The sequence below is a fragment of the Ralstonia sp. GX3-BWBA genome (genome assembly GCF_003290055.1).
Lineage (GTDB): Bacteria > Pseudomonadota > Gammaproteobacteria > Burkholderiales > Burkholderiaceae > Ralstonia > Ralstonia holmesii.
On the sequence record NZ_QMKS01000012.1, the window covers coordinates 57,209 to 113,378 of the forward strand.

General features: G+C 64.6%; 51 protein-coding genes and 3 pseudogenes (1 of these 54 only partly in view). 26 read left to right on the top strand and 28 right to left on the bottom strand.

What is annotated here, in order from left to right:
* Positions 1–72: 72 nt before the first annotated feature.
* Positions 73–996: a LysR family transcriptional regulator gene (locus tag DOD19_RS14550; protein ID WP_024976938.1), complete on the bottom strand. Its 924-nt coding sequence runs from the start codon at positions 994–996 to the stop codon at positions 73–75.
* A 180-nt stretch (positions 997–1,176) separates the two neighbouring features.
* On the opposite strand from DOD19_RS14550, the gene rocD reads away from it, so the two are divergent.
* On the top strand, positions 1,177–2,403 hold the full coding sequence (rocD, locus tag DOD19_RS14555) for an ornithine--oxo-acid transaminase (protein ID WP_112186231.1): 1,227 nt from the start codon (positions 1,177–1,179) through the stop codon (positions 2,401–2,403).
* 24 nt (positions 2,404–2,427) lie between these two features.
* Complete coding sequence (locus tag DOD19_RS14560; protein ID WP_024976940.1) at positions 2,428–3,357, top strand: arginase; 930 nt, start codon at positions 2,428–2,430, stop codon at positions 3,355–3,357.
* A gap of 281 nt (positions 3,358–3,638) precedes the next feature.
* Here the strand turns inward: DOD19_RS14560 and DOD19_RS14565 are convergent, their stop codons facing one another.
* Both DOD19_RS14565 and DOD19_RS14570 read right to left on the bottom strand, forming a co-directional pair.
* A complete protein-coding gene (locus tag DOD19_RS14565) occupies positions 3,639–4,037 on the bottom strand; it encodes a dihydroneopterin aldolase (protein ID WP_112186232.1) in 399 nt (132 codons plus the stop codon).
* 19 nt (positions 4,038–4,056) lie between these two features.
* Positions 4,057–4,875: an SDR family oxidoreductase gene (locus DOD19_RS14570; RefSeq protein ID WP_112186233.1), complete on the bottom strand. Its 819-nt coding sequence runs from the start codon at positions 4,873–4,875 to the stop codon at positions 4,057–4,059.
* 16 nt (positions 4,876–4,891) lie between these two features.
* On the opposite strand from DOD19_RS14570, the gene DOD19_RS14575 reads away from it, so the two are divergent.
* Entirely contained in the window at positions 4,892–6,085 is a 1,194-nt protein-coding gene (locus DOD19_RS14575; RefSeq protein ID WP_112186583.1) for a class I SAM-dependent methyltransferase, read from the top strand.
* A 4-nt stretch (positions 6,086–6,089) separates the two neighbouring features.
* Here the strand turns inward: DOD19_RS14575 and DOD19_RS14580 are convergent, their stop codons facing one another.
* Entirely contained in the window at positions 6,090–7,370 is a 1,281-nt protein-coding gene (locus DOD19_RS14580; protein WP_024976944.1) for a muropeptide transporter, read from the bottom strand.
* 102 nt (positions 7,371–7,472) lie between these two features.
* Here DOD19_RS14580 and DOD19_RS14585 point away from each other — a divergent pair, with 102 nt between their 5' ends.
* Together DOD19_RS14585 and DOD19_RS14590 are read left to right on the top strand one after the other, a co-directional pair.
* A complete protein-coding gene (locus DOD19_RS14585) occupies positions 7,473–8,420 on the top strand; it encodes a M48 family metallopeptidase (protein ID WP_112186234.1) in 948 nt (315 codons plus the stop codon).
* A gap of 53 nt (positions 8,421–8,473) precedes the next feature.
* A complete protein-coding gene (locus DOD19_RS14590) occupies positions 8,474–8,671 on the top strand; it encodes a hypothetical protein (protein WP_112186235.1) in 198 nt (65 codons plus the stop codon).
* A 15-nt stretch (positions 8,672–8,686) separates the two neighbouring features.
* On the opposite strand, the pseudogene DOD19_RS28245 reads toward DOD19_RS14590, so the two are convergent.
* Positions 8,687–8,830 (bottom strand): annotated as a pseudogene (locus tag DOD19_RS28245) (EamA family transporter); the annotation flags it as partial.
* Positions 8,831–8,985: 155 nt separating this feature from the next.
* On the opposite strand from DOD19_RS28245, the gene DOD19_RS14600 reads away from it, so the two are divergent.
* Both DOD19_RS14600 and DOD19_RS14605 read left to right on the top strand, forming a co-directional pair.
* Positions 8,986–9,741, top strand: a complete 756-nt coding sequence (locus DOD19_RS14600; protein WP_024976947.1) for a YdcF family protein — start codon at positions 8,986–8,988, stop codon at positions 9,739–9,741.
* Positions 9,742–10,052: 311 nt separating this feature from the next.
* Positions 10,053–10,961: a prohibitin family protein gene (locus tag DOD19_RS14605; RefSeq protein ID WP_112186237.1), complete on the top strand. Its 909-nt coding sequence runs from the start codon at positions 10,053–10,055 to the stop codon at positions 10,959–10,961.
* 65 nt (positions 10,962–11,026) lie between these two features.
* On the opposite strand, the gene argC is transcribed toward DOD19_RS14605, so the two are convergent.
* Both argC and DOD19_RS14615 read right to left on the bottom strand, forming a co-directional pair.
* On the bottom strand, positions 11,027–12,040 hold the full coding sequence (gene argC / locus DOD19_RS14610) for an N-acetyl-gamma-glutamyl-phosphate reductase (protein WP_112186238.1): 1,014 nt from the start codon (positions 12,038–12,040) through the stop codon (positions 11,027–11,029).
* A gap of 115 nt (positions 12,041–12,155) precedes the next feature.
* Positions 12,156–12,941 carry an exodeoxyribonuclease III gene (locus DOD19_RS14615; RefSeq protein WP_024976950.1) on the bottom strand — a complete coding sequence of 262 codons (786 nt, stop codon included), beginning with the start codon at positions 12,939–12,941 and terminating at the stop codon, positions 12,156–12,158.
* Positions 12,942–12,973: 32 nt separating this feature from the next.
* Here DOD19_RS14615 and pyrE point away from each other — a divergent pair, with 32 nt between their 5' ends.
* The gene (pyrE, locus tag DOD19_RS14620) at positions 12,974–13,651 is read left to right on the top strand and encodes an orotate phosphoribosyltransferase (protein WP_112186239.1); all 678 of its coding nucleotides are present in this window, start codon (positions 12,974–12,976) and stop codon (positions 13,649–13,651) included.
* A gap of 89 nt (positions 13,652–13,740) precedes the next feature.
* Here the strand turns inward: pyrE and DOD19_RS14625 are convergent, their stop codons facing one another.
* The 4 genes from DOD19_RS14625 to DOD19_RS14640 form a co-directional block, all read right to left on the bottom strand.
* Positions 13,741–14,568 (bottom strand): polyphosphate kinase 2 family protein, encoded by an 828-nt coding sequence (locus DOD19_RS14625; RefSeq protein WP_024976952.1) that lies wholly within the window; start codon positions 14,566–14,568, stop codon positions 13,741–13,743.
* A gap of 64 nt (positions 14,569–14,632) precedes the next feature.
* Positions 14,633–15,514 carry a diaminopimelate epimerase gene (gene dapF, locus DOD19_RS14630; RefSeq protein ID WP_112186585.1) on the bottom strand — a complete coding sequence of 294 codons (882 nt, stop codon included), beginning with the start codon at positions 15,512–15,514 and terminating at the stop codon, positions 14,633–14,635.
* Positions 15,515–15,602: 88 nt separating this feature from the next.
* Positions 15,603–16,496, bottom strand: a complete 894-nt coding sequence (locus DOD19_RS14635; protein ID WP_024976954.1) for a lipid A biosynthesis lauroyl acyltransferase — start codon at positions 16,494–16,496, stop codon at positions 15,603–15,605.
* A 13-nt stretch (positions 16,497–16,509) separates the two neighbouring features.
* A complete protein-coding gene (locus DOD19_RS14640; RefSeq protein ID WP_112186240.1) occupies positions 16,510–17,358 on the bottom strand; it encodes a lysophospholipid acyltransferase family protein in 849 nt (282 codons plus the stop codon).
* A 239-nt stretch (positions 17,359–17,597) separates the two neighbouring features.
* Between DOD19_RS14640 and metK the strand changes: the two genes are divergently transcribed.
* On the top strand, positions 17,598–18,788 hold the full coding sequence (gene metK, locus DOD19_RS14645; protein ID WP_112186242.1) for a methionine adenosyltransferase: 1,191 nt from the start codon (positions 17,598–17,600) through the stop codon (positions 18,786–18,788).
* A gap of 62 nt (positions 18,789–18,850) precedes the next feature.
* Here metK and DOD19_RS14650 read toward each other — a convergent pair whose 3' ends face one another.
* Complete coding sequence (locus tag DOD19_RS14650; protein ID WP_024976957.1) at positions 18,851–19,363, bottom strand: hypothetical protein; 513 nt, start codon at positions 19,361–19,363, stop codon at positions 18,851–18,853.
* Between the two features lie 243 nt (positions 19,364–19,606).
* Between DOD19_RS14650 and DOD19_RS14655 the strand changes: the two genes are divergently transcribed.
* The gene (locus tag DOD19_RS14655) at positions 19,607–20,488 is read left to right on the top strand and encodes an AraC family transcriptional regulator (protein ID WP_204360066.1); all 882 of its coding nucleotides are present in this window, start codon (positions 19,607–19,609) and stop codon (positions 20,486–20,488) included.
* A gap of 4 nt (positions 20,489–20,492) precedes the next feature.
* On the opposite strand, the gene DOD19_RS14660 is transcribed toward DOD19_RS14655, so the two are convergent.
* Positions 20,493–22,484 (bottom strand): phosphatase PAP2 family protein, encoded by a 1,992-nt coding sequence (locus DOD19_RS14660; protein WP_112186244.1) that lies wholly within the window; start codon positions 22,482–22,484, stop codon positions 20,493–20,495.
* 233 nt (positions 22,485–22,717) lie between these two features.
* Here DOD19_RS14660 and DOD19_RS14665 point away from each other — a divergent pair, with 233 nt between their 5' ends.
* Positions 22,718–23,866, top strand: coding sequence for an HPP family protein (locus DOD19_RS14665; RefSeq protein ID WP_112186246.1), 1,149 nt, complete (start codon positions 22,718–22,720; stop codon positions 23,864–23,866).
* 12 nt (positions 23,867–23,878) lie between these two features.
* Here the strand turns inward: DOD19_RS14665 and DOD19_RS14670 are convergent, their stop codons facing one another.
* On the bottom strand, positions 23,879–24,493 hold the full coding sequence (locus tag DOD19_RS14670) for a glutathione S-transferase (RefSeq protein ID WP_112186248.1): 615 nt from the start codon (positions 24,491–24,493) through the stop codon (positions 23,879–23,881).
* A gap of 241 nt (positions 24,494–24,734) precedes the next feature.
* Here DOD19_RS14670 and DOD19_RS14675 point away from each other — a divergent pair, with 241 nt between their 5' ends.
* The 3 genes from DOD19_RS14675 to DOD19_RS14685 all read left to right on the top strand — a co-directional run bounded on the left by DOD19_RS14675 (position 24,735) and on the right by DOD19_RS14685 (position 28,523).
* Positions 24,735–26,933 (top strand): response regulator, encoded by a 2,199-nt coding sequence (locus DOD19_RS14675; RefSeq protein WP_112186250.1) that lies wholly within the window; start codon positions 24,735–24,737, stop codon positions 26,931–26,933.
* Between the two features lie 71 nt (positions 26,934–27,004).
* On the top strand, positions 27,005–27,913 hold the full coding sequence (locus DOD19_RS14680; RefSeq protein ID WP_112186251.1) for an RNA polymerase sigma-70 factor: 909 nt from the start codon (positions 27,005–27,007) through the stop codon (positions 27,911–27,913).
* A 139-nt stretch (positions 27,914–28,052) separates the two neighbouring features.
* Complete coding sequence (locus DOD19_RS14685) at positions 28,053–28,523, top strand: carboxymuconolactone decarboxylase family protein (protein WP_024976964.1); 471 nt, start codon at positions 28,053–28,055, stop codon at positions 28,521–28,523.
* Positions 28,524–28,606: 83 nt separating this feature from the next.
* Here DOD19_RS14685 and DOD19_RS14690 read toward each other — a convergent pair whose 3' ends face one another.
* Positions 28,607–29,149, bottom strand: coding sequence for a GNAT family N-acetyltransferase (locus DOD19_RS14690; protein WP_112186589.1), 543 nt, complete (start codon positions 29,147–29,149; stop codon positions 28,607–28,609).
* A gap of 202 nt (positions 29,150–29,351) precedes the next feature.
* On the opposite strand from DOD19_RS14690, the gene DOD19_RS14695 reads away from it, so the two are divergent.
* Together DOD19_RS14695 and DOD19_RS14700 are read left to right on the top strand one after the other, a co-directional pair.
* Positions 29,352–30,866 carry a beta-propeller fold lactonase family protein gene (locus DOD19_RS14695; RefSeq protein WP_112186253.1) on the top strand — a complete coding sequence of 505 codons (1,515 nt, stop codon included), beginning with the start codon at positions 29,352–29,354 and terminating at the stop codon, positions 30,864–30,866.
* 195 nt (positions 30,867–31,061) lie between these two features.
* Complete coding sequence (locus tag DOD19_RS14700) at positions 31,062–31,784, top strand: hypothetical protein (RefSeq protein ID WP_112186255.1); 723 nt, start codon at positions 31,062–31,064, stop codon at positions 31,782–31,784.
* 78 nt (positions 31,785–31,862) lie between these two features.
* Here the strand turns inward: DOD19_RS14700 and DOD19_RS14705 are convergent, their stop codons facing one another.
* Positions 31,863–33,497 (bottom strand): acyl-CoA synthetase, encoded by a 1,635-nt coding sequence (locus DOD19_RS14705; protein WP_024976971.1) that lies wholly within the window; start codon positions 33,495–33,497, stop codon positions 31,863–31,865.
* A gap of 194 nt (positions 33,498–33,691) precedes the next feature.
* On the opposite strand from DOD19_RS14705, the gene DOD19_RS14710 reads away from it, so the two are divergent.
* Positions 33,692–34,390, top strand: coding sequence for a Crp/Fnr family transcriptional regulator (locus DOD19_RS14710; protein WP_024976972.1), 699 nt, complete (start codon positions 33,692–33,694; stop codon positions 34,388–34,390).
* Positions 34,391–34,490: 100 nt separating this feature from the next.
* Positions 34,491–35,168: a hypothetical protein gene (locus DOD19_RS14715; protein WP_024976973.1), complete on the top strand. Its 678-nt coding sequence runs from the start codon at positions 34,491–34,493 to the stop codon at positions 35,166–35,168.
* A gap of 22 nt (positions 35,169–35,190) precedes the next feature.
* On the opposite strand, the gene DOD19_RS14720 is transcribed toward DOD19_RS14715, so the two are convergent.
* The 7 genes and pseudogenes from DOD19_RS14720 to dnaA all read right to left on the bottom strand — a co-directional run bounded on the left by DOD19_RS14720 (position 35,191) and on the right by dnaA (position 44,756).
* Complete coding sequence (locus DOD19_RS14720; RefSeq protein WP_112186257.1) at positions 35,191–36,138, bottom strand: bestrophin family protein; 948 nt, start codon at positions 36,136–36,138, stop codon at positions 35,191–35,193.
* Between the two features lie 82 nt (positions 36,139–36,220).
* Complete coding sequence (locus DOD19_RS14725; protein WP_112186259.1) at positions 36,221–36,958, bottom strand: amino acid ABC transporter ATP-binding protein; 738 nt, start codon at positions 36,956–36,958, stop codon at positions 36,221–36,223.
* The gene (locus tag DOD19_RS14730; RefSeq protein WP_037031833.1) at positions 36,945–37,598 is read right to left on the bottom strand and encodes an amino acid ABC transporter permease; all 654 of its coding nucleotides are present in this window, start codon (positions 37,596–37,598) and stop codon (positions 36,945–36,947) included. The genes DOD19_RS14725 and DOD19_RS14730 overlap by 14 nt, the downstream gene beginning before the upstream one ends.
* Positions 37,595–38,137: pseudogene (locus DOD19_RS14735) on the bottom strand (amino acid ABC transporter permease); the annotation flags it as partial. The gene DOD19_RS14730 and the pseudogene DOD19_RS14735, both read right to left, overlap by 4 nt.
* Positions 38,138–39,132: 995 nt before the next feature.
* On the bottom strand, positions 39,133–41,661 hold the full coding sequence (gene gyrB, locus DOD19_RS14750) for a DNA topoisomerase (ATP-hydrolyzing) subunit B (RefSeq protein ID WP_112186263.1): 2,529 nt from the start codon (positions 41,659–41,661) through the stop codon (positions 39,133–39,135).
* Between the two features lie 115 nt (positions 41,662–41,776).
* On the bottom strand, positions 41,777–42,892 hold the full coding sequence (gene dnaN / locus DOD19_RS14755; protein ID WP_112186266.1) for a DNA polymerase III subunit beta: 1,116 nt from the start codon (positions 42,890–42,892) through the stop codon (positions 41,777–41,779).
* A 277-nt stretch (positions 42,893–43,169) separates the two neighbouring features.
* Entirely contained in the window at positions 43,170–44,756 is a 1,587-nt protein-coding gene (dnaA, locus tag DOD19_RS14760; protein ID WP_024976992.1) for a chromosomal replication initiator protein DnaA, read from the bottom strand.
* A 629-nt stretch (positions 44,757–45,385) separates the two neighbouring features.
* On the opposite strand from dnaA, the gene rpmH reads away from it, so the two are divergent.
* The 4 genes from rpmH to yidC all read left to right on the top strand — a co-directional run bounded on the left by rpmH (position 45,386) and on the right by yidC (position 47,987).
* Positions 45,386–45,520: a 50S ribosomal protein L34 gene (gene rpmH, locus DOD19_RS14765; RefSeq protein ID WP_003262958.1), complete on the top strand. Its 135-nt coding sequence runs from the start codon at positions 45,386–45,388 to the stop codon at positions 45,518–45,520.
* Positions 45,521–45,582: 62 nt separating this feature from the next.
* Positions 45,583–46,005, top strand: coding sequence for a ribonuclease P protein component (rnpA, locus tag DOD19_RS14770; protein ID WP_024976993.1), 423 nt, complete (start codon positions 45,583–45,585; stop codon positions 46,003–46,005).
* Complete coding sequence (yidD, locus tag DOD19_RS14775) at positions 46,002–46,316, top strand: membrane protein insertion efficiency factor YidD (protein WP_112186268.1); 315 nt, start codon at positions 46,002–46,004, stop codon at positions 46,314–46,316. The genes rnpA and yidD overlap by 4 nt, the downstream gene beginning before the upstream one ends.
* 6 nt (positions 46,317–46,322) lie before the next feature.
* A complete protein-coding gene (yidC, locus tag DOD19_RS14780; RefSeq protein WP_112186270.1) occupies positions 46,323–47,987 on the top strand; it encodes a membrane protein insertase YidC in 1,665 nt (554 codons plus the stop codon).
* A 75-nt stretch (positions 47,988–48,062) separates the two neighbouring features.
* On the opposite strand, the gene DOD19_RS14785 is transcribed toward yidC, so the two are convergent.
* A complete protein-coding gene (locus tag DOD19_RS14785; protein ID WP_112186272.1) occupies positions 48,063–48,461 on the bottom strand; it encodes a VOC family protein in 399 nt (132 codons plus the stop codon).
* 59 nt (positions 48,462–48,520) lie between these two features.
* Between DOD19_RS14785 and mnmE the strand changes: the two genes are divergently transcribed.
* The 3 genes and pseudogenes from mnmE (at position 48,521) to DOD19_RS14800 (ending at position 51,237) form a co-directional block, all read left to right on the top strand.
* Complete coding sequence (mnmE, locus tag DOD19_RS14790) at positions 48,521–49,954, top strand: tRNA uridine-5-carboxymethylaminomethyl(34) synthesis GTPase MnmE (RefSeq protein WP_024976997.1); 1,434 nt, start codon at positions 48,521–48,523, stop codon at positions 49,952–49,954.
* Positions 49,955–50,120: 166 nt separating this feature from the next.
* Positions 50,121–50,741 (top strand): annotated as a pseudogene (locus DOD19_RS14795) (integrase arm-type DNA-binding domain-containing protein); the annotation flags it as partial.
* Between the two features lie 172 nt (positions 50,742–50,913).
* Positions 50,914–51,237, top strand: a complete 324-nt coding sequence (locus DOD19_RS14800) for a low molecular weight protein tyrosine phosphatase family protein (protein WP_024976999.1) — start codon at positions 50,914–50,916, stop codon at positions 51,235–51,237.
* Positions 51,238–51,253: 16 nt separating this feature from the next.
* Here DOD19_RS14800 and DOD19_RS14805 read toward each other — a convergent pair whose 3' ends face one another.
* Both DOD19_RS14805 and rpsU read right to left on the bottom strand, forming a co-directional pair.
* Positions 51,254–51,505 carry a hypothetical protein gene (locus tag DOD19_RS14805; RefSeq protein WP_024977000.1) on the bottom strand — a complete coding sequence of 84 codons (252 nt, stop codon included), beginning with the start codon at positions 51,503–51,505 and terminating at the stop codon, positions 51,254–51,256.
* Between the two features lie 340 nt (positions 51,506–51,845).
* The gene (gene rpsU / locus DOD19_RS14810) at positions 51,846–52,058 is read right to left on the bottom strand and encodes a 30S ribosomal protein S21 (protein WP_003262970.1); all 213 of its coding nucleotides are present in this window, start codon (positions 52,056–52,058) and stop codon (positions 51,846–51,848) included.
* Between the two features lie 248 nt (positions 52,059–52,306).
* Here rpsU and DOD19_RS14815 point away from each other — a divergent pair, with 248 nt between their 5' ends.
* Positions 52,307–53,398: a DNA topoisomerase IB gene (locus tag DOD19_RS14815; protein WP_112186274.1), complete on the top strand. Its 1,092-nt coding sequence runs from the start codon at positions 52,307–52,309 to the stop codon at positions 53,396–53,398.
* A 33-nt stretch (positions 53,399–53,431) separates the two neighbouring features.
* Here the strand turns inward: DOD19_RS14815 and DOD19_RS14820 are convergent, their stop codons facing one another.
* Together DOD19_RS14820 and DOD19_RS14825 are read right to left on the bottom strand one after the other, a co-directional pair.
* The gene (locus DOD19_RS14820; RefSeq protein ID WP_024977002.1) at positions 53,432–54,976 is read right to left on the bottom strand and encodes an efflux transporter outer membrane subunit; all 1,545 of its coding nucleotides are present in this window, start codon (positions 54,974–54,976) and stop codon (positions 53,432–53,434) included.
* Between the two features lie 2 nt (positions 54,977–54,978).
* A protein-coding gene (locus tag DOD19_RS14825; protein ID WP_024977003.1) for an efflux RND transporter permease subunit crosses the window boundary here: on the bottom strand, positions 54,979–56,170 show its 3' portion. Its footprint extends 1,961 nt past the window's final position; the window shows 1,192 of its 3,153 coding nt (coding positions 1,962–3,153); the start codon falls outside the window, past its right edge; the stop codon is at positions 54,979–54,981.

Below are 56,170 nucleotides of genomic sequence, written 5' to 3' on the forward strand. Positions count from 1 at the left end.
TTGTCGAATTAATTAATTTCAAGGCGGCATTTCGCGCCTCGCGGATCGGCTCGAAGGATGGCGACTGCGCGCCTACACGCGCGCCGCCGCATCAAGCTGCGCAAGCCGCACAAGCAAGCGGTCTTGCGCTTCGCTCGGAAAGCTCGATGTGCGGCGCACGGCGAACACCGTGTTCAGGCAGCGCCGCGCCACGATGGGGCGCACGACCCGCAGGCGCTCGCGCTCCACGGCATCCTGAATGGCATGCAAGGGCAGCACCGACCAGCCCATGCCGGCCTCCACCAACGTGCTGACCTCTTCCAGGTCGGACACGTGATGGGCGCTGACGGTCGTCTCCGGCATGCGCCGGAACAGCGCCTTGAACCACAGTCCGTAGACCGCATCGGATTCGTCATAGGTGACGAAGGGCAGCGCCGCGCAATCAGCCAGCGTGCGTGGCGCACTCTGCTCACGCAATGCGCGGGCGCTGCAGGCGAGCACGAATTCTTCGGTGTAGACAGCGTGGTGTTCAAACAGGCGTGACGTGCGCGGCGTGTAGACGAAGCCGAGATCGGCGCGGCCGGACTCGACATGGCCGAAGACTTCTTCGTCGCTGCCGAAGGCGAGTTCGAGGCGCACGTCGTTGAGAAGCGGCGCGTCGGATTCGGGCGATGGCTTCAGCAGCGCCGGCATCAGCACATAGCGCCCGAAGCTGGAGCCGCTCGCCAGCTTGAGCGACACGCGCTCCATCTCGCCGCTGTGCAATGCGGCGCGCAGTTCGTCCAGGCCGGCAAACGCATCGCGGCACCACGCCCGCACCGACGTGCCGGCACGCGTGAGCACGAGCTTGCGCCCCGAGCGCTCGAACAAGGGCACGCCGAGCCACTGCTCCAACTGCCGCATCTGGTACGACAGCGCCGGCTGCGACACCGCCAGGCGGTCTGCCGCGCGCACGAAGCTGCCTTCGTTGGCGACGGTCAGGAAGCTATGCAGATAGCGCAGCGGCGAGTGCGACATGGCCGTCGCCGCTCACAACGCGCCCCTGGCGCGGTGCGCCTGGTCAGGAGAGCGTTGTGAGCGGCGCCTCAATTGATCAAATTTTTGGATCGAAAAACGAAAAACATTCGATTTGATTTCAAGTCTGTCAGATCGCACAATCCGCCGCAAGTGAACGACCGATCCAGGCAGGAGGCCATCATGACAACCGCAATGCAACATCCGAGCTATGCATTGGAAGAGCGTTACGGCGCACGCAACTACGCGCCCTTGCCGGTCATGCTGGAACGCGGCGAAGGCGTGTGGCTCTTCGATACGGACGGTCGGCGCTACCTGGACATGATGTCGGCGTATTCGGCCGTCAGCTTCGGGCATTCGCATCCGAAACTCGTTGCAGCGCTGACGGAGCAGGCCGGCCGGCTGACGCTCACGTCGCGCGCATTCCACAATACCGAGCTGGGCCCCTTCCTGGCCGACGTCTGCCGCATCACGCGCATGGACCGCGCGCTGCCGATGAACACCGGCGCCGAAGCCGTCGAAACCGCCATCAAGGCTGCGCGCAAGTGGGCGCGCGACGTGAAGGGCCTGGCGCCCGAGGCGGCCGAGATCATCGTCTTCGAAAACAACTTCCACGGCCGCACGACGACGATCGTCGGGTTCTCCTCGCACGATCAATATCGCTACGGATTCGGCCCGTTCGCGGCCGGCTTCCGGCGCATTCCGTTTGGCGACGCCGATGCGCTGCGTGCGGCCATCGGACCCAACACGGGCGCAATCCTGATGGAGCCGGTGCAAGGCGAAGGCGGCATCGTCGAACCTCCTGTGGGCTACCTCAAACTCGCGCGCGAACTCGCCACCCAGCACAACGTGCTGCTGGTCTGCGACGAGGTGCAGACGGGCCTGGGCCGCACCGGCGATGTGCTGGCGAGCTGGCATGAAGGCGTTGACGCCGATCTGGTGGTGCTGGGCAAGGCGCTCGGCGGCGGCATGGTGCCGGTGTCAGCCATCGCGGGGCGCGAGGCGGTCATCGGCGTGTTCCAGCCGGGAGACCACGGCTCCACGTTTGGCGGCAACCCGCTCGCAGCGCACATCGGACGCGCGGCACTCGCCTTGCTGATCGAAGAACAACTGCCACAGCGTGCCGCGCGCGTGGGCGCAGCGTTCATCAACGAACTGAAGACGCTCGTCGGCCACGGCGTGCGGCAGGTGCGCGGGCGCGGCTTGATGATCGGCCTGCAACTCGATGCCGACATTGACGCGCACGACTTCGCCTTCGCGGTGGCCGAGCGCGGCGTGCTGACCAAGGACACCTACGGCAACGTGGTCCGCCTGACACCGCCGCTGGTCATCGGAGAGGCCGAGCTGGCGCTGGCGTTGGACGCCATCCGCCAGACGCTGGCTGGCTGGCCGCGCCGCAAGGCGGCTTGAGGAAGAACTCGCTAGGGGAGTGACATGACCATCATTGATCTGATCGGCGCGGCCATCGGCTGCGGCGCGCAAGACGACGGCTGCAAGGACGGCCCGCGTGCGCTGCTGGAGGCCGGCGCGCTGGCGCGACTGCAGACGCCGGACACGCAAGCCGCGCTCGTGCACGACATCGAATTGGCGATGTCGGCGGGGCACAGCCGCTCAGCACGCCTGGCGGCACTGCCGGGCGTGGCTGGTTTCTCGCGCGCGCTCGCCGATGCGACGGCACACAGCATGCACCAGGGGCATGTGCCGGTCGTCGTCGGTGGGGATCACTCGTGCGCGATCGGCACGTGGTCGGGTGTAGCAAACGCCTTGCGGCAGAAGGGCCCGCTGGGCCTGATCTGGATCGATGCCCACCTTGACAGCCACACACCCCAGACGAGCGATTCCGGCGCCATCCACGGGATGCCGCTGGCGACGCTGCTCGGCCACGGCGCCGCGGCCCTCACGCAGGTTCGCGATACCGCGCCAAAGCTGTCGCCAGAACACGTCGTGGTGATCGGCGCGCGCAGTTATGAGCCCGCCGAACGCGCGTTGCTCGACCTGCTAGGTGTGCGCGTCATCGACGCAGCCGAAGTGGCACGCAACGGCCTGCGCGCCGTCATGGCCGACGCAATCCGCCAAGTCAAAACGGGCACAGCGGCCTTCGGCGTAACGCTGGATCTGGATGCCTTCGACCCCGCAGTCGCGCCCGGCGTCGGCACGCCCGAAACAGACGGGCTCACCGCGCAGGGCATGGCGCAAGCACTCGCCGCATGCGCCCGCGATGCACGTTTTGCCGCATTCGAACTGGTGGAATACAACCCGCGCCACGACAAGGGCGGGATTACAGCGCATCTGGCCCTGGACCTGCTGGCCAGCGTAGCGGGCGCGTTGCACGCCCAACGCCGGGAGTATGCGACTGCGGCCTAGGCAGATCAAAAACGCAGCCGCCAACACCGGCACACCAACGGTTTTCCCTTCCTGCCCTAGATGGCGCCTTGAATTTCTGTTGCGGGGAGGAAAAAGAAGGGAGGCCTGTCTGAGCGCAGCGAGTTTGCCTCCCTTCCCTCCCCGCGACCGAAATTCAAGGAATGTGTTGCCATCTCGGGCGCGCCTTTCTTTGCTTACTTTCTTTGGCAAGACAAAGAAAGTGAGTCAGCCCCGGCAGGGGATGAAACAGGGGATAAACCACCGCATCAAAAACAGAGCCGTCAGCCCGACTCTTTAATCCGAAACACCTCCACCCCCACCGACTCACAATCCGGATACACATCCGGCTTCTCCGTCGACACCCGCGCGGCCAGCACATGCGGGTGCTTGAGCATGGCCGTCAGCACGTCATCGCACAGCGTCTCCTGCAGATGGATATGGCCCTGCGCCATGCGCCGCGCCACGGTGTCGCGCATGAAGTCGTAATCCACCACTTCGTGCAGCTTGTCTTCCGTGGGCGACGAATGCTCCAGCGGCACGTACAGCTCGATGTTGATCAGGACGCGCTGCTCGCCCTTCTTCTCGAATTCGTGCACGCCGATGTTGATCTGCACTTCGTAGTTGCGCAGGAACATGCTGCGGCAGTGCGACAGGCGCGGGTGGGATAGCAGGGAAAGCATGGGGCGTCCGGGGGAAGAGTTATTCAGTGAGGAACATCACGTCGCGGGCCAGCGGCATCAGGTGCTGGCCTCCGTCGACGAACAGCGTGGTGCCGGTGACGGCGCGCGCGGTAGCCAGGTAGCACACGGCATCGGCGATGTCTTCCGGCGTGGACGACTGGCCCAGCGGCGTCATCTGGTGCGCGCGCGCAAAACTGCCTTGCGACTGGTCGCCCGACACCATCGTGATGCCCGGCGCCACACCCACCACGCGCAGCGCAGGCGCCAGGGCCTGCGCAAGCTGCATCGTGGCGGTCGACAGCGCCGCCTTCGACAACGTGTAAGAGAGGAAATCCGGGTTCAGGTTATCGAGCTTCTGGTCGAGCAGATTGATGACCACGCCGCGGCCTTCGGCGCCATCCGCAGTCAGCGCACGGTGCAGCTCGCGCGAGAGCAGCAGCGGCGCCGCTACGTTGGTGCGCATGTGCGTATCGAGCGACGCGTAGCTGAAGCTGGTGGCAACGTCGTACTGGAACAGCGATGCGTTGTTGACCAGGCAGGTGGGCGTACCCAGTGCAGCGATGCAATCGGCGATCAGGCAGCTGGCGGCGGCTTCGTCCGAGAGGTCGGCCTGCAGCACGGCGGCGCGGCGGCCCATGGCGATGATCTCGGCGGCCACGGCCTCGGCCTCGGTGCGCGAGCGGTGGCAATGCACGGCCACATCCCAGCCGTGGCGGGCCAGGGCCAGGGCAATGACTCGGCCCACGCGGCGGCCTGCGCCTGTGACGAGGGCGATGCGCCGCGGTGTAGCGGATTCTGCGGTCGATTCCGCAGTTGACTGGATGGGCGTCTGCGCCATTGTTTACAATTCGCCGATGAGCAAAACCGTGAGTTTACCGCTTCCCAACGAGGCGGCGCAGGCGCAGTCCGCGCAACTGTTCGCCGTGATCGCCGACGCCATTGCGGCCGCCGGCGGCTGGCTCCCGTTCGACCGCTACATGGAACTGGCGCTCTACGCGCCCGGCCTGGGCTACTACAGCGGCGGCGCGGCCAAGTTCGGCCGCCGCGTGGAAGACGGCGGCGACTTCATCACCGCGCCCGAACTGACGCCCTTCTTCGGACGCACCGTGGCGCACCAGATCGCGCAAGTGCTTCAGGCATTACCCGAAGGCCAGCGCCACGTGCTGGAGTTTGGCGCCGGCACCGGCAAGCTGGCCGCCCACATCCTGACCGAACTCGATGCAGTGGGCGCGCGCCCCGACAGCTACGGCATCGTCGAACTCTCCGGCGAGCTGCGCCAGCGCCAGCAGGAGCGCCTGACCGCGCTCGGCCCCGAGCTGGGCGCCCTCGTGCAGTGGCATGACACGTTGCCCGCGCCGTTTACTGGCGTGATGATCGGCAATGAAGTGCTTGATGCGATGCCCGTGTCGCTGTGGGCGCGGCGCAGCGGCGTGTGGCACCAGCGCGGCGTGACGCTCGACGCCGAAAATGGCTTGCAATGGGAAGACCGGCTCGTTGATCCGTCAGAGGTACCGGCCAAGCTGGCCGCCCTGCCGGGCGCCGATGATCTCGTCACCGAATCGCACGAAGCCGCCGAGGGCTTTATCCGCAGCGCCGGTGCAGCACTTGAGCGCGGCCTGCTGCTGCTGATCGACTACGGTTTCCCGGCTGCCGAGTACTACCACGCGCACCGCGCCAACGGCACGCTCATGTGCCACTACCGCCAGCACGCGCATGACGATCCGTTCTGGCTGCCGGGCCTGCAGGACATCACCGCGCACGTCGATTTTTCGGGGATTGCCCAAGCGGGCCAGGAGGCCGGGCTGGACCTGCTCGGCTATACGAGCCAGGCGCGCTTTCTGTTGAGCGCCGGGGTGGGCGAGCTGCTGATGACGCTAGATCCGTCCGACCCGATGCAGTTTCTGCCGGCAGCCAATGCCGTGCAGAAGCTGCTGTCGGAAGCGGAGATGGGCGAGCTGTTCAAGGCCATCGCGCTGGGCAAAGGCATCGATGCGGCGCTGCCGCTGGCCGGCTTTGCTGATGCCGAACGCTCGAACCGCTTGGGTTAGTCAATCAGGCTGACGCGGCTTTGGCCGCCAAGGCCCGTTCGTTCTGCTCGGCCTCATAGCGGCCGATCGTGCCGCGCATCCACCACAGCAGCACCAGGCCCGGGAAGGCAAACGCCACGGTCATCAGATAAAACGCGGGCCAGCCATAGGCTTCCACGAGGTAGCCCGAGGTTGGCCCGACGTACACGCGGCCGATGGAAGCCAGCGCTGATAGCAACGCATACTGCGTCGCCGAGAACGACCGGTTGCACAGCGCCATCAGCAACGCCACAAAGGCCGCCGTGCCCATGCCGCCGCAGATGTTCTCGATGCCGATGGCCACCGCCATGGTCCACAGATGCTGCGGCGTGACGGCCAGCACCCAGTAGCCCAGGTTGGACACCGCCTGCAGCACCCCAAAGAGCAGCAGAGCGCGCACCAGCCCCAGCCGCACCATCAGCGTGCCGCCATACAGCGCCCCCACGATGGTGGCCGCCAAACCAAGTGTCTTGTTGACGATGCCGACCTCGCCGGCGGAAAACCCGACGCCGCGGATCAGGAACGTGGTCGACAGGCTGCCTGCAAACGCGTCGCCCAGCTTGTAAAGCACAATCAGCGCCAACAGCGCCCAGGCGCCCCGGCGTGAGAAAAAGTCACGCAGTGGGCCGACCACGGCTTCCTGCAGACTGCGCGGCGGGCGTGCCGACACCTCCGGCTCCGGCGACCACAGCGTCGCGATGATGCCCAGCGCCATCAGCCCGGCCATCAGCAGGTACATGTTGCTCCAGCCCATCACGCGATCGGCCAGATACAACGCCAGGCCGCCCGACACCAGCATCGCCAGCCGGTAGCCGAGCACCTTCACGGCCGCACCGACACCGCGCTCACTCGTATGCAGCACATCGGTGCTGTAGGCATCGAAAACGATGTCCTGCGACGCTGATAAAAACGCCACCAGCACTGCCAGCCCAGCCAGCGCCCAGAGCGCGGCATGCGGAGGCGTGAAGGCCATGGCGGCAATCGACGCCACCAGCCCTGCCTGCGTCAGCACGAGCCAGCCGCGCCGGCGCCCCATGAGCGGCGGCGTAAACCGGTCCATCAACGGCGCCCACAGGAACTTGAAGATGTACGCCTGCCCCACCAGCGAGAACAACCCGATGGTGCGGATGTCGAGTCCTTCCACCGTCATCCAGGCCTGCAGCGTGCCCGATGTCAGCGCCAGCGGCAGGCCGGAGGCAAAGCCCAGCAACAGCATCGCGCCGATGCGGCGGTTGCGAAAGATATCGAGGTAATCGTGGAAGGTCATGCGGCGGGCCAGAGGCGAAGGCGATGCGAATGCGGGTTGCCACGTAGCGTGGCGCGGTGCGTTGGCCGATATTATGTCGCACGGATTCGGCCCCTCACCCATATGCCCCGCGTAACACGCTCCCTGCTGACCGCAATCGGCCTCGCGCTATCTGCGTGGGCGACTGCCATGGACGGCCCGCTGCCGGTGCCCGCCGACGGCGTGAAGCTGGAAGCGGCGACCACCACGTCGCCCAACATCCGGCTCGTCATTCCCGCCGAGGAAATCGACAAGCGGGCGCTGGCCGAATACCAGGGCATCATCGACAACGCGGCCCACGAAGGCGCGCTTGCGCCCGACAACGTGCCGGATCTGATCCGCATTCGCGGCATCGTCAGGCGCCTCACGCCGCAGGCGCCGCGCTGGAACCCCGACGCCGCGCACTGGCAGTGGGAGGTCAACCTGATCGGCTCGTCGCAGGTGAATGCGTTCTGCATGCCCGGCGGAAAGATCGCCGTGTTCTCGGGGCTGCTCGAACAGTTCAAGCTGACGGATGACGAACTCGCCATGGCACTCGGCCACGAGATCGCCCACGCCCTGCGCGAACACGCCCGCGCCCGCGCCGGCCAGCGCGAAATCACCAACCTGGGCGCCAACGTCATCTCGCAATTGTTCGGCTTCGGCAACCGGGGCGACACGGACCTGGGCGAAGGCGCCAAGATGCACCTGCTGGCGTTCTCGCGTGCAGAGGAAACCGAGGCTGACTTGGTCGGCATGGACATCGCCTCCCGCGCCGGCTACGACCCGCGCGCCGCGCTCACGCTGTGGCAAAAGATGGGTTCGATCGGCGGCGCGGAGCAAAAGCAGTTTCTGTCGACACATCCGTCGGGACGCACGCGCATGGCCGTGCTGTCGCGCCATTTGCCTGAAACGCTCACGCTGTTTGCCGACGCCCGGCATATGACGATGGCGAAGCTGCCGGAATATCGATCGAACATGCAATATCTGGGCGCCGCGCCTGTTGATAATGGCGATGAGGCGCCGATGCGGCCGATGGTGCGGCGGCAATAATCGACAGTGGATTACCGCGATTCAGCCCAGACAAGCCATCCGGTTGCATCGCGATGCGCTCGAAACTCAATTGCGACAGCCAATTGCAAGGCGGCTCGACCGGAACGGCGGCCTATGACTTGGACGAACGTTGCTGGTGGGATGTAGATGGCCAACGTACGGTCAAGTGCGATATCAGCTACGCGTACAAGGGCACGGCGCCGACCACGTACCTGAAGAGCGTCTCGTACGTCACGAAGTCGGTCCAGTAAGCGCCGCGCATAACCTCACCGCTCAACCAGCCCCGCAGCCTTCCCCTGCCTCGCGGGGCTTGTTGTTTGTACGGCCACCCTCGCCCGTCGCGACAACGCCATCCCCGCCACTGTGGCGCCCAGGATCAGCACCGCGCCGCCTGTCTGCATGGGGCTGAACACCGTTGCTGACGGCCTGCTCGATTGCGGCGCATGGCTACGGGTTGCTCCCCACCGCAACAAACCCGTAAGCAGACGGGTCGCGCAACCGGCCATTCCTCTTTACGATGGCGCCTCACTCACATACGCGCGTGGACGCCGACCTGGAGGACCCTGTGAGCCTGACCATCCTATGTTTGCTGGTGATCGTGGCAGCGGTGTGTGCGGCACGCGGCCGACGCCGGGCTGCGCGCGGGCTGGCGGTGGTCTCCGGCGTGCTGGTGATGGCGATCGGCTGCGGGCCGGTGCCGGCGTGGCTGCTGGATTCGCTGGAAAAGCCCTTCGAGAACGAGCCGCATATCCAATGGGGTGCTCGCAACGCCATCGTGCTGCTGGGCGCGGGCACGTTTCGCGTGGGTGACGCGGTCGAACCCGGGCTGTTCTCGTATCCGCGCCTGGTGGAAGCCGCGCAGTTGTACCAGGCGTGCCGCAAAGCCGACGGCGATTGCAAGATCCTCGTCAGCGGCGGCGATGCCCGTCATCACGGCGAGCCGGAAGCCACGGTATATGGCCGCGAACTCGTTGCCCTCGGCGTCGACAAGGCCGACGTGCTGATGGAGCCCAAGAGCATGAATACGTGGCAGAACGCCCAGTTCTCGCGCACGGTGCTTGCGCAATACGCGGCTGATCGCACAGTGCTCGTCTCGTCGGCCATCCATCTGCGGCGCAGCCTGCTGTATTTCACGCACTTCGGCATGGCGCCGGTTCCCGTGCGCGCCGACGATCTGCAGGCCGCGGCATCGCCCTTGCCGATGGCGTACAACTTCGCGCTGACAGATTTTGCGCTGCACGAGTGGATCGGCATCGCGCGCTATCACGTGTACAACGCCCTGGGCTGGAACCCTGCGCGCATCAACCCCGGCGACGCCTGATTCGACTCCACAACGCCCGCGCATTCGAAGCCGCACTCTAGTGCTTCCGGAGGGGAGCAAAAATCCGGCGCCAGCCTATACTTTGTGCATTGCAACATCCGGGCATCGCAATGCGCCATCTCGGCCGTATTGAAGCTCAACGCCTCATCACCATTGGCAAGTTCGCTTGCCACCACCCGCCCACCGGGCGCGGCCATCCCTGACGGGAATCGCTGACGATTCCTGCGCCAGCAAGCAGGCCGTTGCGTAAGCAGCGCGCCCGCCCCGCCAGCCACACCTCAGAAGCAAACCAACAAGCAAGGGGAACCCTCATGCCTCAAGTCACGGCAAGCAAGCTGTCGGTCAAACTGCTCGCGCTCGTCTTCGGCGCCATTGCGGCGCTGGCGATTGGGCGAACTTTCCTGCTGAACTGGCAGATCATTCCGCCGGGCTACACGGGCATCAAGATCAACCGGCTCGTCGATCGCGGCATCACGCATGAAAACGTCGTCACCGGCTTCGTCTTCTACAACCCCGTGCAGACGGCGATCATCCAGTACCCGACCTACGTGCAGCGCGTGATCTGGACGCAAGATGTGAATGAAGGCCACGCGCTCAACGAAGAGCTGACGTTCAACACCAAGGACGCCGTACCCGTGAATGTGGACGTGGCCGTCTCGTACCAGCTCGACCGCGACAAGGTGCCGGCGTTCTACACCAACTTCCGCGCCGATCGCATCGAGACCTTCACGCACGGCTACCTGCGCGACACGGCACGCAACGTGATCGTCGCCATCGGCTCGGAATACAACTTCGACGACGTGAACGGCGGCAAGAAGGAAGAGTTCGTCGCTCGGCTGACCAACGAGCTGGACACGCGGCTTACGCCGCTGGGCGTGTCGATCAAGCAGTTCGGCATTGTCGGCTCGCTGCGCCCGCCACGCTCGTTGCTCGATGCGGTGAGCGCCAAGACCAAGGCCATTCAGGATGCGATCCGCACCGAGAACGAAGTACGTTCCGCTCAGGCCGAAGCCAAGAAGAAGGTGGCGATTGCTGAAGGCGAGGCTGCTGCCAACCAAGCGCTGGCTTCGTCGCTGGATGACCGCCTGCTGGCGTGGGAACGCCTGAAGCTCGAACGTGCCGCCATCGAGAAGTGGAACGGCGTGACGCCGAGCGTGATGGCGGGCGGCAATGGCGGTGGCATGCTGTTCAACATCCCGGCTGGCGCGCAAAGCAAATAAGTCGCGCCACCAAAGAAAAACGCGCCCGAAGGCGCGTTTTTCGTTTCAGCCCAGGCGGCAATCGATCAGCTCGCAAAACCCGGAGCCGCTTCGCGCACGGCGTGCTCGGCACCGGCTGCAGGAATCGGCGCTTCCACATGCAGGCTGGTCGCTTCATCCACGCCCAGGTGCACGTTCATGCATTGCACTGCGGCGCCGGCCGCGCCCTTGCCCAGGTTATCCAGGCGCGCCGTGACGACCATGCGCTCGTCCGAGCCGAAGACGAACAGGTCGGCACGGTTGGTGTCGTTGGCGCCCTGCACATCGAAGAAGCCGTTGTCGAGCGTCGCAACATTGTCAGCCGGCGCCACGCGAATGAACTGCTCGCCCTGGTAGTAATCGGCCAACACCTTGGCGATGTCTGCCGGGCTCACCTTGCGCGCCAGATGCTGCGGGTGCAGGCCGATCGTCACGGCCAGGCCCTTGAGGAAGTTACCGACCACCGGCGTGAAGATCGGGGCGAGCGACAGCTTGCTCTGCACGCGCATCTCCGGCAGGTGCTTGTGTGCCAGTGCCAGCGCGTACGGGCGCGGGCTGTCGAGCTTCGGATTATTGGCGGCGAGGTAGTCGGCGATCATCGCCTTGCCGCCACCGCTGTAGCCCGTGAGCGAGAACGCGGTGACCGGGTAGTCGGCCGGGACGATGCCCGCTTCCACCAGCGGGCGCATCAGCAGCACGAAGGCGCTGGCGTGGCAGCCCGGCACGGCGATGCGCTTGGTGTTGCGCAGGCGCTCGCGCTGGCCCTTGGCCAATTCCGGCAAGCCGTAGACCCAGTCGTCCGACGTGCGGAATGCGGTGCTGGCGTCGATGATGCAGGTGTTCGGATTGTTGACCAGCGAGACGGCCTCGCGTGAGGCGACGTCCGGCAGGCACAGGAATGCGACATCGGCGGCATTCAGGAATTTGGCGCGCTCGGCTGAATCCTTGCGCTTGTCTTCGGCGATGCGCAGCAGCTCGATATCGTCGCGTTGCGACAGATAGTCGAGCAAGCGAAGGCCAGTGGTGCCTTCCTGACCGTCGACGAAAACCTTGAATGCCATGGCGATCTCGCTAAAAACAGAGGAGCAAAAAGCACAACGCCGGCCCCATGCCGGCGCGTGAGTTTTGCATTGTAGCGGCTGACGAAGAAATTTCTGCGGCAGCGCAATAAAGTGCTTACCAGTGCACCTTGGTGTCGTAGTCGATCGTCAGCGGCGCATGGTCGCTGAACTTGATGTCCTTGAAGATCGACGTGTGGCGCGCGGTGGCGGCAATACCCGGCGTGGCGATTTGGTAATCGATTCGCCACCCGACGTTCTTCGCGTAAGCCTGGCCGCGGTTGCTCCACCACGTGTACTGCTCGGGGCGCTGATCAAGCGTGCGGAACACGTCCACGTAGCCGACCTCGTCGAACAGCTTGGTCAGCCACGCGCGCTCTTCGGGCAGGCAGCCGGAGTTCTTCTGGTTGCCCTTCCAGTTCTTGATGTCGATTTCCTTGTGGACGATGTTGACGTCGCCGCACAGCACCACCTCACGGCCTTTTTCGTGGCGCAGGTCTTTGAGGTGATCCATAAACAGGTCCATGAAACGGAACTTGGCCTGCTGGCGCTCTTCGCCGCTGGAGCCCGACGGCACGTAGACCGAGATGATCGACAGCTTGCCGTAGCGGGCCTCGACGTAGCGGCCTTCGGCGTCGAACTCGCCGTTATCGAAACCGACGATGACTTCGTCCGGCTTGTGGCGCGTGTACAGGCCTGCGCCGCTGTACCCTTTCTTCACCGCGTGCTGGAACACTCCGTGGTAGCCGTGCGGCGCCAGGAATTCAGGGGTCATGTCGTCTTGCGCGCACTTCAGTTCCTGCACACAGACGAAATCGGCGTCCTGCTTGCCCATCCAATCGAAAAAGCCTTTGCTGGCAGCGGAGCGAACGCCGTTGAGGTTGGCGGAAATGATGCGTAACATGGCGGGACTTTTTTGCAGACCAGAGAAAAAAGATGAGCCAAAACAGCGAGTTGCGCCAATCCTTCATCCGCTTTGCGGTGGAAGCCGGCGTGCTGTCGTTCGGGGAATTCGTGACCAAGGCGGGGCGGACGTCGCCCTATTTCTTCAACGCCGGCAAGTTCGCAGACGGCGCCCTGCTGGGCCAAGTCGCGCAATTCTATGCGAAAACCCTGCTGGATTCGGGTGTCGAGTTCGACATGCTGTTCGGGCCGGCCTACAAGGGCATCACGCTCGCGTCGGCCACCGCCGTTGCGCTGGCAGGCCTCGGCCGCAATGTGGGCTTTGCGTACAACCGCAAGGAAGCCAAGAACCACGGCGAAGGCGGCAGCCTGGTCGGCGCGAAGCTGCAGGGGCGCGTGGTGATCGTCGATGACGTGATTTCTGCCGGTACCTCGGTGCGCGAGTCGGTTGAGCTGATTCGCGCCGCTGGCGCGACACCGGCTGCCGTGCTGATCCTGATGGATCGGATGGAGCGCAGCGGCAATGCTGTGGATATCGGCGAGCGCTCTGCGGTGCAGGAGGTGCAGGCGCAGTATGGAATGCCGGTGGTGTCGATTGCCAACCTGGATGACTTGCTGGGTTATCTGGATGGGGCTGGCGACCCGGCGCTGGCTGGCTACCGTGAAAAGGCTGCGGCCTACCGGGACAAATACGGCGTTAGCGCGATCTGACGCGTTTTGCTGTGCTGTTGGGAAACCCCGGTTGATGGACTTCGCCGGGGTTTTGTTTTTTGTGGTTCATAAACCCACAACCCAACACCCTACTCGATCTTCAACCCCGAATACGCCGGATTCCCAGCCGGATACTCCGGCTTCAACCGCTCCATCACCGCCAGCAGAATCTCCGCCACCATCAGGCTGCGGTGCGACTTGGAATTCGCCGGAATGATGTGCCAGGGCGCGTGCGGGGTGGCCGTGGCATTGATGGCGTCTTCGTAGGCGGCCATGTAGTCATCCCAGAGCTTGCGGTCTTCAATGTCCGCCATCCCGAGCTTCCAGTGCTTCTGCGGATCGTCGATGCGCTCCTGCAGCCGGTCGCGCTGCTCATCCTTGGAGATATGCAAAAAGCACTTGACGATGGTGGTACCGGTCTCGGCCAGCATCTGCTCGAACGCGTTGATGTGAGCGTAGCGGCGCTTGCACTCGGCGGCGTCGATATCTCCATGCACGCGAGTGACCAGCACATCTTCGTAATGGCTGCGATTGAAGATGACGATCTCGCCAGCGGCCGGCACCTCCGCATGGATGCGCCAGAGGAAGTCGTGCGCCAGCTCCAGGGGCGTCGGCACCTTGAAGCCCTTTACGCGCAGGCCGAGCGGGTCGAGCGCACGGAACACGGTGCGTACCGTGCCATCCTTGCCCGCGGTATCCATGCCTTGCAGCACGACCAACAGCTTGCGCCGGTGCTCAGCATAGAAAATGTCCTGGAGTGCCTCAATGCGCGCAGACAGTTCGGCCAGCCGCGCCAGGTCGCCCGCCTTACTGCCCGTGGTGCACGGCTTGGCGGCAGGATCAAACTTGGCAATCTTGAACTTGCTGCTGCCGTCGAAATACCAGGAGTCAATCGGGTTCTTGCCGCTGGATGCCACGGTATCTCCTTGTTGGCTTGTTGCTCTGGCGTAGGCGGCAGGCCGCCGCGCGGAATCCGGGGTATCAATGCGCGGCGGCGGTCAGCTTGAGCGCATCCAGGTCCAGCGTGCCTTCAAAGACGGTTGTGGCGGGGCCCGTCATCATGACCGGCTGGCCAACGCCCGCCCAGGCGATGGTCAAATCGCCGCCATGTGTGGCCACCTTGACGGGCGAATCGATCAGGCCACGGCGGATGCCGGCCACCACCGCTGCGCACGCGCCGGTTCCACAGGCGAGCGTCTCACCCGCCCCGCGCTCGTACACGCGCAGGCGCACGGAATGGCGATCGACGATCTGCATGAAACCCGCATTCACGCGACGTGGAAACACGGCATGCGATTCGATCAGGGGGCCGTCTTCCAGCACGGGAAAGGCCTCCGTGTCGTCGACAATCTGCACGGCGTGCGGATTGCCCATCGACACGGTCGACAGCCATTCAGTGCGGCCGTTGATTTGCAGGGCGTGCTGCGTGTCGTCGCCTTCGATGCGGGTGGGCAGACCCTCGGGCAGGAACGGCAGGCGTGCCGCCTCGAACACCGGTGCGCCCATGTCGACGGTCACTTGGCCATCGTCCTGCATTGTCAGCGTGGCGATGCCGTTCATGACTTCCACGCGCACGGTGCGCTTATCGGTCAAACCCCGGTCGGTGACGAACTTGACGAAGCAGCGGGCGCCATTGCCGCAGTGCTCCACCTCACCGCCATCGTGGTTGAAGATGCGGTAGCGGAAATCGACATCGGGCCGTGTCGAACGCTCGACCAGCAGGAGTTGGTCCGCCCCCACGCCAAAGTGGCGGTCGGCAATGGCAGCCCATTGCTCGGGCGTGAAGTCGATCGGGGTCTGGATGCCGTCGAGCACGACAAAGTCGTTGCCCGCGCCGTGCATCTTGGTGAAGTGCAGTTTCATGGCTGGCCGCACAGATGCGGCGATGAGCGTTCGGAAAACGCCCATTCTAAAGCGAGCCGGCCCCGGTTGCCCCGGCCGGCTCCCGGCATCAGTAAATGCCCGGCATGCCCTCGGGACGGTGCTTGAAGCGCTTGTGCACCCAGTAATACTCGGTGATGCGCGGGCGAATGGCGTCTTCAAAGAAGGCATTCATCCGGCGCGTATCGGCGGTCAGGTCGCCGGTGGGGTAGTTCTCCCACGCGGGCAGGATGCGCAGCGCATAACCCTCGTAATTGGGCAGGATCTCGGTGTACATCGGGATGACCTTGGCGCCAGTCATCGACGCCATGCGCGGGATGGCGTTGAGCGTGAGCGCCGGCACGCCGAAGAATGGCACGAACTCAGAATCACGCTCGCCGAAATCCATGTCGGAGATGAGCTGCAGCGCCTCGCCGCGCTTGATGGTGCGCATGATCTGGCGGATGTTTTCGTTGCGCGACACCATGGTCGCGCCAAAGCGGCTGCGCAGCGCCTTGATGGCGTCGTCGAGCACCGGGTTGGCCATGCGCGTGTACAGCGAGCAGCCCGCGTTGCCGACGTGCGTGCGCAGGTAGTCTGTCAGCGCCAGCGCGCCGATCTCTACGCCCGACAGATGCAGCGTGACGAGAATGTGTGGCTGGCCGTGCAATGCCGGCAGATTGGCCTGGTCGTCGATCTTCACCACGCGCATCAGGCGTTCTTCCGATGCGAACCAGGCAAACGAGCGCTCGGCAAAGCTGCGAAAGACCTTGCGGAAGACATCGTGCGCCATGGCTTCACGCTCGGCGTCGGACTTCTCGGGAAAGCAGGCGCGCAAGTTGGCCAGCACCACGCGGCGGCGGCCATTGGGAATGCGGTACAGCAGCCCGCCCAGGCTTTCGCCAAAACGCGCGACAAAACCGTACGGCAGGAAGGACAGCAGCCATAAAAAGCCGAGTCCGAATTTGGCAGAGAAACGTTCCATAAAGGCAGCAGTATCAGGCAGCGGGCGGAGCGTCCGCGCCCTTGGGATGCTTGTAGCGGTTATAGCCCCAGAGATATTGCGTCGGCGCCACGGCAATCAACTGTTCGATGGCGGCATTGATGAGGGTGGCAGCTTGCGTGGCGTCTTCGGGCAGATCGCCGAGCTCATGCATGTGCAAGCGATAGCCGGCGCCGCGCGGCAGCCGTTCGGCAAACAGTGCCACGACGGGCGCACCTGTCAGCCGATGCAAACGGTGCACCAGCGTCATCGTATAGGCAGGCTTGCCGAAGAACGGCGCCCATACACCTTCGCCGCCGGTGGGCGTCTGGTCGGGCAGGATGCCAACGGCCTCGCCGCGCTTGAGTGCACGCACCAGCATGCGCACGCCGCGCGGATCAGCCGGGGCCATGTGCATGTTAGGCCCCTTGCGCATGTTCTCGATCCAGGTGCGCAGGCTCTCCTTGCGCGGCGGCTTGAACAGCGATGTGACCGGATGCTCGCGCGCATAGGCCTGCGGCAAGACCTCGAAGCAGCCCAAATGCGGCGTGAGGAAGATCAGGCCGCGCCCATCTGCAAGCGCGCGCTCAACAGCTTCTCGGCAAACGTCGAACAGGTACGGAGCAACGTCCGCCCCGTTCTTGCGCACCCAGAAGTACGGCATCTCGAACACCATCCGTCCGGCAGAGCGCCCCGCCTCTTTGAGCATGGCGGGCGTGACGTCGGGATAGGCGTGGCGGAAGTTGGCGATGAGCCGGTCGCGATAGCGGCCAGGCACCTTGGCGGCCAACGCTCCCAGCCAGCCGCCCAGCGCCTGCAGCACTGACAGAGGCAGGCGAGAAAACAGCCAGTAGAGGAAGGTCATGCGTGCGTACGCTGCAATGTGTTGGTCGCAGTCGACAGGGGAACAGGGTCTTGGCAGGCCTTGCTGCGGCCCCGAAAAGTGCCGCGTATAATAGCGCGATTCGCCGAGTTAACTGACAACTTGCGGGGCGAATCCTTGCTTGGCCACAAACCTCGGCAAGGTTGCTAAATACCGCTAAAGCGTCGCCGGCCGTGGCTTAACGGATTGGCAACGTGATAGCCAATCTGGAGCTAACAGCCGTGTCAAACGACTTCCTCTTCACCTCGGAGTCGGTCTCCGAGGGCCATCCCGACAAGGTCGCCGACCAGATTTCCGACGCCATCCTGGACGCCATCCTCGCCCAGGACAAATATGCGCGCGTCGCGGCAGAAACGCTGTGCAACACCGGCCTGGTGGTGCTGGCGGGTGAAATCACCACGACGGCCAATGTCGACTACATCCACGTTGCGCGCGAAACCATCAAGCGCATCGGCTACGACAACACCGAATACGGCATCGACTACAAGGGCTGTGCCGTCCTCGTCGCTTACGACAAGCAATCGCCCGACATCGCCAAGGGCGTCGACCGCGCATCGGACGATTACCTGAACCAGGGCGCCGGCGACCAGGGTCTGATGTTCGGCTACGCGTGCGATGAAACGCCCGAGCTGATGCCCTTCCCGATCTACTACGCACACCGTCTGGTCGAGCGCCAGTCGCAACTGCGCCGCGACGGCCGCCTGCCCTGGCTGCGCCCGGACGCCAAGTCGCAGGTGACGGTGCGCTATGTGGATGGCAAGCCGCACAGCGTGGATACCGTGGTGCTGTCCACCCAGCACGCGCCGGAGATGTCACAAGAGGCCATCCGCGAAGCCGTGATCGAAGAGATCATCAAGCCGGTGCTGCCCTCGCACATGCTGGCTGATACCAAATACCTGGTGAACCCGACCGGCCGCTTCGTCATCGGCGGCCCGCAAGGCGACTGCGGCCTGACCGGCCGCAAGATCATCGTCGATACGTACGGTGGCGCGGCCCCGCACGGCGGCGGCGCGTTCTCGGGCAAGGACCCGTCGAAGGTCGACCGTTCGGCCGCCTATGCCGCGCGCTACGTGGCCAAGAACGTGGTGGCCGCCGGCCTGGCGCGCCAGTGCCAGGTGCAGGTGAGCTACGCGATTGGCGTGGCACGCCCGATCAACATCACGGTGTACACGGAAGGCACGGGCGTGATCCCGGACGAGCAGATCGCCAAGCTCGTCCAGGAGCATTTCGACCTGCGCCCGAAGGGCATCGTGCAGATGCTGGACCTGCTGCGCCCGATCTACGAAAAGACCGCCGCGTACGGCCACTTCGGCCGCGAAGAACCGGAGTTCAGCTGGGAAGCCACCGACAAGGCCCTGCTGCTGCGCGAAGCAGCTGGCCTGGCAGGTGAGCCGGCCAAGGCGCTTGCCTGAGCCAGCGCTCGCATCAAAGAAAACCGCCCTCCGGGGCGGTTTTTGTTGGGCGCTACGCTCGCTCATTGATGCGTAACACGGAAAGCCGTCCACTCCCGCGATTTGGCATAGCGCGACTGAATGCCCTGGCGCAATTCGGCGCTGCTGGCGTACTGGAACAGCCCGTTCTCGATGTCATAGAACAAGTGCCGGCCGGCGCGCGTGTCGACTGCCATTGCATGCGTTTCATCGGCAATCCAATACACGCCGGGCGTGCCGACCACCGTATCCAGCATGGTACCCAGCGCGACATCGTCCGCCACGCGCGTGCCGTTCAGCTCCAGGTTGTGCAGCAGGTTCAGCACGTCCTGCCCATTGCCGTTCGGATCCCAGCGATATTTGACCTGCAGAATGCCGGCGCGCAGCTTGCTCGGGTCGGAATCCTTGGGTGCGATCGCAGCGTCCAGCGTGTTCTTGCACCAGAGCGCGCTGGCGGCTGCGCACCAGCCCAGGCGGCGTTCGGTGTCGGTACCGCCGCCCTCCGTCTGCAGGCTCGAATAGTTGTTGTGCGATGTGTAGAGCGTCTGTTCTGCCATGATGTGGCCTCGTCATCCATGAGCGTGAAGTACCGGCATGCGCGCCGGCGCACCGCAAGGAAACGCCCCCACGGCAAGACCCACTCTAGGGACGCCAATGCAGCGCCGGTATGCGCCGCACGTGCCCAACCACGCCCCATGGCGGGCGGCACGGGCCCAAGATCACGGCAGGCAATTGCGCAATTTCGATCAGGCGCAGCAAGCCTGCCGGCGATACCGTATCGCCACCCAGGAGCCACCGCATTGACCACCGCCACCGACCGCTACCTCGCCCGCTTCCGCGCCGTGCTTGCACACATCGACGCGCATCTGGAAGACACGCTGGACGTGGACGCACTGGCCGAGGTGGCCGCGTTTTCCAGGTACCACTTTCACCGCCAGTTTTCGTTGCTGTTCGGCATGAACGTCGGGCGCTATGTGCAGTTGCTGCGCCTGAAGCGCGCCGCGCATCAACTCGCCTATCGCGACGATGCGCGGATCACCGACATCGCGCTGGCGTGCGGATACGAAGGGCCGGAAGCATTTGCGCGGGCGTTCCGCAGGCAGGCGGGGCAGTCGCCGTCGGCATTTCGGGCGGCGCCGCAGTGGGCGTCCTGGGCCACCGATCTACAGGCGCTGCGCGCCCTCAGGAGCCAACACATGCCCGCACAACCGCAACCCCATTCCGTCGAGATCGTCGAACGCGAAGCCGTGCCCGTCGGGGCCATCGCGCACCGCGGCGATCCCGCGCGCCTGGGCCAGACCATCCGCACGTTCATCGCTTGGCGCCGCGAGCATCGGCTGCACCCCAGCGTTTCGGCCACGTACAACATCGTCTACGACAACCCCGACGATGTGCCGCCCGAGGCGTTCCGCATGGACATCTGCGCGGCCACGCCCGCACCGGTTGCGCCCAATGAAACGGGCGTGGTGGCCAAAACGCTGGCAGGCGGCCGCTACGCCGTGCTGCGCCACACGGGCTCTGACGATACGCTCGGCCAGAGCGTTGCGTACCTGTATGCCGATTGGCTGCCCGCCAGCGGCGAGGAATTGCGCGACGCGCCGTTGCTGTTCCAGCGCGTGCGCTTCTACCCCGATGTGCCCGAGCACGAAGCCGTGACGGACGTGCTGCTGCCGCTCAGGTAAGCGATCAGGCGTCCAGGTGGATCTGGATGCCGGTGGCCGTATAGATGGCCGTGGCCTTGAAGCCATCCACAACCACCGACGAGAACTGGCGGTTGCTGCCCGCGCCATCCACCACGGCGATGGTGTCGCCCACCTTGGGCGTGTAGCCGTTCACGAACTTCACGTGCAGTGTGCCGCCGGCAATCGTGGTGAGGCCCGCCACGCTCAGCTTGCCCTGACCGTTCGGGCCGATGGCCAGATCCAGCGTGGTGCCCTGCAGTTGCGTGAACTTGCCCGCAATGGCCACCGCCGCCGGCGCCTTGACGGCCAGCGTACCGGCGCCCACGTACACATCGCCCGTGCCGAACGCGTTGGCCGAATCGGCTTCCAGCACGCCACCCGCGACCTGCGTGCCGCCGGTGTAGGTGTTGGCGCCGGCCAGACGCAACGTGCCGCTGCCTTGTAGCGAGAGCTTGCCTGCGCCGGAGATGGCGTTGCGCCACGTATCGGCCGCGTTGAAACCGCCCTGCGTTGCATCCATCGACACGATCACGTTGCCGTTGAACGCGCCATAGCCGTCCGCGGCAGCGAACAGGTTGAGGCGGCCCCAACCTTCAGCGTCGTCGAGCACGGGGTAGCCGGAAGCCAGCTCCGTCGTCTTGAGCACCACGCGGCGCTGGTCGGCACTCAGGTACGGGAAGCGCGTTTCCAGCAGCACCTCGGCGCCCTTGGGCACCACCGGCGCCAGCGTCGTCGCGCCGATCTGCGTGAAGCCAAAGGTCATGCGGCGCGTGAAATTGGCCTGGTTGGTGGCGTAGTCGGCAAAGCGGTCGGTGGCGACCGTGCCGGACTGGGCAAGCGCCGGGAAGCTGGTGGCATCCGTGCCCGTCTGCGCCATCAGAGCGGTGTGCGCCTGCGAGAAGGCCGCCGCCTTGAGCGTGGCATTGGCCGGGTCCGCCAGGTTGGCTGCGGCCGCAGCGATGCCGATCATGCGGCCGGACATCACGTCCAGCGGCGAATGCATGCCGGCCAGGATGCGGTTCTCGCCCAGCTCCATCCCGCGCGCCACGATCTGCTGGAAGCGTTCAGGCACCAGATACGCCATCGCCACGGTATCGCGCACGGCTTCGGCCGAGTGGCCGCTGATGAAGCCGCCGTCGGTCGTGGGCGTCGGGCTCTCGGCCGGCACCAGCGTCGGCACGACAACCACGCTGCTGCTCCAGCGGTATGGCCGCGCATATTTGTAGAAACGCTTGGACGGCTCGGTGGAAGCGTTGTTGCCCACCGTGTTGATCAGGTCGACGACCTTGCCGAAGGCGGTATTGCCGCCCGAGGTGCCCACGCCCGTGTTGTTGCCGCTGTCGTTGTAGAGCACCGTGGTCGCATCGGCCGGCACGGTGGTGATGGACGTGGTCTGCTGCGCCAGCGCGCGCCACGCGGTGGTCAGCGGCCCCATGCCGTCGCTCACGCTGTAGCCCTTGCCGCGGCGGTCGTCAAAGTACGCTGCGTCGGCCTGGGCCTGCGTGCGGTTGGTGGTGGCGTTCACCACGTACTGAACGTTTGCGTTCAAGACCGGCAGGTTGAGCTGCGTGCCGCCGGCCGTGCCGTCATTGGGCAGGCCCGTCCACGTGGACGCGACCACCGCCGGGAACGAACCATTGGCCGGCGCGCTCACCCCCGCATCCACGATTTCCGTGAGCGGCTGCCACAGGTCGAGAAAACGCGTGAACAGGCGCACACCGGCGTTGGTGCCGAGCGTGGCGTAGCGCGCATCGCCGCGTTGGTTGGTGGCGATGTTGTCGACGAACGCCGGTACGCCAGTGGCCACCGCCGCCGTGTCGACAAAGCCCGGGTCTGCCGGCGGCGCGGGAATGGCCTGGGTGGTGGCAACTGGCGTGCCATTGTTGGGCGTGTCATCACCGCCGCCGCACGCCGTAAGCGCGAGGGCGCCGAACAGCGCAACGAGGCTGGAGCAAAGACGCGGGCGGGAAAATGCAGGGCGAGCGGTGAAGGACATGGTGCGACGGGCTTGCAACCCGAAGAGAGCGCTGGAAAGCCCAGCAGTCTCGGCACGCGCCGTGAAACAACGGTGACGTTTCGTTGACAAATCGGCGCGATCTTTGCCCCTCATTGGGGCATTCCGCGTCATGACAGCGCTGACAGCGCGTTATGTCACAGAGTGATACAATCGCTGGCTGCACTCTTTGACTTTGGTGAAGCCTGGTCCGGGCAATCGCCGTCCCGTCGACCATGTCCGCATCACCTCTGCATCCCGCCCTGCGCCGCTGGCTCCACAGCTTCATTCCTGCACCCGTGACGGTGCGCTGGAGCGAGCGCGTCCGTTCCGCCGTTGGCGCACTCGTCGGCATCCTCTTTACCGGCACGATGATGAAGATGGTGCCGGGCGCTGCCACGCTGATCCCGCTGCTGGTCGCGCCAATGGGCGCCTCGGCCGTGCTGCTGTTTGCGGTGCCGGCCAGTCCGCTCGCGCAGCCGTGGTCGATCATCGGCGGCAACCTGGTGGCGGCCACCGTGGGCGTGACGTTCGCGCTGCTGGTGGATGATCCGGTGATTGCGTCTGCGCTGGCCATCTCGGCGGCCATTGCTGGCATGTTTGCGCTGCGCTGTGTGCACCCGCCCTCGGGCGCAGTGGCACTCACCGCCGTGATTGGCGGCCCGGCCGTGCATGCGCTGGGCTATCGCTTCGTGCTGGAGCCGATCTTGATTCAGTCAGCGCTGCTGCTGGTGGGCGCGCTGGTGTACCACGCGGCCACGGGCCACCGGTATCCGCACGCGCAACGCCTGCCTGCGGCTGAACGCCCGCCCACGACGGCCGGCTTCACCCGCGCCGACATCGTCGCCGCGCTGCGCCGCCAGAGCGAGCTGCTCGACATTGACCCCGAAGACATCGAGGCCGTGCTGCGCGAGATGCAGCTCCAGGCCTACACCCGCACGTTCCAGGCGCTCACCTGCGCCGACATCATGACCACGCCGGTGGTCACGGTCTCGGCCGGCACGTCGATCCCCCGCGCGCTGCAACTGCTGCGTCAGCATGGCTTCAAGGCACTGCCGGTGGTGGACGAAGGACGGCGCGTGGTGGGGATCGTCACGCGCGTCGACCTGCTCGGCCTGGCGCCGGCAGACATGCGCCAGACGCTGCGCCGCTGGTTCAGCATTGGCGCGCTCACGCCGCCGCGCGTGGCCGATCACATGAAAACGCGCGTGCAGACCATCGCAGCCACTGCGCCCATGTCGGATCTTGTGCCGATGTTTGCCAGCGCCGGCCACCACCACATTCCGGTGCTGGATACCGATGGCCGACTGGCCGGCATCGTCACGGAATCGGACTTGGTGGGCGGGCTGTACCGTCAGGCCCACATCGAGCCGCAGGTGGCCTGAACTGAACTGCCATCAAGCCGCATCCATCGGCAACTCACGAAAGACGCCAAGCTGTTCCGCCGCCACCGAATACGCCACCAGGCGCGGGTAGTCCGCCGCCGGCACGCGATCCGGCACCATCAGCTGGATGAAAGCCCAGGCCACGGCCACCGTGACGCCGGCCTGCGTCAGCTCACCTGCGTCCACGGGTAGCGGCGCATCCTTCCACTCCGCTTCCAGCGCTTCCAGCGCCGCCAGCAATTGGCCGTGCACGCGCTCGACCCACGGCCCGTGCACTTTCTCGGTCGGGCGCAGGTTGTGTTCATAGACGATCTGCACCGCCTTCTCGCATGCGGCCAGCGCCAGGCCGATCACGCGCAACGCGTGCTGGCGTTCTGCAATGGCGGCTGGCATCAGGCTGCGGCCCGCCAGCGCTTCTGCGTAATCGATGATGAGCGTGGAGTCGATCAGCACGGTGCCGTCGTCGCACACCAGGGTGGGCGCCTTGACGACTGGGTTGATGGCGCGGAACTGGTCGAAATGCCGGAAGACGGACACCGACGCGTGCTCGAACGGCAGCCCGAGCAGCTTGAGCGAAATGGCCGTGCGGCGCACGTACGGGGAATCAAGCATGCCGATCAACTTCATGAAAACTCCTGACGAGTGTGGGCGTGTGGTGGTGGAAAAACTCCGGTGCGAAGCGCGCGGCTGCGCGGGCACGGATGCACATGATAGACAGCCAGCGCGAAGCGTGCCGGACGCCTCAGGCACGTTTTCTGCGTGCGAAATGTCACTTTGAGCCGTCTGATGCCGACGCCGGCCGGCCTCCCCATTTTCTAGAATGACCGCGACTCGGCCGCATTGTGCTGCCCGCCACAGAGGAGACCTTATGCCGTTTCTCGCGCATCACCATGACTGCCTCGGGTGGAAGGGTGAGATGGCGCAGCGCGTGCTGGCATTCGATTGGGCCGCCACCCAGTTGGGCCCGATCCAGGACTGGCCGAGCAGCCTGCACGCCGCGGTGCAAATGGTGCTGGCATCGCCCGTGCCGCTGGTCATGATGTGGGAACGCCACGGCTACATGATCTACAACGACGCCTACGCCGAATTCGCCGGCGGGCGTCATCCCTATCTTCTTGGTTGCCCGGTGGAACTCGGCTGGCCCGAAGTGGCGGACTTCAACCGGCACGTCATGGATGTCTGCCTGGGTGGCGGCACGCTGTCGTACCGGGACAAGGAACTCGTCCTGCTGCGCAACGGCCGCCCGGAAGATGTGTGGATGGATCTCTACTACAGCCCGCTGCCCGACGACCACGGCCGCCCGGCGGGTGTGCTGGCCATCGTGGTGGAAACCACCGAGCGCGTGCAGACCGAGCGCGAGCGACAAGCCGCCGAACAGGCGCTGCGCCAGTTGACCGAAACGCTGGAGCAGCGCGTGGCCGATGCGCTGTCTGCCCGCGCTGAAGTGGAAGCGCAATTGCGCCAGGCTCAAAAGATGGAAGCCATCGGCAACCTGACCGGCGGCGTGGCACACGACTTCAACAACGTCCTCCAGGTGATTGCCGGCAACCTGCAGTTGCTTTCGGTGGAAGCGCCGGGCAACACGCGCGTGCAGCATCGGATTGCCGCAGCCACGCGGGCCGTGCAGCGTGGCGCCACGCTAGCCGCGCAATTGCTTGCCTTTGCGCGTCGCCAGCAGCTCTCTCCGGCGGTCGTCAACCCGACGCGGCTGGTCCAGGGCATGAGCGAGATGCTGCACCGCGCGCTGGGTGAAGCCATCAAGGTGGAAACGCGCTTGGCCGACGACTTGTGGAACGTGCAGGCCGACCGCAACCAGCTCGAGAACGCGCTGCTGAACCTCGCCATCAACGCACGCGATGCCATGCGCGGTGGCGGCATGCTGACCATCGCCGCCAACAACGTCACGCTCGGCAACAGACAAGCGCACGGGCGCGATCAGCCCGCCCCCGGCGACTACCTCGTCTTCTCTGTCACCGACACCGGCGTGGGCATGCCGCCCGAAGTGGTCGAACACGTCTTCGAGCCCTTCTTCACCACCAAGCCCGACGGCCACGGCACGGGGCTGGGGCTGAGCATGGTGTTCGGCTTCGTCAAGCAGAGCGGCGGGCATATCGCCATCGACAGCACGGTTGGCCAGGGCACCACGGTGCAGCTCTACTTCCCACGCTGCACAGAGGCGGTTCCGGACGATGCCGTCGAGCTGCGCGACACCATCGTCACGCCCATGGGCGGGCGCGAGACCATCCTCGTGGTGGAAGACGATACCGACGTGCGCCTGACCGCCGTCGACATGCTGAGCCAGCTCGGTTACCGCGTGCTCACGGCAGCCAACGGCGAGGCCGCTCTCGAACTCATGAACAGCGACACGCCCATCGACCTGTTGTTTACCGACGTGATCATGCCGGGCTCCATCAAGGGCGGCGAACTGTCGATACGCGCCGCGCAACGCGTGCCGCCCCTGCCGGTACTGCTCGTCTCGGGCTACACGCGTGACGAGGTGCTGCACGACGGCCGGCTACCGCCCGGCGTGACGCTGCTCGGCAAGCCCTACCGACGTGACGACCTGGCGCGCATGGTGCGCAACGTGCTCACTGCCAGCCGCACCGCGCAGGCCCACGCGCAATCGGCATCGCCATCGGTAGGCCATGCCGTGGCGACGGACGTGTCACAACCACCTACGGTGCTGCTGGTGGAAGACGACACCGCCTCGCGCGAAGCCATGCAGGAGGTGCTCACCGCCTTTGGCCTGCAATGCATGGCCGCCGCCAATGCCGAAGACGCCCTTGTCCTTGCCCGCGCGCACCCCGTTCACGTGCTGCTGACCGACCTCACCCTGCCCGGCCAATCCGGCGCGGACCTCGCCCGCACGCTGCTGCGCCTGCAGCCGCAGATGGACGTGCTGCTGATGTCCGGCTACGGCACGGAGGCCGAGATTGGAGAGCCCATTGCCGGCGCACGCCTGCTCGGCAAGCCCATCGACCTGTTGACGCTGCGGCAGGCGCTGGTGCCCTGGCTAAGCGCCAGCATAAGTGCGGCCGACACGCAGGATGTGACGAACGCCGCATAATCGCAGCGCACTGTCACAAACGATCGCGCCCGCCCGTCTAGGGAGCATCATCCCTAGACGACACGCCCGCCATGACCAAGCCCAGCCCCGACCACACCCTCCGCGCCGACAGCGAAGACACGACCTTCACCGCCGCCCGGCCCCGCCTCTTTGCGATTGCCTATCGCATGCTCGGCAGCCGGGCTGACGCGGAAGACGTGCTGCAAGACGCCTGGATGCGCTGGCACCAGACCGATCAGACCGCATTGCAATCGGCCGAGGCGTGGCTCGTGACGGTGGTCACCCGCCTGTCGATCGACCGCCTGCGCGCCGTCAAGACCGAGCGCGAAGCGTACGTCGGCTGGTGGCTGCCCGAGCCCCTGGTCGAACCGGAATCTGCAGCACCCACGCCCGAGGCCGCCGTGGAACTGGCGGGCGATTTGTCGATGGCCCTGCTGTGGGTGCTGGAGCGCCTGTCGCCCGAGGAGCGCGCGGCGTTTCTGATGCGCCAGGTGTTCGACCAGGACTACGCAGAGATTGCCGCCCTGTTGGGCAAAACTGAAGCCGCGTGCCGGCAGATGGTGCACCGCGCATCCGACCGCGTGCAGCAAGAACGCCCGCGCTTTGATGTCGCGCCGGATGCGCATCGGGATTTGCTGGAGCGCTTTGCCGAAGCCTCACGCACGGGCCAACGCGACGCCATCCGCGCGCTGCTGGCAGACGACGCGCAACTGGTGGGCGACGGCGGCGGCAAGGTGCCTTCTTTCATGCGCATCATTCAAGACGCCGGCCAGATCACCAAGATCTACTGCGAGCTGGTGCGCGCCATGGGCGAGGTCCGCTACGTGCACGCCCGCGTGAATGGCGAACCCGGCCTGCTGCGCTACGTCAACGGCACGCTGGAATCGGCCCAGTCGTTCGTCATCGAAAACGGCCGCATCGTGGCCATCTACGTGGTGCGCAATCCGGACAAGCTGGCGCACATCGGCACTGCCGCATAAAAGAAAGCGAAGCATTTTTTTGGCCGGCTGTCACAACCCGGCTGCGCGGGGCGTCTTAAAGGTATGGAGCGACGCAAGGCACCAACGCAACGCCTGCCCCTGCTCCTGGTCACCAACCCAAACCCTTTAGGAGCCTCTCATGTCGCAAGCCCCCCGCATCGCTTACTTCCAACTCGCACCGAAGGCGTTCAACAACCTGCTGAACCTGTCGAACGGCCTGCGCCGCGACTTGCTGGGCGCCAGGCTGGTCGACCTCGTGCTGCTGCGCGTGTCGCAAATCAACGGCTGCGCCTTCTGCATCGACATGCACTGGAGCGACCTCATCAAGATGGGCGAAGACCCGCGCCACCTGAACGCCGTGGCCGGCTGGCGCGAGGCCCCGTTCTTTACCGAACGCGAGCGCGCCGCCCTACGCTGGGCCGAGCTGGTCACCAACACCCCGCACAGCGATGCCAGCGACGAAGAGTTCGCCGGGCTGCGCGAGCACTTCAGCGATGAAGAGATCGCCGAGCTGAGCTTTGTGATCGTCACCATCAACAGTTGGAACCTGCTGAACGTGAGCCTGCGCAACCCGGTGCCGCTGAAGGCGCCCTATGTTGCGGCGGCGTAACAGGTACAGCGAGAAACCGCGCCAGTACGACGATCGCTGTACAGCAGCGCCTGCGCACACGCGTAGGCGCTACACCTACAGGCTTAGCCGTGCAGGAAGCGCACCATCAGCACTTCATCTGCATAGCCGGTGGTGGACTTGAGCGCGCGCGGCTCCACGCCGTAGGTTTCAAACCCGCAACGCTCGTACAGCGCCAGCGCCGCATCGTTGCCCTGCACCACCGACAAGGTGAGCTGCTGAACCAACCCCGTTGCCGCCGCCACGATGCGCTCCACCAGCGCCACGCCCACGCCGCGCCCTCGCGCTGCCGGCGCCACGTAAAAGCCCCACACAAAACCCTTGTGCGCAAGCTTCGCAAGCGTCTGCTGCTTGAAGCCCGCCATGCCGACGATGCGCGCGTCGCCGCCGTCTCCCTCATAGGCGCCCAGCACAATGGTGGTGGCCAGCCGCTCGGCAAAGGCTTCCATCGAGAGCCCGACTTCAGCCTCGTAGGTTGAGCCGAATGCATCGGGGGCATCCTTGAGCGCAGCCAGACGAATGGCGCGATAGTCCGCCACATCGGCCGCATTGGCGGAAGAGAGCTGGCGGATCACGACGGCTTGGTTATTCGGGCTGGCATTGGACATGGCTGGCAGCGCGTGGGGCAAGAAGCGGACGAGAGCCGCCAGTATCGCGCCAATCACATGCACGAGACCTACAGCGCAGCCTCCGTCCATGAAGCCGAGGGCGTTGTCCGTCAATTGGCCTATGTCGGCGTGCGAACCCGGGTACCTATGCTTCGAGGAAACGCGAGTCAACAAACCGCGACAACCAGAAACGGGGGAAGCCATGGCCGAGCTTTTGATCGCCCACGCGCAACGCAGCAACAGCGCACACACACAGCCGACACCGGCACCGATCCCACCCGACGCTCCCAAGCACACACGTGGCATGCACGGCGCCGCGCTGGTGATGGCCGCCGCGCTGTCGCTCGGGCTCACCGCCTGCGGTGGCGGCGACGATGCAACCGCCACGACCCCACCGACGAATAACAACACGCCCGCGCCATCGCCTACGCCGTCACCCACACCGGCCCCTGCGCCTGCCCCGGCAACTTACTCCGTGGGTGGCACCGTCAGTGGCCTGGCCACGGGCAAATCCGTCACGCTGCTGGACAACGGCGGCGATGCGGTTGTCGTCAATGCCAACGGCAGCTTCAACTTTCCGACCAAGCTCGCGCAGGGCAAGCCCTATGCAGCCACGGTCGGTACGCGTCCGTCGGGTGAGAACTGCACTGTCACCAACGGCAGTGGCATTGTGGGCACCAGCAACGTGACCACCATTGCGGTGGCCTGCGCGCCGCGGCCGCTGTTCGGCTATGCGGTCAACTCGAACGACGGCACGATCTCCGCCTTCGCGCTGGACCTGACCACCGGCATGCCCACGGCCATTGGTGCATCGGTGCCTGTGGGGCAAGGGCCGCTGTCGCTGACCATCGACCCGGCGGGCAAGTACGTCTACGTGGCCAACGCCATCGACAACACCGTCACTACGCTCTCCATCAATGCCGATACCGGGCTGCTCACGGTCGTGGGTTCTGCCACGCCAACTGGCATGCAGCCGTACAGCATTGCGCGCACGCCCAACGGCAAGTTCGCATACACGAGCAACTATGGAGACAACACGCTGTCGGCGTTCTCCGTCAACACGGGCACCGGTGCGCTTACCGCCCTCGCGCCCATCACGGCCGGGGCCAACCCGTACACGATCGCCATCAACAGCGCAGGCACCTTCGCCTACGTGGTGAATGCCAACAGCGGCGCCACGCCGGGCACGGCCATGGCGTTTGCCATCAACACCACCACGGGCGCACTCACGCAGGTGGGCACCACGGTCAACACGGGCAATACGCCTCAGTTCATCGCGGTCAACTCGGCAGGTACCTACGCCTACGTGACCAACGCCGCAGACAACACCATCAACGTCTACAGCATCAGCAACACCGGGGCGCTCACCGCATCGGGCACACCGGTGGCGGCAGGCACCAACCCGTACTACATCACCATCGCACCGTCGGGCGGCTTCATGTATGTGACCAACGTGCTGGCCAACACCGTCAGCGTCTTCAGCATCAACCCGGCCAACGGCGCGCTCACGCTGGTCGACACCACGCCCACCGGCAACGCGCCCGTGACCGTGCTCGTCAACCCCGCCGGCACCTTCGCCTACGTGGTCAACGCCGTAGACAACAGCGTCAGCGCGTACAGCATCAACAGCACCACCGGCAAGCTGACCGCCGTGGCAAGCGGGTCAGCCGCCACCGGCAACATCCCGCGCGGGATGGCGATTGTGGCGGTGCCTTGAGGGTGAGCTGAATCGGTTTGCGCGAATGCAAAGCCCCTCGCGATGGCGAGGGGCTTTTTTTTGTATTCCGGCGTTCACCCATTGGGCCCTGCAGCGCCTGAAAGGTGCTATTTCTGCGGTTTATTAACACCTCTTAATCCAGCCCAGTGCGCGATTCCAATACCATGGTCTAGCCCAGGCCCGCGACACAGCACCATGGACGCGCTTTCCAACCCACCCTCCCGCCAACCCCTGCGCCGGTACAGCGCCGTTGTCGCCCTGCTGCTCATCACCGGCGGTCTGTGCCTCGCGCTGGGCCAGTCCAAAGACATCGGCTGGCTGGCCGCGCTGAACTGGCATCTCGGTTATGACGCTGCGGGCACTGCGTTGCTGTGGCTGGGCGGGTTGTTGATGCTGCCGCAACTCGCTTACTCGCTATGGGTGACGCGCGGGCCGGGAGTGCGCGGCGGGATGTATCGGCAGGTTGGTGTTGCGCTTGCTGCCGCAGTGGCGCTGCTGGTGCTGGCCATCGCGCCGGACAACGTGAGCATTGAGCACGTTCACCTGAGAGACGCTGCAACCAACACGAGCGACGAACCGGAGCCGGTTGGCACCACGCAAGAGACTACGTACGCGTTCCACGGATTCCGGGCCCTGCCCGGCCCCCGCATCGAGCGGAATGCGGCTTCCGCACCGGTTGAGTCCGTTGAGGGCAGGCCGAGCCGCGTTGTCTGGCGCGGCGATCACACCGCCCTGCTGGGCACGCTGGACACATTTGAAGCCTACGCCCCGGACGATGCCCAAGCGCAGGGCTATGAATGCCTGGTACGGACGCAGCGCTACTTCGGCCCGTTTTCGGTACTGCGTCTGTCCAACGTGCGGGACACGGCAGAGGCGGCCGCCCGGCCGGAATGCAACCCGCTCGGGCGCGCCCAGTAGCGCCATCCCAGCCGCGGTGGGTGCAGCCGCTGGCCGTGGCCTTCTTGTTGCGGGCGCACGCGGTCGCCCGCAACAGGCTCACACGTCGATCGCCGAGGTGGAGTTCACCTTGCGGCGCAGCTCGTACTTCTGGATCTTGCCTGTCGACGTCTTGGGCAGCGGCCCGAAGAACACCGCTTTGGGCACCTTGAAGCCGGCCAGCAATGTCTTGCAATGCGCGATCAGGTCTTCTGCGGTGGCGGTGGCGCCGTCTTTGAGTTCAACGAAGGCGCACGGTGTTTCGCCCCACTTGGCGTCGGGCTGGGCGACCACGGCGGCAGCCAGCACGGCGGGGTGGCGGTACAGCGCGTCTTCCACCTCGACGCTTGAGATGTTCTCGCCGCCGGAGATGATGATGTCCTTGCTGCGGTCCTTGATCTTGATGTAGCCGTCGGGCATGCAGACGCCCAGGTCGCCGGTGTGGAACCAGCCGCCGGCAAAGGCCTCGCGCGTGGCCTTCTCGTTCTTGAGGTAGCCCTTCATGCAGATGTTGCCGCGGAACATGATCTCGCCAATGGTCTCGCCATCGGCCGGCACGGGCTGCATGGTTTCCGGGTTGAGTACCGCCACCTGCGATTGCAGGTGGTACCGCACGCCCTGGCGCGCCTTCATCGTGGCGCGGTCGTGCTCGGGCAGCGTGCGCCATTCGTCCTGCTCGGCACAGACGGCGGCGGGGCCGTACACCTCGGTCAGGCCGTAGACGTGCGTCAGCTCGAAGCCCATGGCTTCCATCTGCGCCAGCACGGCCGCCGGCGGCGGTGCGCCCGCCACCATGCCGCGCACCGGCCCGCGCAGGCCTTCACGCCACGACGGCGGTGCGTTCACCAGCGCGGTGTGCACGATGGGCGCTGCGCAGTAGTGCGTCACGCCCTCGTCGCGCATGAGGTCGAACACCAGCTTCGGCTCGAACTTGCGCAGGCAGACGTTCACGCCCGCGCGCGCCGCGATCGTCCACGGAAAGCACCAGCCATTGCAGTGGAACATCGGCAGCGTCCAGAGATAGACCGGATGCTTGGGCAGATCCCACTCCAGGATGTTCGATACCGCGTTGATGGTGGCGCCACGATGGTGATAGACCACGCCCTTCGGGTCGCCCGTGGTGCCCGAGGTGTAGTTGAGCGCAATCGCATCCCACTCATCGGCCGGCATCTGCCAGGCGTAGTGTGGGTCGCCCGAGGCGAGGAAGGATTCGTAATCGGTGTCGCCAAACGGCTCGGCCTGCGGGCCCAGGGCATCGTTCACGGCAATCACTTTCAGGCCGGGAATCTCCAGCGCCATCTGGCGGGCCACGTCGGCAAACTCGGTGTCGGCCAACAGTACACGGGCTTCGCCATGGCGCAGCATGAAGACGAGGTTGGCGGCGTCCAGGCGAATGTTGAGCGCGTTGAGCACGCCGCCGGCCATCGGCACCCCGAAATGTGCCTCCACCATGGCCGGTGTGTTCGGCAAGAGCGCCGCCACCGTGTCGCCACGGCCCACACCGGCCAGCGCCAGCGCACTGGCCAGGCGGCGCGCGCGCACATAGGTGTCGCGCCAGTTCTGGCGCACGGCGCCGTGCACGATCGCCAGACGGTCACCATAGACGTCTGCCGCGCGGGCAAGAAATTCGATCGGGGTGAGCGGGACGAAGTTGGCCGCGTTGCGGGCCAGACCGCTATCAAAATCCGTGGGCATTGCTGTGTCTCCGTGCGCCGGGCGCTGTTGCTTTTTGTTGGGCAACGCTATCATCTGCCAGCTCCCGCACTCTGTCACTTGGATGACAAACCGCCCGGAAACCCGCGCCACACCAAGGCTGACGGGTTTCTTACAAAGCGACGGCAGAGCCCCACGCGCCCCCGCCACCCTTTGACCGAGTGCCCACGCCTGCCATGAACGCAACCCGCGCCCCCACGCCCGCCACACAACTGGAAGGCCATGCGTGGTTCACCGCGCTGGCGCCTGAACACCAGGCCCTGGCCGCGCGAGAAACCGTGCTGCAGGCATTCGAGCCCGGCGCCTTCATTGCCCGGCGCGGTGAGCCGTCTCGCTACTGGATCGGCGTCGACACCGGCCTCATCAAGCTGGCGGTGTACACCTCCGACGGGCGCGGCTGCACGTTCTCGGGCGTGCCCGCGGGCGGCTGGTGCGGCGAGGGCAGCGTCATCAAGCGCGAAGACCGCCGCTATGACGTGATCGCCATCCGCGCCTCGCAAGTGCTGCTGGTGCCCGAACCCGTGTTCAACACGCTGCTCGCCCAGAGCCTGCCCTTTGCCAGCTTTGTCGTGCGCCAGCTCAACGAGCGTATGGGCCAGTTCATTGCCACCGTGCAGAACGACCGGCTGCTGAGCGCCGATGCGCGCGTGGCGCAAGCGATTGCGCAGTTGTTCCACCCTGCGCTGTACCCGCGCACGAGCACCGTGCTGGAACTGTCGCAGGAAGAGATCGGGCTGCTGACGGGACTGTCGCGCCAGCGCGTCAACCGCGCGCTGCAGCGTCTGGCCGAAGGCGGCATGATTGCGCTGTCATACCAGACCATCCGCGTGACCGACCTTGAGCGGCTGCGGCTCTTCGGCTTGTCGGAGCTGTAAGCGCCGCCGGACTCTGTCACCCGAGCGACATTGCCCCTGTTGCGCGCAGTCTTAGAATCCTGCGACAGTCGCGCTTCACCCGCCGCCTTATCGGTCAGCCATGCCACTCATCAGCCGTGCCCATGTCCGTCTCTCGCGCCTGCGCTTTCCGTTTGCGGTGCGCGTGCAGGCCGAGCTGGGCAGCGCGTGCCTGCGCGATGCCAATGGGCGGCGCGAAGTGCGCCCGGGTGACCCCTTTGTGGTGCCTGCCTTCGCGCATTTCGGCTGCGAGATACCGGGCACTGTGTGGCAGCCATGCGCCATCAGCTTCAAGGCCGTGCCCGACGCAGGCTGCCCCCGCATGGCCGCCATCCAGCATGACAAGCCCTGGGCACGCGCACTGGCCACGCTGGTGTTCGAACACCCCGCGCAGGCATGGAAAGCGGACTTGCTCAGCGAGTGCTGGCAGGCCTGCCCGCGTCAGGTGCGTGCGCGTCTGTTTGCTGAAGGTGAAGCGCTGCATGCCCTGGTGCGCGAGCAACGCGCCGCGTGGGCGCTGTACCAGTTGGCGCTGATGTGCGGCAATGCCGAGCCCGAAGGTGAAGCCGAAGCGCTGCATGCGGTGGCCCGGCGGGCCGGCCTGCGCAACGTACGCACCTTGAACGAAACATGCGCAAGCCTGTTCGGAGTGGAGCTGGGCGCCCTGCTGGCGCGCAACGCAGATTCGGCCTGCGGTGCGGTTCACGGTAGTGCCGCCCCGTTGGAGCGGTGGGCGCAGCCGCTGGCGATGGCCGTTTAAGCGCTGCGCCGCAACCGCGGCATCAATCCAGGATCACCCCACTTCGCACGCCCGCACGTGGCGGCAGGCTGGGCTCGCCAAGCATGTCGCGCACGGCGTCTTCAATCGTGTTGGAGAGCGCATTGAGCGCGAGGTCGTTGTCTTCCGTGCCGAACGGGTCTTCGAGCTGCGAGGCGATGGCCTCGTGCGCCATGAAGGTGTACGCCACGAACACTGCAAACACGGGCGTGAAGCTGCCGATGCTTTCCACCAGCCCGAACGGCAGTGCCGCGCAGAAGAAGTACACCGTGCGGTGGATCATGACGGAGTACGCAAACGGCAGCGGCGTGCCGGCAATGCGCTCGCACCCGCCGATGCTGTTGGACAGTTCGTTCAGGTTGCGATCGAACGCCAGGGCGGCATACCCATCGAGTGCGCCGGCTTGCGCGCGACGCTGCACCCATTCACTCAACCACTGCACGATGACGATGGGCCGGTAGCGCGAGGCCATCACGCGTTCGAGCAACGGCGCAGGCAGGCGCGCGGCGAGGTCTTCGCGCGCATCGGTGTGGCGCAACTGATGGCGCAGCGCGTGCGGCAGCGCACCCAGCACCTGCGCGAACTCGCGCACGTCGGCATCGGCCACGGCACCGTTCACGCCATTCGGGCCATCGCCACGCGGCAACGTCAGTGCCTGGCGCGTGAGTGAGCGCGCCGTGTTGAGCAACTGGCCCCAGAGCTTGCGCGCCTCCCAATAGCGGTCGTAGCTCGCGTTGTTGCGAAAGCCCAGGAACACCGCCAGCGCAATGCCGACGAGCGAGAACGGCGTCGTGCTCAGGTTGACCGAGATGGGCAGCAGGTGCGCATGCACCGCAATGGCCACCAAGGACACGAAGAAGATCAGGAACAGGCGCGGCAGAAGCTGCGGCAGCACCGAACCGCGCCATGCCAGAAGCATGCGGAACCAGTGCAGATGGGGGCGGACAACCATGGGAAGACGCGAACGCGTTGCAGGGGAGTGCGCGAATTATGGCAGAGGCAAGGCCGCTCGGATGCCTGCCTATGCCCTGCGCCTACTGCACCGCCCCAATGAACGCTGCCAGCTCCGCCGTCTTGGGGTTGGCAAACACCTCCTTGGCCGGCCCGCTTTCATGGATCAGCCCCTGGTGCATGAACACGAGCTGATCGCCCACGTCACGCGCGAATCGCATCTCGTGCGTGACCATGATGAGCGTCATGCCTTCGGCCGCCAGTTGCTTCACCACGGCCAGCACCTCGTTCACCAGTTCCGGGTCCAGCGCGGAGGTGATCTCGTCGCACAGCAGCACCTTGGGCTGCATGGCCAGCGCGCGGGCAATGGCCACACGCTGCTGCTGGCCGCCACTGAGCTGGTCTGGGTACGCATCGAACTTATCGGCCAGCCCCACCTTGACCAGCATCTGGCGGGCGAGGTCGTTGGCATCGGCCTTCTTCATGCCCTTGACCACCACGGGCGACAGCGCCACGTTCTCGCCGGCCGTCAGGTGCGGAAACAGGTTGAACTGCTGAAACACCATGCCCACGTTCAGGCGCAGCGCGCGCAGTTGCGCGGGCGTGGCCTGCGAGCCCTTGAGCACCGCGTTGTCGACAACGATCTGGCCGTCGTCGATGGCCTCCAGCCCGTTGATGGACCGCAGCAGCGTGCTCTTGCCCGAGCCGCTGCGCCCGATGATGGCGACCACCTGGCCGCTTTCAACGCGCAGGTCGACGCCCTTGAGAACGTGGTTGTTGCCGTAATGCTTGTGTACGGCGCAGAGATCAACGAGCGGCATAGAGCTTCTTTTCCAGATGAGAGGCACAGAGAGACAGCGGCCAGCACAGCGCGAAGTACGCAACGGCCACCAGCCCGTAGATAAGGAACGGCTGGAAGGTGGCATTGGCCAGCACCGAACCCAGCTTGGACAAGTCTTCAAACCCGATGATGGAGGCCACCGCCGTGCCCTTGACGATCTGCACGGAGAACCCCACGGTGGGCGCAATCGACAGGCGCACCGCCTGCGGCAGCACCACGTGACGCATCTGCTGGAAGTAGCCCATCGCCAGGCTGGAAGACGCCTCCCACTGGCCGCGCGGGATGGCCTCCACACAGCCGCGCCACACCTCGGCCAGATAGGCGCTGGTGTACAGCGTCAGACCGATGGCGGCGGCAGTCCAGGGCGACATGTCGAACCCCGCCATGGACGCACCAAAGAACACGATGAACATCTGCATGAGCAGCGGCGTGTTCTGGAAGAGCTGGATGTAAGCCTTGCTCACGCGCCGGAGCGTGGCGTTGCGGCCCACGCGGGCAAACAGCACCACCAGGCCGGCCGTGCCGCCCAGCGCAAAGGCCATGAGCGACAGCATGAGCGTAGCGAGCAGCCCTTCCCCCAGCTTGAGGAGAATGGGCAACAGAGGGATGTCGGAGATCATGCTGCACTTCCGGTGGTGGTCGCTGCGTTGGTGGTGGCAAGCGGTGCTGCCGATGCTGCAGGCGCGCGGCGCCCCACGACAAAGCGCTGCCCGACCCAGGCCAGCAACTGACGCAGCAACAGCGCCAGCGCAAAGTACAGCGCCGTCACCACCAGGTAGGTTTCAAACGCGCGAAAGTTGCGCGACTGGATGAAGTTGGCGGCAAAGGTCAGATCCTGTGCGGCAATCTGCGAGACGACCGACGTGCCCAGCATCACGATCACGATCTGGCTGCTCAGCGCCGGCCACACCTTCTGCAACGCCGGGCGTAACACCACATGCCGGAAGATGGCCCAGCGGCTCATTGCCAGCGCATTGGCCGCTTCCAACTGGCCGCGCGGCGTTTCTTGAATGCCAGCACGCACGATCTCTGTGATGTACGCACCCAGGTTGACCACCGCCGTGAGCAACGCCGCCTGCCATTCGTTGATCTGCACACCCAGCGAGGGCAAACCGAAGAACACGAACATCAACTGCACCAGGAACGGCGTGTTGCGGATGACCTAACCAAGGTTCTTCTCACACACCACAACCTGCGAAATCTCGGACGGCAGCCGCTAGACCTGAAACATGGAGAGAGCCCCAAGCTTCCGCCTATGGATTCGGTGGGTATTCCCAATCCTCGGCATTGTGAATCGATAACTGCTGAACAGACGCTTCACGCCCTCCTCTAACGCTTTAGCATCTTGCGCGGAATCCATTCTTACCAGAAAGGATTTTTCCGTAGCGAATGGCCCGAACACTTGCATCAATGTCTTTAATCTTTTATCCAGACTAGAGGAAACCCCGACCTTGAAGAAGTCGCCGGCGGAATGGACAAGCACATATAAATAATCGAGTCTATTCATTTCAATTCACATCCAGCCTTTTTAGAGAGCACATTTTCCGCCTTACAGCCTAAAAAATGGGGATAAATCCAAGCCATCAACGCATTTTTCTTCATAAGTCCCGACATAACCCCACAGACGCTCGCAATCAGCTTGCGGCCCGGTGAAGACCTGTCGATGCAATCTGTGCCTTATCTGTGCCTTGAGTAGGTTGCACTGGATGCTCTATGCTGCCCTCTGCCTTTGCCACCAATCGCTTAGCTCCTACAGCAGCTCCCAGGGTAAATCGCGGCGGCCATGAACCGGCTTGAGCACCCCAGAGTTCCTAAGCGACTGTGCCGCCCACCGTGCGTCGTATTGCCACGTGTATAGCAGGCTACCGGAACGACTCAACTCGACTTGGTAGTTGTCCCAAATGAATTTCGCGACGTCTTTTGGCCACCCCTTTCCCCCAGACGCCCGAAGTGCCTCAACCACCCAGTTCTTCATGTCGTCGCGCGTTGCCATCTCGGGCTCCAGTATCGTTGCGGGAACAATGAAAAAGGATGACGTTGCCTATCCCGGCGGGGACATAGACCGAGTCCCGCCACGCCCATCCGGATATCCAAAACAAAAACGCCGAGAGGAAACCTCTCGGCGTTCTTCGTTAGGCAAGACAGTCTCGCCCCTCAAACATCAATATTCCGCGCCACCAACGCATTGCTCTCAATGAAGTTCCGGCGCGGTTCCACGTCGTCGCCCATCAGCGTGGTGAAGATCTGGTCCGCGGCAATGGCGTCTTCAATCTGCACGCGCAGCAGGCGGCGCTGGGTGACGTCCATGGTGGTTTCCCACAGCTGCTCGGGGTTCATTTCGCCCAGGCCCTTGTAGCGCTGGCGGCTCACGCCGCGCTCGGCTTCGCTCAGCAGCCACGTCATGGCGGCGTGGAAGTCGGTCACGTGCTGCTCGCGCACCTTGTCGCCGGTGCCGCGGCGCACCTTGGCGCCGTCGCCAATCAGGCCCTGGAAGGTGGCGGCGGTGCCCGACAGGGCGGCGTAGTCTGCGCTGGCTACGAAGTCTGCGTCGATATGGCTGAGGCGCTGGTTGCCGTGCTGGCGGCGTACCACCATGACGCGGTACTTCTCGCTCTTCTCGTCGTACTGCATGAAGGCGTCTGCGGTGGCGCCGCCGTTGGCGTTGCTGGCGTTGCCTTGCATTTCCAGCAGGCGGGCCTTGAGCGTGCGGGCGCTGGCTTCGGCTGCGGCTTCGCTGCTGAGGTCCAGAGACACGCCTTCGGCAATGGCGCGCAGGGCGTCGGCGTCAATCACGCGAGACAGGCGCTCGATCACGCCGCGGCTGAGCTGGTACTGGCGTGCGAGTTCGGCCAGGGCGTCGCCGGCAATCTCGGTGCCGTCGGCACGCACGAGCACGGCGGTGTCCAGGGCCTGGCGCACGAGGTAGGCGGCCATCTCAACGTCGTCTTTGATGTAGCGCTCTTCCTTGCCGTGCTTGATCTTGTAGAGCGGCGGCTGGGCGATGTACACGTGGCCGCGCTCGATGATCTCGGGCATCTGGCGGTAGAAGAACGTGAGCAGCAGCGTGCGGATGTGCGAGCCGTCCACGTCAGCATCGGTCATGATGATGATGCGGTGGTAGCGCAGCTTGTCGAGGTTGTAGTCGTCTTTGCCAATGCCGGTGCCCATGGCGGTGATGAGCGTGAGCACTTCCTGGCTGGAGAGCATCTTGTCAAAGCGTGCGCGCTCCACGTTCAGGATCTTGCCCTTGAGCGGCAGGATTGCCTGGAACTTGCGGTCGCGGCCTTGCTTGGCAGAGCCGCCTGCGGAGTCACCCTCGACGATGAAGAGTTCAGACAGCGCGGGGTCTTTCTCTTGGCAGTCGGCCAGCTTGCCGGGCAGGCCCATGCCGTCGAGCACGCCCTTGCGGCGGGTCATTTCGCGGGCCTTGCGGGCGGCTTCACGCGCGCGGGCAGCTTCAACGATCTTGCCGCAGATGATCTTGGCGTCAACGGGCGTTTCCAGCAGGAAGTCGCTCAGCGCCTTGGCCACAACGTCTTCCACGGGCAGACGCACTTCAGACGAGACGAGCTTGTCTTTGGTCTGCGAGCTGAACTTGGGCTCGGGCACCTTGACGGACAGCACGCAGGTCAGGCCTTCGCGCATGTCGTCACCCGAGGTGTCGACCTTGGCCTTCTTGGCGATCTCGTTGTCGGTGATGTACTTGTTGATGACGCGCGTCATGGCGGCGCGCAGGCCCGTGAGGTGGGTGCCGCCGTCGCGCTGAGGGATGTTGTTGGTGAAGCAGAGCACCTGCTCGTTGTAGGCGTCGTTCCACTGCATCGACACTTCTACGGCCACACCGTCTTTCTCGCCGGTGGCAAAGAAGATGGTGGGGTGCAGCACGGTCTTGTTCTTGTTGATGTACTCAACAAAGCCCTTCACGCCGCCCGAGAAGGCAAAGTCTTCTTCCTTGCCGGTGCGCTGGTCGGTCAGCCTGATGTGCACGCCGTTGTTCAGGAACGAGAGCTCGCGAATGCGCTTGGAGAGGATCTCGTAGTGGTATTCGACGTTGGTGAAGATTTCTTCGTCGGCCAGGAAGTGCACTTCGGTGCCGCGCTTGTCGGTGGTGCCCGACACGCGCAGCGGCGAGACTTCGACCATCTGGCCGTCCGGCGCTTGCACCGTTTCGATCAGGCGGTTTTGCGGAACGCCCTGTGCAAACTCGATGTAATGCACCTTGCCACCCTGGCGGACCGTCACCTTCATCCACTTCGACAGACCGTTCACGCAAGACACGCCAACGCCGTGCAGGCCGCCCGACACCTTGTAGCTGTTCTGGTTGAACTTGCCACCGGCGTGCAGCTCGGTCATGGCGATCTCGGTCGCGCTGCGCTTGGGCTCGTGCTTGTCGTCAAACTTGATGCCGGTCGGGATGCCACGGCCATTGTCGATCACGGAGATGGAGTTGTCCGTGTGGATGGTGACCTGGATCTCGGTGCAATGCCCGGCCAGCGCCTCGTCAATGGAGTTGTCCAGCACCTCGAACACGAGGTGGTGCAGGCCGGTGCCATCCGAGGTGTCGCCGATGTACATGCCCGGCCGCTTGCGTACCGCCTCCAGGCCTTCCAGGATCTGGATCGAGGCGGCGTCATAGCTGTGGGCCTCGGCGGGGGTGGATTGCGGTTTCTGCTCTTCGGTCATGTCGTTCTGCTCGCAGCCATGGGCGTTTTGCGCACACAGCGGGGTTGCTTAAAAACGGCGAAGGGGCGGATCGTCACGATCCAGCCCCTCGTCTTGCTCTGGGTGCAGCGGTGCGTCAAATGCGCATCGGCATGACGACGTACTTGAAGGTGTCGTCGTCGGGCAGGGTGATGAGCGCGCTCGAGTTGGAGTCGCCCAGGCTCACCTGCACTTTTTCGGCCTTGAGGTTGGCCAGCACGTCCAGCAGGTAGGTGACGTTGAAACCGATATCCAGCGCGTCGCCCTGGTAGTCGATTTCGAGTTCTTCCTGCGCTTCTTCCTGGTCAGCGTTGGTGGAGCTGATCTTCAGGACGTTGGTGTCGAGCATGCAGCGCACGCCCTTGAACTTGTCGGTCGTCAGGATGGCCGTGCGTTGCAGCGCGCTCTGCAGGAACGTGCGGTCGATCGTGAAACTGTTGCGGTAACCCTTCGGGATCACGCGCTGGAAATCCGGGAACTTGCCTTCGACCAGCTTGGAGATCAGTTCGATATTGCCAAAGGTGAACTTGACCTGGTTCGACGCCAGTTGCACCGAGACGGGATCGTCCACGTCTTCCAGCAGGCGTTGCAGTTCGAGGATGGTCTTGCGCGGGATGATGACTTCGTGGCGGCCGCCGGCGCCTGCCGGTTGCTCTCCGGTTTCAACGCCGCAATAGGCCAGGCGGTGGCCATCGGTGGCGACGGCCATGACTTGCTTGCCATCGACCACCAGCAGCATGCCGTTGAGGTAGTAGCGGATATCTTGCTGGGCCATCGCGAAGTGCACCATCGCCAGCAGATGCTTGAGCGTCTTCTGCGGCACCGTGATGCGGGCACCGAAATCGGTTGCCTCTGCGACGGTCGGGAATTCTTCGGCGGCCAGCGTCTGCAGCGCAAAGCGGCTCTTGCCGGATTGCACGGTCATGCGCTTGTCGTTGAGCGTGAGGGCGACTTCGCCTTCAGGCATGGCACGCAGGATGTCGACCAGCTTGCGGGCGGCCACGGTGGTGGCCACATCGCCGGCGCCGGCGCCGCAATCGGCGTGCGTGGTGATCTGGATTTCGATGTCGGTGGACAGGAAGGAAACCCGTTCACCTTGCTTGGTGATGAGCAGATTGGCCAGGATGGGCAGCGTGTGTCGGCGTTCCACGATGCCGCTCACGATTTGCAGCGGACGCAGCAGGTTGTCTCGCGAGGTTTTGACCAATTGCATGAAGGCGATCCTTGGCTTGAGAGGTGACACCGCGCGCGCCCCAGCCTGGGCCCACGTGGGCCGGTGCCTGCAGGAGCATTCGCGATTAACCCAAAGTTGTTGTAAATCAATGGGTTAATCACAAATCATACCGCAAATAAGGGGGCGCTGGATAGCGTCACGCGCGCGGCAAATATGTCTATTGTGCATGAAAAGACGCCCGCATTGGAGCGGGCGTCTATCGAGGCTTGATTCAGGGCGAATGGCGTTGCCATGCGCTCTGCTGACCATCGCGCGGTCAACCCTTGAGCGTTTGCTCCAGCACGTGCAACTCGTGATTGAGCTGGGCGTCCTTGGTGCGCTCGTCGGCGATCTTTCGCACGGCGTGCAGCACCGTGGTGTGGTCGCGTCCGCCGAACAATTCGCCAATCTCGGGCAGGCTCTTCTGCGTGAGTTCCTTGGCCAGATACATGGCGATCTGGCGCGGGCGCGCGATGTTGGCTGGCCGCTTCTTGGAGTACATATCCGCGACCTTGATGTTGTAAAAATCCGCGCAGGTCTTCTGGATGTTTTCCACCGAGATCTGGCGGTTCTGCACCGTCAGCAGGTCTTTGAGCGCCTCGCGCGTGACCTCGATCGTGATCTCTTTGCCGTGGAAGTTGGAGTACGCCAGGATCTTGCGCAGCGCGCCCTCCAGCTCACGCACGTTCGAGCGCAGGTGCTTGGCCACGAAGAAGGCCACCTCTTCCGGCACGGTCACGTTCTCGGCCTGCGCCTTCTTCATCAGAATCGCGACGCGCATCTCCAGCTCGGGCGGCTCGATCGCCACGGTCAGGCCGGAGTCGAAGCGCGAGATCAGGCGGTCATCGATGCCGGTGATCTCTTTCGGATACGTATCGCTGGTGATGATGACCTGCGCGCGGTTGGCGATCAGCGCCTCGAACGCGTAGAAGAACTCTTCCTGCGTGCGGTTCTTGCCCGAGAAAAACTGAATATCATCGATCAGCAGCAGATCGAGCGAGTGGTAGTAGCGCTTGAAATCGTCAAACGCCTTGCGCTGGTATGCCTTCACCACATCGGACACGTACTGCTCTGCGTGGATGTAGCGGATGCGCGCGCGCGGGTTCTCCATCAGCATGAAATTGCCGATGGCGTGGATCAAGTGCGTCTTGCCCAAGCCCACGCCGCCGTAAAGGTACAGCGGGTTGTACGACTTGCCGGGGTTGTTGGCGACCTGAATGGCGGCAGCGCGCGCCAACTGGTTCGCCTTACCGGTGACGAAGTTGTCGAACGTCAGGATCTGGTTCAGCCGCGAGCGCTCGTGCACGGAATCATCCACCGGCGCCTGCGGCGGCGCGGCCAGGCTCGTGACCACGGCGGGCGCTTGCGGCATGCGGTACGACTGGGCACGGACTTCGGCGGCGTCCATCACGGGCACATCGATATCGGCAGCGGTATGGCTGGCCGTTGCGAGCGCGGTTTCGCGATACACGGCCTGCGCGGGGCGCAGATTGGCCGCATCATGCGCGGCACCGTTGCCGCCCGACATGGCCTGCCGCGGTTGAATCTGCTGCGCCCCCAGAGGCTGCATCGGCACCGGCGCGAGCGACGGCTGCAAGGCCGCCTGGCGCTGGCCGGCGGTCGGATCGAGCACGAACTGCACGTCGACCGTCGCCTCCCAGTAGTCGCACGCAAGCGACTGGATGCGGCCAGAGAACTGGCTCTTGACCCAGTCGAGCTTGAAGCGGTTGGGCGCAGCAATCCGCAGCGTGCACGCCTGCTCGTCGAATGACAGCGGCGTCAGCGGCTTGATCCACGTCTTGAATTGTTGCGGCGTTAGCTCACTCTCAAGCTGAGCAGACGCCGCATGCCAGAAATCCTGCATCGTTATCGTTAGGTGTTTGACCGGCGCCACACGCGTCTGATGACGTCCCCGGGTGGGCCGGCCGCCGGGTCCCTGGCGCTGGCCAGAAACCGGGTGGCTTTCGTTATTGGAACGGGATTGTACCCCCTGCGGAAAGTTATCCACAAAGGATAAGTCTGTGGATAACCTGTGGACCCGCTGTGAGTAGCGGTGGACAACCGATTTTATTGACTCACCGCAAACCCAATCCCGACAAGGCTTTCCGCAGAGCGCCCCAAGCCGCACAAGGCGTTGGGGACAACTCGTCGACAGGTGGATTAGAGGGACCGGGCGCGCGTTATCCCCAATCAGTTAGGCTTGACAGATGCGGGAAATGCCGCTTAAATGTCGGGTTCTGCGATGCGCAGCAGGGGAGCGCACGCTTGTTCGCGTCAGATGCGGGGCGAGAAACACTTCGTCGCGACTGATCCGGCTTAGGCCCGATGCTCTCGGTGCCCGATGTTCCGGTGACACCCTAGACCTGAACAACACAGCGCACGGCGGTCTGCGTGGGCGATTTCTCTGACTGAATCGACACCAGGCCGCGGGGGCAGCCCTAGGCCCGGCGCGTGCGGCGATGTCCGCACCACCCATTAACAAGAGAGTGCATCATGAAGCGTACCTATCAACCTTCCGTTACCCGTCGCAAGCGCACCCACGGTTTCCGTGTCCGCATGAAGACCCGTGGTGGCCGTGCCGTGCTGAACGCACGCCGCGCCAAGGGCCGTAAGCGCCTGGCCATCTAAAGACGGCCGCGCCGAGGGTGGCGGCTCATGGCCGTTGCCCATGGCTTTGCGGCACGCTGGCGATGGGCCTGCACGCCTACCCCAAAGCCGCAAGGCTGACAAAAACGGATGAGTTTTCATCCGTTTTTGCTTTGCGGCCGGTCCGGCGTAGTCGTCACTTCGTGCTGTATGTGCGCGCCAACGGCAACGTCCAGGCGCGCTTGGGCGTGGTGATCGGCAAGAAATTCGCCAAGCGCGCCGTGGAGCGCAACCTCATCAAGCGTCAGTGCCGCGAGTTGTTCCGCCTACGTCAGCCTCTGCTGGGCGGGCGCGACGTGCTGATCCGTCTGCAGGCCAAGTTTCCGCGCCAGGACGTGCCCACCGTTGCCGCCTTCAAGCGCATCTGCCGCGAAGAGCTGATTCAGCTCTTTGAGGTTGCCACGAGACCGCTGCCGGCGCCCCCCGCCGCCACACCTTCCCAGCCCACTGCTGGGAGCACGCCATGACGCGCGCGCTGCTGTTTCTGCTGCGCATCTACAAAGTGGCGTTCAGCCCGTTTGTGGGCGCGCAATGCCGTTTCCTCCCGACCTGTTCTGACTACGCGCGCGACGCCGTGCTCACTCACGGGCCGGGTTACGGCAGTTATCTTGCGGCAAAACGTCTATGCCGTTGCCATCCATTCGCACAAGGCGGGTATGATCCTGTGCCGCCCGCCGCTGGCGACGCTGCGCCCCGCTCCAACGATCCCGCATCGACCGACGCGACCGCAGCTGACTCCCAGCCTGCGCGGCCGTCGATTCACCTTCCCAGACCGTAATCCGACATGGATATCAAACGCACCATTCTCTGGGTGATCTTCTCGCTGGCGGTTGTCCTGCTGTTCGACAACTGGCAACGCGCGAATGGCCACCAGTCGATGTTCTTCCCGACGCCGCAAACGGCCACGTCGACGGCCGCCGCGCCGGGCAGCACGCCCGCAGGTGACGTGCCGAACAGCGCCTCCACGACGGTAGCCACCGGGTCGCAAGCCGCCCCGGCCACGGGCGCCGCTTCGCAGGCACCGGCCTCGGAAAAGATCGTCATCTCGACCGACCTGCTGCGCGCCACCATCGACACCGATGGCGCCATCGTCACCAAGCTGGAACTGCTCAACCAGAAAGACCACGACGGCAACCCGATGGTGCTGTTCGACCGCAGCGTCGAGCGTACCTATCTGGCGCGCTCGGGCCTCATCGGCGGCGACTTCCCGAACCACACGACGGTGTTCACGACATCGACCGGCCCACGTGACCTGGGCACCGGCAACGACGTGTCGATCACGCTGACGGCCGACAAGGGCGGAGCCAAGCTGGCCAAGACCTACGTCTTCAAGCGCGGCAGCTACGTGATCGACACGCGTTTCGACGTGACCAACGACGGCACCGCGCCGATCAACCCGACGCTGTACCTGGAACTGGCCCGCGACGGCGGCGCTGTGGAGCAATCGCGCTTCTACAGCACGTTCACCGGCCCGGCCGTGTACACCGACGGCGACAAGTTCCACAAGATCACCTTCGCCGACATCGACAAGGGCAAGGCGCACGTGCCGGCCCCGACCGACAGCGGCTGGGTGGCGATGGTGCAGCATTACTTTGCATCGGCGTGGATCCCTGCGGACAACGTCAAGCGCGAGTACTACGTCAACCGCGTCGACACCAACTTCTACCGCATCGGACTCCAGGAGCCGCTGGGCACAGTCGCGCCGGGCTCCAGCGTGTCGGCCACGGCACGCTTGTTTGCCGGCCCACAGCAAGCACGCATGCTCGAGGCCATCACCCCTGGCCTGGATCTGGTGAAGGACTATGGCTGGCTGACCATTGTGGCCAAGCCGCTGTTCTGGCTGCTTGAGAAGATCCACGCGCTGCTGGGCAACTGGGGCTGGTCGATCGTCGCGCTCACGGTGCTCATCAAGCTCGTGTTCTTCCCGCTGTCGGCCACGAGCTATCGCTCGATGGCGAAGATGAAAGACCTGCAGCCGCGCATGACGGCCATCCGCGAGCGCCACAAGGGCGATCCGCAGAAGATGAACCAGGAGATGATGACGCTGTATCGCACCGAGAAGGTCAATCCGCTCGGCGGCTGCCTGCCGATCGTGATCCAGATCCCGGTATTCATGGCGTTGTACTGGGCGCTGCTGTCGTCGGTTGAAATGCGCGGTGCGCCTTGGATAGGCTGGGTGCACGATCTGTCCACGCCTGATCCGCTCTACATTCTGCCGGTGCTGATGGCCGTGTCGATGTTCGTGCAGACCAGGCTGAACCCGACCCCGCCGGACCCGGTGCAGGCCAAGGTCATGATGTTCATGCCGATCGCGTTCTCGGTGATGTTCTTCTTCTTCCCGGCCGGCCTGGTGCTGTACTGGGTGGTGAACAACTGCCTGTCGATCGCGCAGCAATGGTCGATCAACCGCATGCTGGGTACCAACAAGAAGGCGGCACCCGCCAAGTAAGGCGAATGCGCTTCAGCAAAAAGGGCACCTCCGGGTGCCCTTTTTTTTACGCCTGCCTGAAACGCTTCAAGCTTTTCAAACGGGAGCGTGGCAGACGGCCTCGATGTTGTGACCATCCGGGTCGCGCACGAAAGCACCGTAGTAGTTCGGGTGATAGTGCGCGCGCACGCCGGGTGCGCCATTGTCGGTGCCGCCTGCAGCCATTGCCGCAGTGTAGAACGCCTCCACCTCGGCACGCGTGTCGACGCGGAAGGCCACGTGCAGCGGCGGCTTGTTCGGCCCCTGCCCAGCCATCGCCGCTGAAATCCAGAACTCCGCCTTGCCGGGTGGGCCAAAACCGGCCACATCGGTGTGGCCGGTGACGGCCGCTGGAAACTCCAGCACCTTGGCCAAGCCAATCGCGCTGAACGCCTGTTCGTAGAACCGCTTGCTGGCTTCGAAGTCGCTGACGACGACGCCGGTGTGATCGATCATCCGAATCTCCTGGGTTGGAAACTGGCGCGCAACTGCGCGGCTGCCGCACAATACCGCCCATGACCGCCGCTGACCATCCCACCGCCTCCGCCGCGCCGCGCGCCCCCATCCTCACGATCCCCATCGCGGCGATTGCCACCGCCCCTGGGCGGGGCGGCATTGGCGTGGTGCGCGTATCGGGGCCCGACGTGCGCGCCGTCATGCAAGCCGTGTGCGGACGCCTGCTGACGCCGCGCCAGGCAACTTACCTCCCCTTCCTCGACGCCGACGGTAACGCCATCGACCGCGGCATCGCGCTGTGGTTTCCCGCGCCGCATTCGTACACGGGCGAAGACGTGCTGGAGCTGCAGGGCCACGGCGGCCCCGTCGTGATGCAGCTGCTGCTGCAGCGTTGCCTGGCCGCCGGTCGCGAGATCGGCCTGCGCGTGGCGGAGCCCGGCGAGTTCACGCGCCGCGCCTTTCTCAACGACAAGATGGATCTGGCGCAGGCTGAGGCCGTCGCCGACCTGATCGAGGCCAGCACCGAAGCTGCCGCACGTTCGGCGGCGCGGTCGCTCGATGGTGCGTTCTCGCAGGCGGTGCATGCGCTGGTCGAGCGCGTGATCCATCTGCGCATGCTGGTGGAAGCAACGCTGGATTTTCCTGAGGAGGAAATCGACTTCCTGGAAGCCTCCGACGCGCGCGGTCAGCTCGCTGGCATTCGCGCGGCCGTGGATGGCGTGCTGGCGCAGGCGCGCCAGGGTGCGCTGCTGCGTGAAGGCCTGCACGTGGTGCTGGCGGGGCAGCCGAACGTGGGCAAGTCGTCGCTACTCAATGCGCTGGCCGGCGCGGAGCTGGCCATCGTCACGCCCATTGCCGGCACCACGCGCGACAAGGTGCAGCAGACCATCCAGATCGAAGGCATCCCGCTGAACATCGTCGACACGGCGGGCCTGCGCGCTACGGAAGACGAAGTCGAGCGCATCGGTATCGAGCGCACCTGGGCTGCCATCGCCCGCGCTGATGTCGTCCTGCATCTGCTGGACGCAGCGGACTATCGCGCCAACGGCCTCTCGCCCGAAGATGCCGCCATCGACGCTCGCATCGCCGAGCACGTGCCCGCCGGCGTGCCAACCCTGCGCGTCGTCAACAAGATCGACCTCTCGGGCGTGGCCGTACCGGGCCGCGTGGATTCAGAGACGCCCGAGGTGTGGCTCTCGGCGCGCGATGGCCTGGGCGTTGAATTGCTGCGCGCGGCGTTACTGGAGATTGCCGGCTGGCAGGGCGGCGGCGAGGGGCTTTACCTCGCACGGGAGCGCCATCTCGCCGCGCTCCGCACGGCCCGCGAACATCTGGCCACGGCCGCAGAGCACGCAGATCAGCAAGCGCAATCGCTGGACCTGTTTGCCGAAGAACTGCGGCTTGCGCAGGAGGCGTTGAACAGCATTACGGGGGCGTTTTCGAGTGATGACTTGCTGGGGGTGATTTTTAGTCGGTTTTGTATTGGAAAATAATTGGCTGCCCAGGGATGCCCAAGGTTGCCAAGAACACCCCAACAAGCCCTTGTTTTACAAAGAATTGTTGACTGACGTTGCCCAACGATTCCCATTGACACCCAGCGATCTATAGTACACAGTAAAGTACACAAGCCCCTTGTGTACGAACCTCTGTGTACTAAAGATGCCCCGGACCGTCCCTCCCCTCACCGACACTCGCATCAAGGCCCTCAAGCCGAAGACCGCCCGTTATCAAGTGGCGGATGGCGGCGGCTTGGTGCTGGAGATCATGGTGTCGGGGTCGAAGGTCTGGCGGTACCGCTACTCGCTGCACGGCAAGCAGCAGCCCCTTGTGACGATCGGCGACTACCCTGCCGTCAGCCTGACTGCAGCGCGTGAGCGAGCCCGCAGGTATTCTGAGATCGTTGCGGCTGGCTCCTCGCCCATTGCCCAATCCAAGAAGGATCGCGGCGCCGATACCGCGCCGACCACCATTCGCGAGTTCTCGGCACAGTGGTTTGAGGCGACGATTGCCGACAAGTCAGAGGAATACCGTCGAGGCGTGCGGCGCGCACTGGATAAGGACATCCTGCCGGTCATCGGCTCGAAGCCGCTCACGGAAGTCACGCCTGGCGAAGTGCTGGAGCTTTGCGACAAGATCAAGGCTCGCGGCGCCCCCAAGATGGCGCTCTTCACACGTAACGTGCTCAAGCGCATGTATGAGTACGCTGTCGCCCGCCACGTCGCCACGACAAACCCCGCTCAAGCTCTTGTTGCCCGCTTCATCGCCACACAAGAAAGCCGCAAGCATGTGTTCATTGCCACGTATGCGTGCGCGCTGGTGGGCCCGTTTGAACCCATCGTCAGTCAAGAGCACAAGCGCCTTGGGCTGTTTGCGCCCGACGCGTTGCCGGTGAATTTGCCGAAGGGCTATCGGGCATCGATTTCGGCGACGCTGGAGGCATCGGTTTAGCCCGATGCGTGTGCTCTTCATCTGCAGCCGCAATCGGCTGCGCAGCCCAACGGCGGAAGCGGTCTTCGCCAAGTGGCCCAACGTCGAGACAGATTCAGCGGGCTTGGCTCCCGACGCAGACGTGCAACTCGACGCCGACCAGCTCGACTGGGCTGAGGTGATTTTCGTCATGGAACGCAGCCACCAGCAACGCTTGTCAAAGCGATTTGGTTCGCGGTTACGCGACAAGCGCGTGGTGTGTCTGGGTATTCCCGACGACTACGTGTTCATGCAGCCAGAACTCGTCGCCTTGCTGGAGAAACGGGTCGGTCTGTATCTGCGCAGTTGATTGGTAAGCAAACCGTTCAATCCTTACCCCAACGCCAGCGCGGCGGCTCGCCTTTCCACCAGCAAACCAGCACCAGCAACGCCGTCATACCCAGCACGTACAACGCAAAGCTCGACTGTGTGCGCCCTGGGGGAAGCCCGACGATGCCCACCACCAGCAGTACGGCATAGATGGCGAGCACCACCCAGCCCTGCCAACGCGAAGGCAAGCCCCATCCCCAACCGTAGCGCTTGGCGGGGAACCAGTACCCGTTGGAATTGGTAGGCATCGTTGTCTGAGAGAGCGCATGCAAAGGACACACGCCACTGTACTCCCACGCAGAATCGGCGCAACAAACGCCAACAGCCAGCCGGTCAATACCGCTGGCGGATGTCGTTTGCAACAGAGAAGGGCGCGCGCTGAGCACACCGAAGCGGCGGACAATGGCACACAGGCCATCAACCGCATCTTGCTAGCTTCTGTATCGGGGAGTGGAGCGTTGGTTGAATCCGGAAAGGCTTCCGGTGCGCGCAAGGCGCTACAAACCAAGCTCGGCGGAACGGAGGTCGATTGACTTCACACCGCCAGCGGCAGCACCCGATTGGTGCTACCGAAACAATCGCGCGATCTTAGTAGAGCTTCTTCGGCAGCATTTGCGAACGCAGGCGTTTACGCGTACGCGACACGGCAGCAGCCTTCTTGCGCTTGCGCTCGGTCGTCGGCTTTTCGTAAGCGGTGCGGGCGCGCAGTTCCTTGATCAGGCCAGTGCGCTCGATTTCACGGCGGAAGCGGCGCAGCGCAACTTCGACCGGCTCGTTTTCTTTCAGACGGATGGTGGTCATCGGGTCCCTTGCTCAATATTCGGGTGGACGGCGAAACAGCAGATTATATACCGCCCAGAGGGCGTGCAGTGTAGTTGAATCTGTTTACCGATGCAAGGCACTTCCGATTGTGGCGGAAAGGCCATTTCCTGCCGCAATTTTGTGCAGATGCGTGGCCTTGATGCTACGCCATGAGCGGCCAGCCTGCCGAAGGAGCGAGGAAGAGGAACGCCGCTTGCTCAGGGCGAGCATCTCTCCTGACTTCTATCGTGGAACGCGCTCCCAAGTCTGCGCCTGCGTTAGCTGCCACAAGCGCGCCGCCCTCTGCCGAAGCGCTGCCCGAACGGCTGCGCTATGTGGACGACACGCGCCCGGGCTACACCCGGCGCCGCCTGCGCGGCCGCTTTGTCTATTTCGATACGCGCGGCGAGCGCATCCGCGATCCAGCGGTCATTGCGCGCATCAACAAACTGGCGATTCCGCCTGCTTATACCAACGTATGGATCTGCCCACATGCGGGCGGTCATTTGCAGGCAACAGGGCGCGACGCGCGTGGGCGAAAACAATATCGCTATCACGCCGACTGGCGCGCCTTTCGCGATGCCGACAAATACGGGCGGCTGCTGGCCTTCGGGGCAGCGCTGCCGCGCGTGCGTAAAGCGATCACCGCCCACCTGGCGGCGCCAGGCCTGTCGCGCGAGAAGATGCTGGCGACGGTGGTCTTTCTACTGGACGTGACGCTGGTGCGCGTGGGTAACGTAGCGTATGCGCGCGACAACCGCTCCTATGGGCTCACAACGCTGCGCAATCGCCACGTGGAGGTGCACGGCAACACGGTGCGTTTTCAGTTTCGCGGCAAGAGCGGCGTGGAGCATGATGTGTCGGTATCGGACCCGCGCCTGGCGCGCATCATTCGACGCTGTGTCGATCTGCCGGGGCAGGAGTTGTTCCAGTACATCGACGAAGCGGGCGACCGCCGCGTAATCGACTCCGCAGATGTGAATACATACTTACAAGAGATTACCGGCACGGATTTCACGGCGAAGGACTATCGCACCTGGGCCGGCAGCGTGCTCGCGCTGGATCTGTTGCGCGGACGCACGTCGGCGAACGCTACCGAGGCGCGCCGGCAGGTGGTGCAAGCCGTTGCTGCCGTGGCCCAACGCCTGGGAAACACGCCGGCCGTCTGCCGCAAGTGCTATGTGCATCCGGCCGTAGTGGACGCGTTCCTGGCGGGTGAGCTGGAAGCGCAGCCCCCGACCCGCGCACGCAAGGGCCTGCGACGCGAAGAAGTGGCCCTGCTTCGCTTTCTTGAATCCACTGCCAGCGCAAAGGGCACAGGCGAAAAAAAGCCCGCCTGAACAAGGCGGGCTTTCGAGCGAACAGACGCGAATTTACTTCGATTGCTGCGGCGTCATGTCCGGCGTGGCGGGCGCAACGCCCGGCGCAGCCGTCGGCTGAGCCTGCTGTGCGGCCACGGTGGTGCTGTGTTCCTGCAGACCGCCGCCCAGCGCCGTGTAAAGATCAATGGCGTTGGTCAGGCGAGCCAGGCGCGTCTGCACCAGCGTCTGGTCAGCGCTGAACAGATCGCGCTGCGCGTCGAGCACATCGAGAAAGCTCGACACGCCGTTGCGATAGCGCTGGTCAGACAGCGTCAGGCGATCGGCCGTGGCATCGCGGAAGCGCTTCTGCGCTGCCACCTGCTCTTCCAGCGTGCCGCGCGCCACGAGGGCGTCGGACACCTCGCGGAAGGCGGTCTGGATCGTCTTCTCGTAGTTGGCAACCGCGATCTTCTGGTTGGTCTTGGTCAAGTCCAGGTTGAAGATGTTGGTGCCCCAGTTGAAGATCGGCAGCGTCAGGTTCGGCACGAACGACCACAGCCCCGTTCCGCTCTTGAAGAGATCATGCAGCGCGCCGCTTGCCGTCCCCACGTTGGACGTCAGCCCGATGCTCGGGAAAAACGCCGCACGCGCCACGCCAATGTTGGCGTTGGCGGCAATCAGCTTCTGCTCCGCCTGACGAATGTCCGGGCGTTGCTCCAGCAGTTCCGAGGGCACACCCGGCGGAATGTCGGCGACGATCTTTTCCGACGACACCGTGGTCGGCGTGGGCAGGTCGGCCGGCAAGGGAGCGCCGACCAGCACCACCAGGGCGTTGGTCGCCTGGGCGTACTGGCGCGTGAGCTGAGCCACCGACACGCGCGCCGACTCCACCAGCGTCTCGGTCTGGCGCAGGTCCAGCGCCGACGAAGCACCCACATCAAACCGCTGCTTGGCGAGCTTGTAGTAGTCTTCGCGGCCCTTCAGGGTTTGCTGTGCCAGATCCAGCTGCTCGGCATAGGCGCGCTCGTTCAGATAAGCCTTGGCCACCTGCGAGATCAGGCTGATCTGCGCGGCACGCCGGCCTTCATCCGTCGCCAGATAGCTCGCACGCGCAGACGACGTCACATCGCCCACGCTGAACAGGTTCACCTGGTAGTTGCTGATGCCCACGCCAAGCTGGTACTGCTTGGTGTAGATGTCGCCGCCGGTCGTCGAGATCGACGGCGGCGTATGGCTGCGCGTGTACGTGGCAGACGCGTTGACCGGCGGCAGCAGGTCGGCGATCTGCAGGCGGTACTGCGCACGCGCCGCCTCGACGTTGAGCATGGCCACGCGCAGGTCGCGGTTGTTCTCAAGCGCAAGGCCAATCAGCTTTTGCAAGCGCGCATCGGGGAAGAACTCACGCCAGCCCAGGTCGGTCGCGCGCGGGGCGTTCTCACCGGGCTTGGCTGAGTCTGCCGGCACGGCGTAGCCGGCCGGTGCCTGCGGATAGGTGCTCGTTACCGGAGCATCCGGGCGCTCATACGTCGGCGCCAGCGAGCAGCCGGACAGCACGCCGGCCGCCAGCAGGAGCGCCGGCAGCAGCGCAGGGGTTCGAAAGGTCATCGTTTTCTGCATGTTCAGATTTCCTCGTCCAGCGGACGGTGCGCGGCATCCAGGCGGCGTTGACGCTCGCTGCCCTTGAAGATGCGGCGGACCACCACGAAGAACACGGGCACCAGCACCACGGCCAGCACCGTCGCGGTGATCATCCCGCCCATCACGCCGGTACCGATGGCGCGTTGGCTGGCAGAGCTGGCGCCCGTGGCAATCGCCAGCGGCAGCACGCCCAGGATGAAGGCGAACGACGTCATGATGATCGGGCGGAACCGCAGGTGCACGGCTTCCAGCGTCGCGTCGATCAGGCTCTTGCCTTGCGCCTGCAAGTCCTTCGCAAACTCGATGATCAGAATCGCGTTCTTGGCGGACAGACCCACCACCGCAATCAGGCCGACCTTGAAGTACACGTCATCGGGCATCGCGCGCAGCGTCACGCCCAGCAGCGCGCCGAGCACGCCCAGCGGCACCACCAGAATCACAGCAGCCGGGATCGACCAGCTTTCGTACAGCGCCGCCAGCACCAGGAACACGGCCAGCAGCGACAGCGCATACAGCGCCGGCGCCTGCGAGCCCGAGGCCTTTTCCTGCAGCGACTGGCCCGTCCACTCATAGCCGATGCCAGCCGGCAGCTTGGAGGCCAGACGTTCCATCTCGGCCATGGCGTCACCCGAGCTGGCACCCGGCGCAGCCGCACCCGAAAGGCGAACTGCCGGGTAGCCGTTGTAGCGCACGAGCTGCACCGGGCCGACGATCCAATGGCCCTTGGCGAACGTCGACATCGGCACCATGTTGCCCTGCCCGTTGCGCACGTACAGGTTCATGATGTCTTCGGGCTGCATGCGGTTGATCTTGTCCGCTTGCACGATCACACGCTGCTGACGACCGTAGTTCGGGAAGTCGTTGGCGTACGCCGAGCCCAGCGCCGTCGACAGCACCGCGTTGATGTCGGTGAACGACACACCCAGCGCATTGGCCTTCTCGCGGTCGATATCCACCTGGTACTGCGGCGAATCCTCCAGACCTTCCGGGCGCATGCCCGTAATGACCTTGCTCTTCGCCGCCATCCCCATCAGTTGATTACGGGCTGCGATCAGCGCGTCGTGGCCCAGGCCAGCACGATCCTGCAGACGGAAGGTAAAGCCGGTGGCGTTGCCCAACTCCGGAATCGGAGGCGGGTTCAGCGGAAACACGATTGCATCGCGAATGCCACCG

What these genes read in the sequence shown, in the direction of transcription:
- DOD19_RS14615 (WP_024976950.1), bottom strand. Translation starts at nt 12,941, where the DNA reads ATGTTACGCATCATTTCCGCCAACCTCAACGGCGTTCGCTCCGCTGCC.
- DOD19_RS14820 (WP_024977002.1), bottom strand. Translation starts at nt 54,976, where the DNA reads ATGCAGAAAACGATGACCTTTCGAACCCCTGCGCTGCTGCCGGCGCTC.
- yidD (WP_112186268.1), top strand. Translation starts at nt 46,002, where the DNA reads ATGACGCGCGCGCTGCTGTTTCTGCTGCGCATCTACAAAGTGGCGTTC.
- DOD19_RS14590 (WP_112186235.1), top strand. Translation starts at nt 8,474, where the DNA reads ATGCGCTCGAAACTCAATTGCGACAGCCAATTGCAAGGCGGCTCGACC.
- DOD19_RS14605 (WP_112186237.1), top strand. Translation starts at nt 10,053, where the DNA reads ATGCCTCAAGTCACGGCAAGCAAGCTGTCGGTCAAACTGCTCGCGCTC.
- rocD (WP_112186231.1), top strand. Translation starts at nt 1,177, where the DNA reads ATGACAACCGCAATGCAACATCCGAGCTATGCATTGGAAGAGCGTTAC.
- dnaN (WP_112186266.1), bottom strand. Translation starts at nt 42,892, where the DNA reads ATGCAATTGGTCAAAACCTCGCGAGACAACCTGCTGCGTCCGCTGCAA.
- DOD19_RS14695 (WP_112186253.1), top strand. Translation starts at nt 29,352, where the DNA reads ATGGCCGAGCTTTTGATCGCCCACGCGCAACGCAGCAACAGCGCACAC.
- DOD19_RS14720 (WP_112186257.1), bottom strand. Translation starts at nt 36,138, where the DNA reads ATGGTTGTCCGCCCCCATCTGCACTGGTTCCGCATGCTTCTGGCATGG.
- DOD19_RS14635 (WP_024976954.1), bottom strand. Translation starts at nt 16,496, where the DNA reads ATGGAACGTTTCTCTGCCAAATTCGGACTCGGCTTTTTATGGCTGCTG.
- DOD19_RS14670 (WP_112186248.1), bottom strand. Translation starts at nt 24,493, where the DNA reads ATGAAGTTGATCGGCATGCTTGATTCCCCGTACGTGCGCCGCACGGCC.
- DOD19_RS14710 (WP_024976972.1), top strand. Translation starts at nt 33,692, where the DNA reads ATGAACGCAACCCGCGCCCCCACGCCCGCCACACAACTGGAAGGCCAT.
- DOD19_RS14675 (WP_112186250.1), top strand. Translation starts at nt 24,735, where the DNA reads ATGCCGTTTCTCGCGCATCACCATGACTGCCTCGGGTGGAAGGGTGAG.
- DOD19_RS14640 (WP_112186240.1), bottom strand. Translation starts at nt 17,358, where the DNA reads ATGACCTTCCTCTACTGGCTGTTTTCTCGCCTGCCTCTGTCAGTGCTG.
- DOD19_RS14725 (WP_112186259.1), bottom strand. Translation starts at nt 36,958, where the DNA reads ATGCCGCTCGTTGATCTCTGCGCCGTACACAAGCATTACGGCAACAAC.
- DOD19_RS14700 (WP_112186255.1), top strand. Translation starts at nt 31,062, where the DNA reads ATGGACGCGCTTTCCAACCCACCCTCCCGCCAACCCCTGCGCCGGTAC.
- DOD19_RS14785 (WP_112186272.1), bottom strand. Translation starts at nt 48,461, where the DNA reads ATGATCGATCACACCGGCGTCGTCGTCAGCGACTTCGAAGCCAGCAAG.
- rpmH (WP_003262958.1), top strand. Translation starts at nt 45,386, where the DNA reads ATGAAGCGTACCTATCAACCTTCCGTTACCCGTCGCAAGCGCACCCAC.
- argC (WP_112186238.1), bottom strand. Translation starts at nt 12,040, where the DNA reads ATGGCATTCAAGGTTTTCGTCGACGGTCAGGAAGGCACCACTGGCCTT.
- mnmE (WP_024976997.1), top strand. Translation starts at nt 48,521, where the DNA reads ATGACCGCCGCTGACCATCCCACCGCCTCCGCCGCGCCGCGCGCCCCC.
- DOD19_RS14580 (WP_024976944.1), bottom strand. Translation starts at nt 7,370, where the DNA reads ATGACCTTCCACGATTACCTCGATATCTTTCGCAACCGCCGCATCGGC.
- gyrB (WP_112186263.1), bottom strand. Translation starts at nt 41,661, where the DNA reads ATGACCGAAGAGCAGAAACCGCAATCCACCCCCGCCGAGGCCCACAGC.
- DOD19_RS14575 (WP_112186583.1), top strand. Translation starts at nt 4,892, where the DNA reads ATGAGCAAAACCGTGAGTTTACCGCTTCCCAACGAGGCGGCGCAGGCG.
- DOD19_RS14660 (WP_112186244.1), bottom strand. Translation starts at nt 22,484, where the DNA reads ATGTCCTTCACCGCTCGCCCTGCATTTTCCCGCCCGCGTCTTTGCTCC.
- rnpA (WP_024976993.1), top strand. Translation starts at nt 45,583, where the DNA reads ATGGGCCTGCACGCCTACCCCAAAGCCGCAAGGCTGACAAAAACGGAT.
- dapF (WP_112186585.1), bottom strand. Translation starts at nt 15,514, where the DNA reads ATGAAACTGCACTTCACCAAGATGCACGGCGCGGGCAACGACTTTGTC.
- rpsU (WP_003262970.1), bottom strand. Translation starts at nt 52,058, where the DNA reads ATGACCACCATCCGTCTGAAAGAAAACGAGCCGGTCGAAGTTGCGCTG.
- DOD19_RS14730 (WP_037031833.1), bottom strand. Translation starts at nt 37,598, where the DNA reads ATGATCTCCGACATCCCTCTGTTGCCCATTCTCCTCAAGCTGGGGGAA.
- DOD19_RS14665 (WP_112186246.1), top strand. Translation starts at nt 22,718, where the DNA reads ATGTCCGCATCACCTCTGCATCCCGCCCTGCGCCGCTGGCTCCACAGC.
- DOD19_RS14715 (WP_024976973.1), top strand. Translation starts at nt 34,491, where the DNA reads ATGCCACTCATCAGCCGTGCCCATGTCCGTCTCTCGCGCCTGCGCTTT.
- DOD19_RS14685 (WP_024976964.1), top strand. Translation starts at nt 28,053, where the DNA reads ATGTCGCAAGCCCCCCGCATCGCTTACTTCCAACTCGCACCGAAGGCG.
- yidC (WP_112186270.1), top strand. Translation starts at nt 46,323, where the DNA reads ATGGATATCAAACGCACCATTCTCTGGGTGATCTTCTCGCTGGCGGTT.
- pyrE (WP_112186239.1), top strand. Translation starts at nt 12,974, where the DNA reads ATGAGCCAAAACAGCGAGTTGCGCCAATCCTTCATCCGCTTTGCGGTG.
- DOD19_RS14680 (WP_112186251.1), top strand. Translation starts at nt 27,005, where the DNA reads ATGACCAAGCCCAGCCCCGACCACACCCTCCGCGCCGACAGCGAAGAC.
- DOD19_RS14550 (WP_024976938.1), bottom strand. Translation starts at nt 996, where the DNA reads ATGTCGCACTCGCCGCTGCGCTATCTGCATAGCTTCCTGACCGTCGCC.
- DOD19_RS14805 (WP_024977000.1), bottom strand. Translation starts at nt 51,505, where the DNA reads ATGCCTACCAATTCCAACGGGTACTGGTTCCCCGCCAAGCGCTACGGT.
- DOD19_RS14585 (WP_112186234.1), top strand. Translation starts at nt 7,473, where the DNA reads ATGCCCCGCGTAACACGCTCCCTGCTGACCGCAATCGGCCTCGCGCTA.
- DOD19_RS14650 (WP_024976957.1), bottom strand. Translation starts at nt 19,363, where the DNA reads ATGGCAGAACAGACGCTCTACACATCGCACAACAACTATTCGAGCCTG.
- DOD19_RS14800 (WP_024976999.1), top strand. Translation starts at nt 50,914, where the DNA reads ATGCGTGTGCTCTTCATCTGCAGCCGCAATCGGCTGCGCAGCCCAACG.
- dnaA (WP_024976992.1), bottom strand. Translation starts at nt 44,756, where the DNA reads ATGCAGGATTTCTGGCATGCGGCGTCTGCTCAGCTTGAGAGTGAGCTA.
- DOD19_RS14565 (WP_112186232.1), bottom strand. Translation starts at nt 4,037, where the DNA reads ATGCTTTCCCTGCTATCCCACCCGCGCCTGTCGCACTGCCGCAGCATG.
- DOD19_RS14560 (WP_024976940.1), top strand. Translation starts at nt 2,428, where the DNA reads ATGACCATCATTGATCTGATCGGCGCGGCCATCGGCTGCGGCGCGCAA.
- DOD19_RS14690 (WP_112186589.1), bottom strand. Translation starts at nt 29,149, where the DNA reads ATGTCCAATGCCAGCCCGAATAACCAAGCCGTCGTGATCCGCCAGCTC.
- DOD19_RS14570 (WP_112186233.1), bottom strand. Translation starts at nt 4,875, where the DNA reads ATGGCGCAGACGCCCATCCAGTCAACTGCGGAATCGACCGCAGAATCC.
- DOD19_RS14705 (WP_024976971.1), bottom strand. Translation starts at nt 33,497, where the DNA reads ATGCCCACGGATTTTGATAGCGGTCTGGCCCGCAACGCGGCCAACTTC.